Annotated in this window: 53 protein-coding genes and 1 tRNA gene (1 of these 54 cut by a window edge); 39 read left to right on the top strand and 15 right to left on the bottom strand. The window is 66.6% G+C overall.

All coding sequences use genetic code 11. From position 1 onward, the window contains the following. The 13 genes from tssH to ubiA all read left to right on the top strand — a co-directional run. A protein-coding gene (gene tssH, locus AC07XP_RS19415) for a type VI secretion system ATPase TssH (protein ID WP_495265584.1) crosses the window boundary here: on the top strand, window positions 1-2,699 show its 3' portion. The gene continues 28 nt to the left of window position 1, outside the view; 2,699 of the gene's 2,727 nt are visible here — the last part of the coding sequence; the start codon falls outside the window, past its left edge; it ends in the stop codon at window positions 2,697-2,699. Window positions 2,700-2,737: 38 nt separating this feature from the next. Then, window positions 2,738-5,539, top strand: a complete 2,802-nt coding sequence (locus AC07XP_RS19410) for a type VI secretion system Vgr family protein (protein ID WP_495265583.1) — start codon at window positions 2,738-2,740, stop codon at window positions 5,537-5,539. Continuing rightward, window positions 5,527-6,522 carry a hypothetical protein gene (locus AC07XP_RS19405; protein WP_495265582.1) on the top strand — a complete coding sequence of 332 codons (996 nt, stop codon included), beginning with the start codon at window positions 5,527-5,529 and terminating at the stop codon, window positions 6,520-6,522. The genes AC07XP_RS19410 and AC07XP_RS19405 overlap by 13 nt, the downstream gene beginning before the upstream one ends. Beyond that, window positions 6,519-9,923 carry a T6SS effector BTH_I2691 family protein gene (locus tag AC07XP_RS19400; protein ID WP_495265581.1) on the top strand — a complete coding sequence of 1,135 codons (3,405 nt, stop codon included), beginning with the start codon at window positions 6,519-6,521 and terminating at the stop codon, window positions 9,921-9,923. The genes AC07XP_RS19405 and AC07XP_RS19400 overlap by 4 nt, the downstream gene beginning before the upstream one ends. Before the next feature lie 6 nt (window positions 9,924-9,929). Then, window positions 9,930-10,844 carry a DUF6708 domain-containing protein gene (locus tag AC07XP_RS19395; RefSeq protein WP_495265580.1) on the top strand — a complete coding sequence of 305 codons (915 nt, stop codon included), beginning with the start codon at window positions 9,930-9,932 and terminating at the stop codon, window positions 10,842-10,844. A 38-nt stretch (window positions 10,845-10,882) separates the two neighbouring features. After that, the gene (locus AC07XP_RS19390; RefSeq protein WP_070062967.1) at window positions 10,883-11,401 is read left to right on the top strand and encodes a hypothetical protein; all 519 of its coding nucleotides are present in this window, start codon (window positions 10,883-10,885) and stop codon (window positions 11,399-11,401) included. A gap of 153 nt (window positions 11,402-11,554) precedes the next feature. Beyond that, the gene (locus AC07XP_RS19385) at window positions 11,555-14,191 is read left to right on the top strand and encodes a type VI secretion system Vgr family protein (RefSeq protein ID WP_495265579.1); all 2,637 of its coding nucleotides are present in this window, start codon (window positions 11,555-11,557) and stop codon (window positions 14,189-14,191) included. A gap of 11 nt (window positions 14,192-14,202) precedes the next feature. Beyond that, window positions 14,203-16,575, top strand: coding sequence for a hypothetical protein (locus AC07XP_RS19380; protein ID WP_495265578.1), 2,373 nt, complete (start codon window positions 14,203-14,205; stop codon window positions 16,573-16,575). Beyond that, window positions 16,575-17,228, top strand: a complete 654-nt coding sequence (locus tag AC07XP_RS19375) for a hypothetical protein (RefSeq protein ID WP_495265577.1) — start codon at window positions 16,575-16,577, stop codon at window positions 17,226-17,228. Before AC07XP_RS19380 ends, AC07XP_RS19375 begins: the two co-directional genes overlap by 1 nt. Window positions 17,229-17,570: 342 nt before the next feature. After that, window positions 17,571-18,314 (top strand): hypothetical protein, encoded by a 744-nt coding sequence (locus tag AC07XP_RS19370; RefSeq protein ID WP_495265576.1) that lies wholly within the window; start codon window positions 17,571-17,573, stop codon window positions 18,312-18,314. A gap of 73 nt (window positions 18,315-18,387) precedes the next feature. Next, window positions 18,388-19,353, top strand: coding sequence for a LysR substrate-binding domain-containing protein (locus AC07XP_RS19365; protein ID WP_062474802.1), 966 nt, complete (start codon window positions 18,388-18,390; stop codon window positions 19,351-19,353). Between the two features lie 137 nt (window positions 19,354-19,490). Next, a complete protein-coding gene (locus tag AC07XP_RS19360; protein ID WP_369630563.1) occupies window positions 19,491-20,075 on the top strand; it encodes a Dps family protein in 585 nt (194 codons plus the stop codon). Between the two features lie 86 nt (window positions 20,076-20,161). After that, a complete protein-coding gene (ubiA, locus tag AC07XP_RS19355; RefSeq protein ID WP_495265575.1) occupies window positions 20,162-21,025 on the top strand; it encodes a 4-hydroxybenzoate octaprenyltransferase in 864 nt (287 codons plus the stop codon). Window positions 21,026-21,040: 15 nt separating this feature from the next. Here ubiA and proC read toward each other — a convergent pair whose 3' ends face one another. Together proC and AC07XP_RS19345 are read right to left on the bottom strand one after the other, a co-directional pair. Beyond that, the gene (proC, locus tag AC07XP_RS19350) at window positions 21,041-21,898 is read right to left on the bottom strand and encodes a pyrroline-5-carboxylate reductase (RefSeq protein WP_495265574.1); all 858 of its coding nucleotides are present in this window, start codon (window positions 21,896-21,898) and stop codon (window positions 21,041-21,043) included. Beyond that, entirely contained in the window at window positions 21,895-23,073 is a 1,179-nt protein-coding gene (locus AC07XP_RS19345; protein ID WP_495265573.1) for an esterase-like activity of phytase family protein, read from the bottom strand. The genes proC and AC07XP_RS19345 overlap by 4 nt, the downstream gene beginning before the upstream one ends. Before the next feature lie 215 nt (window positions 23,074-23,288). Here AC07XP_RS19345 and rplN point away from each other — a divergent pair, with 215 nt between their 5' ends. From rplN to AC07XP_RS19255, 18 genes are all read left to right on the top strand, one after another. Continuing rightward, the gene (gene rplN, locus AC07XP_RS19340; protein ID WP_009124801.1) at window positions 23,289-23,657 is read left to right on the top strand and encodes a 50S ribosomal protein L14; all 369 of its coding nucleotides are present in this window, start codon (window positions 23,289-23,291) and stop codon (window positions 23,655-23,657) included. A gap of 12 nt (window positions 23,658-23,669) precedes the next feature. After that, window positions 23,670-24,002, top strand: coding sequence for a 50S ribosomal protein L24 (gene rplX, locus AC07XP_RS19335; RefSeq protein ID WP_062474813.1), 333 nt, complete (start codon window positions 23,670-23,672; stop codon window positions 24,000-24,002). Between the two features lie 11 nt (window positions 24,003-24,013). Beyond that, a complete protein-coding gene (gene rplE, locus AC07XP_RS19330) occupies window positions 24,014-24,553 on the top strand; it encodes a 50S ribosomal protein L5 (protein ID WP_056576993.1) in 540 nt (179 codons plus the stop codon). Between the two features lie 8 nt (window positions 24,554-24,561). Continuing rightward, entirely contained in the window at window positions 24,562-24,867 is a 306-nt protein-coding gene (gene rpsN, locus AC07XP_RS19325; protein ID WP_056576989.1) for a 30S ribosomal protein S14, read from the top strand. 20 nt (window positions 24,868-24,887) lie between these two features. After that, window positions 24,888-25,283: a 30S ribosomal protein S8 gene (rpsH, locus tag AC07XP_RS19320; RefSeq protein WP_062474816.1), complete on the top strand. Its 396-nt coding sequence runs from the start codon at window positions 24,888-24,890 to the stop codon at window positions 25,281-25,283. Window positions 25,284-25,307: 24 nt separating this feature from the next. Next, window positions 25,308-25,841, top strand: coding sequence for a 50S ribosomal protein L6 (gene rplF, locus AC07XP_RS19315; protein ID WP_062474819.1), 534 nt, complete (start codon window positions 25,308-25,310; stop codon window positions 25,839-25,841). Between the two features lie 14 nt (window positions 25,842-25,855). Next, window positions 25,856-26,221, top strand: coding sequence for a 50S ribosomal protein L18 (gene rplR, locus AC07XP_RS19310; protein WP_056577252.1), 366 nt, complete (start codon window positions 25,856-25,858; stop codon window positions 26,219-26,221). Window positions 26,222-26,239: 18 nt separating this feature from the next. Next, the gene (gene rpsE, locus AC07XP_RS19305) at window positions 26,240-26,758 is read left to right on the top strand and encodes a 30S ribosomal protein S5 (RefSeq protein ID WP_056576983.1); all 519 of its coding nucleotides are present in this window, start codon (window positions 26,240-26,242) and stop codon (window positions 26,756-26,758) included. Between the two features lie 35 nt (window positions 26,759-26,793). Then, window positions 26,794-26,976 carry a 50S ribosomal protein L30 gene (gene rpmD / locus AC07XP_RS19300; RefSeq protein ID WP_019653974.1) on the top strand — a complete coding sequence of 61 codons (183 nt, stop codon included), beginning with the start codon at window positions 26,794-26,796 and terminating at the stop codon, window positions 26,974-26,976. Between the two features lie 11 nt (window positions 26,977-26,987). Beyond that, on the top strand, window positions 26,988-27,419 hold the full coding sequence (gene rplO / locus AC07XP_RS19295) for a 50S ribosomal protein L15 (protein WP_056576982.1): 432 nt from the start codon (window positions 26,988-26,990) through the stop codon (window positions 27,417-27,419). A gap of 27 nt (window positions 27,420-27,446) precedes the next feature. Continuing rightward, window positions 27,447-28,760 carry a preprotein translocase subunit SecY gene (gene secY, locus AC07XP_RS19290; RefSeq protein ID WP_056576979.1) on the top strand — a complete coding sequence of 438 codons (1,314 nt, stop codon included), beginning with the start codon at window positions 27,447-27,449 and terminating at the stop codon, window positions 28,758-28,760. A gap of 66 nt (window positions 28,761-28,826) precedes the next feature. Then, a complete protein-coding gene (rpmJ, locus tag AC07XP_RS19285; protein WP_013544106.1) occupies window positions 28,827-28,940 on the top strand; it encodes a 50S ribosomal protein L36 in 114 nt (37 codons plus the stop codon). Window positions 28,941-28,963: 23 nt separating this feature from the next. Continuing rightward, the gene (rpsM, locus tag AC07XP_RS19280; protein ID WP_013544105.1) at window positions 28,964-29,329 is read left to right on the top strand and encodes a 30S ribosomal protein S13; all 366 of its coding nucleotides are present in this window, start codon (window positions 28,964-28,966) and stop codon (window positions 29,327-29,329) included. A 12-nt stretch (window positions 29,330-29,341) separates the two neighbouring features. Next, the gene (rpsK, locus tag AC07XP_RS19275) at window positions 29,342-29,746 is read left to right on the top strand and encodes a 30S ribosomal protein S11 (protein WP_009124825.1); all 405 of its coding nucleotides are present in this window, start codon (window positions 29,342-29,344) and stop codon (window positions 29,744-29,746) included. Between the two features lie 130 nt (window positions 29,747-29,876). Further along, a complete protein-coding gene (rpsD, locus tag AC07XP_RS19270) occupies window positions 29,877-30,500 on the top strand; it encodes a 30S ribosomal protein S4 (RefSeq protein ID WP_056576976.1) in 624 nt (207 codons plus the stop codon). 142 nt (window positions 30,501-30,642) lie between these two features. Next, complete coding sequence (locus tag AC07XP_RS19265; RefSeq protein WP_056576973.1) at window positions 30,643-31,632, top strand: DNA-directed RNA polymerase subunit alpha; 990 nt, start codon at window positions 30,643-30,645, stop codon at window positions 31,630-31,632. Between the two features lie 95 nt (window positions 31,633-31,727). Then, a complete protein-coding gene (rplQ, locus tag AC07XP_RS19260) occupies window positions 31,728-32,126 on the top strand; it encodes a 50S ribosomal protein L17 (RefSeq protein ID WP_056576970.1) in 399 nt (132 codons plus the stop codon). Between the two features lie 18 nt (window positions 32,127-32,144). Then, window positions 32,145-32,221, top strand: a tRNA-Met gene (locus AC07XP_RS19255). 205 nt (window positions 32,222-32,426) lie between these two features. Here the strand turns inward: AC07XP_RS19255 and AC07XP_RS19250 are convergent. Genes AC07XP_RS19250 through AC07XP_RS19225 form a run of 6 tightly spaced genes read right to left on the bottom strand, consistent with a single transcriptional unit; the run spans window position 32,427 to window position 39,361 of the window. Continuing rightward, window positions 32,427-32,825, bottom strand: a complete 399-nt coding sequence (locus AC07XP_RS19250; RefSeq protein ID WP_056576966.1) for a RidA family protein — start codon at window positions 32,823-32,825, stop codon at window positions 32,427-32,429. Continuing rightward, window positions 32,822-34,450 (bottom strand): AMP-binding protein, encoded by a 1,629-nt coding sequence (locus AC07XP_RS19245; RefSeq protein ID WP_495265572.1) that lies wholly within the window; start codon window positions 34,448-34,450, stop codon window positions 32,822-32,824. Before AC07XP_RS19245 ends, AC07XP_RS19250 begins: the two co-directional genes overlap by 4 nt. A 4-nt stretch (window positions 34,451-34,454) precedes the next feature. Then, window positions 34,455-35,648, bottom strand: coding sequence for an acyl-CoA dehydrogenase family protein (locus AC07XP_RS19240; RefSeq protein WP_495265571.1), 1,194 nt, complete (start codon window positions 35,646-35,648; stop codon window positions 34,455-34,457). A gap of 5 nt (window positions 35,649-35,653) precedes the next feature. Next, window positions 35,654-36,508, bottom strand: coding sequence for an enoyl-CoA hydratase family protein (locus AC07XP_RS19235; RefSeq protein WP_095747155.1), 855 nt, complete (start codon window positions 36,506-36,508; stop codon window positions 35,654-35,656). Then, window positions 36,505-36,984 carry a MarR family winged helix-turn-helix transcriptional regulator gene (locus AC07XP_RS19230; protein ID WP_101491458.1) on the bottom strand — a complete coding sequence of 160 codons (480 nt, stop codon included), beginning with the start codon at window positions 36,982-36,984 and terminating at the stop codon, window positions 36,505-36,507. The genes AC07XP_RS19235 and AC07XP_RS19230 overlap by 4 nt, the downstream gene beginning before the upstream one ends. A gap of 1 nt (window position 36,985) precedes the next feature. Continuing rightward, a complete protein-coding gene (locus AC07XP_RS19225) occupies window positions 36,986-39,361 on the bottom strand; it encodes a bifunctional salicylyl-CoA 5-hydroxylase/oxidoreductase (protein ID WP_399273145.1) in 2,376 nt (791 codons plus the stop codon). Window positions 39,362-39,488: 127 nt separating this feature from the next. On the opposite strand from AC07XP_RS19225, the gene AC07XP_RS19220 reads away from it, so the two are divergent. Next, complete coding sequence (locus AC07XP_RS19220) at window positions 39,489-40,760, top strand: class I SAM-dependent methyltransferase (RefSeq protein ID WP_495265570.1); 1,272 nt, start codon at window positions 39,489-39,491, stop codon at window positions 40,758-40,760. 17 nt (window positions 40,761-40,777) lie between these two features. Further along, window positions 40,778-41,107, top strand: a complete 330-nt coding sequence (locus AC07XP_RS19215; RefSeq protein ID WP_070062980.1) for a DUF1840 domain-containing protein — start codon at window positions 40,778-40,780, stop codon at window positions 41,105-41,107. An 18-nt stretch (window positions 41,108-41,125) separates the two neighbouring features. On the opposite strand, the gene AC07XP_RS19210 is transcribed toward AC07XP_RS19215, so the two are convergent. Both AC07XP_RS19210 and AC07XP_RS19205 read right to left on the bottom strand, forming a co-directional pair. Then, complete coding sequence (locus tag AC07XP_RS19210; protein ID WP_095747153.1) at window positions 41,126-42,163, bottom strand: Bug family tripartite tricarboxylate transporter substrate binding protein; 1,038 nt, start codon at window positions 42,161-42,163, stop codon at window positions 41,126-41,128. A 71-nt stretch (window positions 42,164-42,234) separates the two neighbouring features. Beyond that, window positions 42,235-43,164: a LysR family transcriptional regulator gene (locus tag AC07XP_RS19205; RefSeq protein ID WP_070062982.1), complete on the bottom strand. Its 930-nt coding sequence runs from the start codon at window positions 43,162-43,164 to the stop codon at window positions 42,235-42,237. A 123-nt stretch (window positions 43,165-43,287) separates the two neighbouring features. Here AC07XP_RS19205 and AC07XP_RS19200 point away from each other — a divergent pair, with 123 nt between their 5' ends. After that, window positions 43,288-44,055: an SDR family oxidoreductase gene (locus AC07XP_RS19200; RefSeq protein ID WP_062474843.1), complete on the top strand. Its 768-nt coding sequence runs from the start codon at window positions 43,288-43,290 to the stop codon at window positions 44,053-44,055. Here AC07XP_RS19200 and AC07XP_RS19195 read toward each other — a convergent pair. Genes AC07XP_RS19195 through AC07XP_RS19185 form a run of 3 tightly spaced genes read right to left on the bottom strand, consistent with a single transcriptional unit; the run spans window position 44,043 to window position 46,489 of the window. Next, entirely contained in the window at window positions 44,043-44,492 is a 450-nt protein-coding gene (locus AC07XP_RS19195) for a MarR family winged helix-turn-helix transcriptional regulator (RefSeq protein WP_495265569.1), read from the bottom strand. The genes AC07XP_RS19200 and AC07XP_RS19195 overlap by 13 nt on opposite strands. A gap of 21 nt (window positions 44,493-44,513) precedes the next feature. Continuing rightward, window positions 44,514-45,476: an alpha-ketoacid dehydrogenase subunit beta gene (locus AC07XP_RS19190; protein WP_159274838.1), complete on the bottom strand. Its 963-nt coding sequence runs from the start codon at window positions 45,474-45,476 to the stop codon at window positions 44,514-44,516. Further along, entirely contained in the window at window positions 45,467-46,489 is a 1,023-nt protein-coding gene (locus AC07XP_RS19185; RefSeq protein ID WP_495265568.1) for a thiamine pyrophosphate-dependent dehydrogenase E1 component subunit alpha, read from the bottom strand. Before AC07XP_RS19185 ends, AC07XP_RS19190 begins: the two co-directional genes overlap by 10 nt. Before the next feature lie 481 nt (window positions 46,490-46,970). Between AC07XP_RS19185 and xylF the strand changes: the two genes are divergently transcribed. From xylF to AC07XP_RS19165, 4 genes are all read left to right on the top strand, one after another. Next, on the top strand, window positions 46,971-47,993 hold the full coding sequence (xylF, locus tag AC07XP_RS19180; protein WP_370680807.1) for a D-xylose ABC transporter substrate-binding protein: 1,023 nt from the start codon (window positions 46,971-46,973) through the stop codon (window positions 47,991-47,993). A gap of 147 nt (window positions 47,994-48,140) precedes the next feature. Then, entirely contained in the window at window positions 48,141-49,331 is a 1,191-nt protein-coding gene (locus AC07XP_RS19175) for a sugar ABC transporter permease (RefSeq protein ID WP_095747146.1), read from the top strand. A 1-nt stretch (window position 49,332) separates the two neighbouring features. After that, window positions 49,333-50,136 carry an ATP-binding cassette domain-containing protein gene (locus AC07XP_RS19170; RefSeq protein WP_095747145.1) on the top strand — a complete coding sequence of 268 codons (804 nt, stop codon included), beginning with the start codon at window positions 49,333-49,335 and terminating at the stop codon, window positions 50,134-50,136. A gap of 1 nt (window position 50,137) precedes the next feature. Then, a complete protein-coding gene (locus AC07XP_RS19165; protein ID WP_495265567.1) occupies window positions 50,138-51,292 on the top strand; it encodes an ROK family transcriptional regulator in 1,155 nt (384 codons plus the stop codon). Window positions 51,293-51,296: 4 nt separating this feature from the next. On the opposite strand, the gene AC07XP_RS19160 is transcribed toward AC07XP_RS19165, so the two are convergent. Further along, window positions 51,297-52,556 carry a helix-turn-helix domain-containing protein gene (locus AC07XP_RS19160; protein ID WP_495265566.1) on the bottom strand — a complete coding sequence of 420 codons (1,260 nt, stop codon included), beginning with the start codon at window positions 52,554-52,556 and terminating at the stop codon, window positions 51,297-51,299. A 143-nt stretch (window positions 52,557-52,699) separates the two neighbouring features. Here AC07XP_RS19160 and AC07XP_RS19155 point away from each other — a divergent pair, with 143 nt between their 5' ends. Further along, a complete protein-coding gene (locus AC07XP_RS19155) occupies window positions 52,700-54,829 on the top strand; it encodes a PQQ-dependent dehydrogenase, methanol/ethanol family (RefSeq protein WP_159279578.1) in 2,130 nt (709 codons plus the stop codon). A gap of 64 nt (window positions 54,830-54,893) precedes the next feature. Here AC07XP_RS19155 and AC07XP_RS19150 read toward each other — a convergent pair whose 3' ends face one another. Beyond that, window positions 54,894-55,877, bottom strand: a complete 984-nt coding sequence (locus AC07XP_RS19150; RefSeq protein ID WP_062473909.1) for a helix-turn-helix transcriptional regulator — start codon at window positions 55,875-55,877, stop codon at window positions 54,894-54,896. Window positions 55,878-56,083 lie beyond the last annotated feature (206 nt).

The raw sequence follows: 56,083 nt of genomic DNA, 5'->3' as shown, positions 1-56,083 counted from the left end.
CCAAGCTCAACGCCAGCGCCCGCATGGCCACGCAGCGCGCCGCCAACCTGTGCCTGGCCCACGGCCACTACGAGGTCGACCTGGAGCACCTGTTCCTGGCGCTGCTGGAGCAGACCGACAACGACCTCGCGCGCGTGCTGCACGCCAACCGCATCAGCGCCACCGCGATCCAGTCGGACCTGGAGCGAGAGATCCAGACCTTCAAGAACGGCAACACGCGCACGCCCGTGTTCTCGCAGCACCTGCAGCAGCTGTTCCAGCAGGCATGGCTGCTGGCCTCGCTCGACGCGCACGCGGCGCAGATCCGCTCGGGCCACCTGCTGCTCGCGCTGCTCACGCAGCCCGACCTCGCGCAGCTGGCGCAGCGCGGCTCTCCGTTGTTCGCGAAGATCCGCCTCGAAGACCTGAAGCACGACTTCGACAAGCTCACCGACGGATCGAGCGAAGCGGCGGAAGCCGGCGCCTCGGGCGCGGCCGCCGAAGGCGAGGCGCAGCAAGCGCCGGCCGACCCGTTGGCCACGGGCGTGCCGGGCAAGACGCCCGCGCTCGACCAGTTCACCACCAACCTCACGCAGCGCGCGAAGGACGGCGCGCTCGACCCCGTGATCGGCCGCGACACCGAGATCCGCCAGGTCATCGACATCCTGATGCGCCGGCGCCAGAACAACCCCATCCTCACGGGCGAGGCCGGCGTCGGCAAGACGGCCGTGGTCGAAGGGCTGGCACTGCGCATCGCGGCGCAGGACGTGCCCGAGTCGCTGCGCGCCGTGGCGCTGCACACGCTGGACATGGGCCTCTTGCAGGCCGGTGCGAGCGTGAAGGGCGAGTTCGAGAACCGCCTGAAGAACGTGATCGCCGAAGTGAAGAAGAGCCCGCACCCGATCGTGCTGTTCATCGACGAAGCCCACACCATGATCGGCGCGGGCGGCCAGGCCGGGCAGAGCGATGCGGCCAACCTGCTCAAGCCCGCACTCGCGCGCGGCGAGCTGCGCACCATCGCCGCCACCACCTGGGGCGAGTACAAGAAGTACTTCGAGAAGGACGCGGCGCTTGCGCGGCGCTTCCAGGTCGTGAAGGTCGAGGAGCCCAGCGAGACGCTGGCGGCCGCCATGCTGCGCGGCATGGTGCCGCTGATGGAGAAGCACTTCAACATCCGCGTGCTCGACGAAGCCATCACCGAGGCCGTGCGCCTGTCGCACCGCTACATCAGCGGACGGCAACTGCCCGACAAGGCGGTGAGCGTGCTCGACACCGCGTGCGCGAAAGTCGCGCTCGGCCAGAGCGCGACGCCGGCGCTGATCGAGGAAGCGAACCGCGGCCTCGAACGCATCGAGGCCGAGAGCGCTGCGCTGGTGCGCGACACCGCGGCCGGCGGGCGCCATGAAGCGCGCCTGGCCGAACTGGCGGAAAAGAAAAGCGCGCTGCAGGCCGAGCTGGCCGCGAGCCAGCAACGCCTGGCCGAAGAGAACGCGCTGGTCGAACGCATCCGCGCGCTGCGTGCGCAACGCGACGAGTCGACCGCTCAGCAGCCCGAGGCCGTACCCGCCGTGGCGGAGAAGGCACCGGCCCGCGCAACCAGCCGCAAGAAAACGGCTGCCACCGCCGACCCCGCGCGCGATGAACTCGATGCCCTGCTGGCCGAACTGCGCGCACTGCAAGGCACCACGCCGATGGTGCCGCTGCAGGTCGACGGCCACGTCGTCGCCGAGATCGTCTCGGCCTGGACCGGCGTGCCGCTGGGCCGCATGGTCAAGGACGAGATCAAGACCGTGCGTGCCCTCGACACCCTGCTCGCCGAGCGCGTCATCGGCCAGGACCACGCGCTTGCTGCCGTGGCCCAGCGCGTGCGCACCGCGAGCGCGCGCCTGGAAGACCCCAACAAGCCGCGCGGCGTGTTCATGTTCGTCGGCCCCTCGGGCGTCGGCAAGACCGAGACCGCGCTCGCGCTGGCCGACATCCTGTACGGTGGCGAGAAGAAGCTCATCACCATCAACATGAGCGAGTACCAGGAGGCGCACAGCGTCTCGGGCCTGAAGGGCTCGCCGCCCGGCTACGTGGGCTATGGCGAAGGCGGCGTGCTCACCGAGGCCGTGCGCCGCCAGCCCTACAGCGTGGTGCTGCTCGACGAGGTCGAGAAGGCCCACCCCGACGTGCTCGAGATGTTCTTCCAAGTGTTCGACAAGGGCATGATGGACGACGCCGAGGGCCGCGAGATCGACTTCCGCAACACGCTGATCATCCTCACCTCGAACATCGGTTCGTCGCAGATCATGCAGGCGTGCCTCAACAAGGCCGACGAGGAGCGCCCCGCGCCCGACGCACTGGCCGAGGCGCTGCGCCCCGTGCTCATGAAGGCCTTCAAGCCGGCCTTTCTCGGCCGCATGAAGGTGGCGCCGTTCTATCCGATCACCGATGCGGTGCTCGAGCAGATCATCGCGCTCAAGCTCGGGCGCATCCGCGACCGCATCGCGACCAACCACAAGGCCGTGTTCGAGTGGGACGACGCGCTGGTCGAGGCCGTGCTCGCACGCTGCACCGAGGTCGACTCGGGCGCGCGCAACGTCGACCACATCCTCAACGGCACCTTGCTGCCCGAGATTGCCGAGGCCGTGCTCACGCGCATGGCCGACGAAACGCCGCTGGCCAAGATCAAGGCCAGCTGCGGCAAGGGCGGCGAATTCCGCTACCGGATCACCTAGGCGCAGCAGCCGCGCGTGCCCACGGGAGAACAAAAACAATGACGACGACCTTCACATCGGCCTCGCTCGGCGGGCTCATGCGCGCGGGCACCACGCAGCGCGATCGCCTGCTGGTGCTGCACACGCCGCTGGGCGAGAACAAGCTGCTGGCCGAGCGCCTGGACGGCGTGGAGTGCATCGACGGCGGCGGCTTTCGCTTCGAGCTCACCGCGCTGAGCGACGACGCGCACATCGAACTCAAGACCCTCATCGGCCAGGGCGTGCGGCTCGATCTGCAGACCGCGCAAAGCCGCACTGAGCTGCGCCCCTTCCATGGCCATGTGAGCGAGGCCGAGTGCGTGTCGAGCAACGGCGGCATGGCGCGCTACCGCATCGTCATCGAACCGTGGATGGCCTTCCTGCGGTATCGCCAGGACAGCTGCCTGTTCCAGCACCAGAACGTGTTCGACATCGTCGACGCCGTGTTCGGTCGTTACCAGAGCCAGGGCCAGCTCGCGCCGCAATGGCGCTGGGAGATCGCGCAGCGCGACATCTACCCCGTGCGCGGCATCACCACCCAGTACCAGGAAAGCGACTTCGACTTCGTCGCGCGCCTGCTCGCTGAAGAGGGCCTGTGCTACTGGTTCGAACACGCCACGGGCAAGGACGGTGCACTGGGCAATCACACGCTCGTCATCGCCGACCACAACGGTGCCTTCCGCGCCAACGCGCAAGCCACCATCCGCTTCCACCGTGCTGATGCCAGCGAGCGCGAGGACACCATCCAGCAGTGGCGCGGCCACCGCCAGCTGCAGACCAACAGCCTCGCGCAGCAGAGCTGGGACTACAAGAGCGTGAACGCACGCCCCGTGCAACAGCAAAGCCGCGCCGCGGGCCAGCGCACCCTGCACTGGAGCGACGACCCCGGCGCCTACGGCTGGGAGACCTCCGCGCAGGGCGAGCGCCTGCTCGCCAACGCCCTGCAGGCGCTGGAGCTGCGCAACAAGCGCTTCGAAGGCCGCAGCGCCGTTCGCACCCTGGCGCCCGCCACCACCTTCACCCTGAGCGGACACGAGCAGCACGACAAGGACAGCGAGCAGGACCGCCGCTTCGCCGTGCTGGCCGTGCGCCACATCGCGCGCAACAACTTCGACGAAGACCTGAAGACCGGCATCGACGAGCGGCTGGGCCTGCCCGACATCGCCACCGTGTTCGACAGCGGCAACGGCGATACGACCGCAGACGCCGTCACCCACTACCGCAACGAGTTCACCACCGTGCGCGCGGCCATCCCCTACCGGCCGCTGAGCCTGGACGGCCACGGCCAGCGCATCCACCCCAAGCCCAGCGTGCACGGCAGCCAGAGCGCCATCGTCATCGGCGTGGGCGGCGGCGATGCCCCGGTGCACACCGACCGCGACCACCGCATCAAGGTGCAGTTCCACTGGCAGCGCGGCAGTGCGTCCAGCGCGCGCCAGTCGCGCACCGACGGCCAGGACAACGCGCCCGCCGCGGACCGCCTGGGCGCCTGGGTGCGCGTGGCCGCCAGCGCCGCCGGCGACAACTGGGGCCAGATGAGCTTGCCGCGCGTGGGCCAGGAAGTGCTGGTGGAATTCCACCACGGCGACATCGACCGCCCCGTGGTCGTCGCCGCGCTGTACAACGGCGCCGGCCAGGTCGACGCCCAGCACAACCAGAAACCCGCGGGCGCCGCCCAGTCCACCGGCAACGCGCCCGCGTGGTTCGCCGGCGAAGGCAAGGGCGCCAAGGAGCACGCGCACAACGCCGTCTTCAGCGGCATCAAGACCCAGGAACTGAGCGCCAGCCAGAGCGGCGACGGGGGCTACAACCAGCTCGTCTTCGACGACACCCCCGGCCAGGGCAGCACCAGCCTGGCCACCACCCAGGCCAGCAGCCGCCTGCACCTGGGCCACCACAAGCAGCAGGACGACAACGCGCGCGGCAAGGGCCGCGGCCACGGCGCCGAACTGGCCACCACCGCGCAAGGCGCCATCCGCGCGGGCGCAGGCCTGCTCGTGAGCGCCTATGCCCAGCCGAACGCCAAGGGCGCGTTCATGGCGAGTCGCGAAGCGCAGCAGCAGACGAAACAGGCTGAAGAGCTCGCCACCTCACTCGCCCAGAGTGCGCAGACGCAGAAGGCGCAGATCAAGGGTGAAGGGGCTCCTGGCGAACTGCCGGCCATCGCGGCGCTGAAGCATGTGACCGAGGTGCTGGAGGCGAAGCAGGAAGGTGGTGCTGCGGCATCGGGCAGCAACGCTGGTTCAGGCGGCGGCGACATCAAGGCCACCGAAGGCGGCCACGGCAGCGTCACCGCGTACAGCGAGCCTCATCTGCAGTTCAGCGCGCCGATGGGCATCGGCTTCGTCACGCCGAAGGAAGTGATCGCCGTGAGCGGGCAGCACACCGCGATCGTCGCGAGCCAGGATGTCGACCTGCCCGCGCAAGGGCAGATCGCCCTGAGCGTGGCCAAGGGCGTGAGCCTGTACACGGTGGGCGCGAAGGCCGGAGAAGGCGGCGAGCCGAACCAGGAGCGCGGCATCGCGCTGCATGCGGCCAGCGGCAAGGTGAGCCTTCAGAGCCAGACCGGCGCCACGAAGATCGCGGCGGACAAGAAGGTGACGATCGCCAGCACGGCGAAGGACGTGGCCGTGGAGGCGCCCAAGCACGTGCTGCTGACGAGCGCGGGGGCGTACATCAAGCTGGAAGGATCGAGCATCAAGATCCATGCGCCGGGGAAGGTGACGTTCAGGGGGATGCACAACTTTGTCGGACCGGCCGGCTCGGCGGCGCAAGCGGCGGTGCCATCGGGCACGCTGGAGCCCTGCGAATGGAAGACATGAGCGAAGCGGCGGAGATGGGCGAGCACCTCGCCGTGGCGCAGACACTGCGGGAGCAGCTGTGGCCGCACCTTGATACCGATGCGCCGCGGTGGGTGCTGGCGCTGCTCGATCCCAACCATCCGGTGGCGGTTCACGACCCACTGCATGTGACGCGTCTCGCCCAGCGCCAACCGCCCGTCGAATGGCTGCCGGTACGTCGCGAAGACTTTCTTTCGTCACCCGAGCTGTGGCCCCAACTGCTGGTGCTGCGCGCGCCCGATCGCAGTGGCTGGATCGACGAGCCCCTGCTCGACCTGACGGTGGCCCACGCGCTGGAACGTCGCACCAGCATCAACGGCGCTTACGTCTGCGGATGGCTGGTGACGGACCGAGACCCGGCGGACATCGCCAGGCAAATGAAGCGCGCCTTGCAGCAACGCATGTCGTTCCTGCAGCAGCGTGCACTCGCCTGGTTCGAGCCGCACCGCTGGGCGTTGCTCATGGCTTCGGAAGACGCCCGCGCGTGGCTACGGACGGCGATGGCCGGCGTGCACAGCTGGAGCTGGATCGACCTGGCCGGGCATCTGAACGAAACCTTGTTCACCGGGCACAACGAAGCGCCTGTCGCCGGGGCATTGACCGGTGCGGACTGGGCCCGGCAGCAAAGGGTGCCGCAGGCGCGGCAGGTGGTGCTCGCCCTGACCAAGGCCGACATCGATCTTCCCGCCGATGCCGAGCGCCACATCGATCAGGCCCTGCTGCAAGCGGACGTGCTGGGGTTGATCCTGCTGGAAGACCGGCTGTGCTTTGCGCTGCACAGCATCGGGATCGGACCGCAGTGGCATCGGCATCCGGCAGCCACCGCGTGCATCGAGTGCGCAACGAACGGCGAGTCCACGCTGGCGGATGCGCTCGACGCGCTGGACGACGAAACGCTGCACCGGATCGCCATCACTGCCGGCGAACACGTCGACACGAAGACAAGCAAGGAGTTCATGGCATGAATGCAACAGCAAGGGGAGCCAAGGCCAGAGGCGGCGCCCACGGCGTCCGCCAGGCCAACGCCGCGTCGCGGCAGGTCGCCAGCTGCACGGGCGGAGGCAATTGCCCACTCTGTCAACGTCTGGGGCTGCCTGTGCTGCTTCTGCGGCACGCGGTGGTGCACAACTATGTCAGCGGCGGTCGCGGCTATGCGAAGTATCCGGGGCAGTTGGGAGAGAAGGTCGACGACAAGAAGCTGAACCACCACAGCTACGCCCTGCGCACGCTGCGCCAGGGCTTCGTCTACGTCTACTTCGGCAAGGCCGGGCATTGGCACGTCTATGCGGTCACGCCCAACGGCTACCTGCGACTGCTGCCCGATCCCGACGACATCGACTGCAAGACGCACCGCGATCTGTCCGTGCAGTGCGAACGCAAGGGGGACGGCATCCCTGCCAGCTTCATCCATCTGCCGACCAAGGTGGTCGAGAAGGGCGGCAACATATGGATCGCCTTCAGTACCGCCGCGTGGACGAAGGCTGTGCGCACCCGTTACGAAAAAGATCCCGGAAAGCGGATGCAGGTGTTCGACGTGGCCAAGCTTGCCAGCACACCCGGCGGGCAGGCGCACACCTTCGCGCCCACGGCGCAGATGCTGCACGACCACGTCGAAGAATACGCAGCCGACCAGACGGAACTCACCAGCCGCCGGACCTACCAGGCCATCGAGGTCTACACCGCGAAGAAGCTGAACCTGACCTGGGAAGACGCCACCCCGCTGACTGCGGCGCGCATCGGCAAGGCGCCGGAGACCGGCAGCTACGTGACCGCGTACGAGGCGGCCAGCGGCGGCAAGAAGATCTCCGGCGTGGCCCTGATCGACGCCGTCGGCATCGTGCAGGAGCTCAATGCCAGCCGGTTGTATTTCGTCGAAGGCCGCAGCAGCTACTGCGCGATCTGGGAGCGGCCCCTCACCATCTCGCGCTCCATCCTGGGCCTGAAGGCTTTGACGGAACAGAACGCCCTGCAGTCGCGCGAGGCGCAGGAGGTGGCGAGCAAGAAGCCCGACGTACAGACCGAGACCTACCATTTCCCCGACGACCTGGGAGGCCAGACCGCCACGGTCACCACCACCCGCGCCCAGCGCGCGGCGGACGACGCCCGACAGATGTGGGGCCGGCTCGCGGGCAACTACGACGAAGCCAAGCGCAAGAGCTTCCAGGACAAGTTCGATGAGGGGCTGCGCGTGCTCTGGACGCTGGTCGAGAATTGCGACACCGACTGGGCCGCATGGGCGAGAGACTCGCAGTGGAAAACCTGGTTCGACGACTACGACCCCGAGAGCGCGGAGCAGCAGGCCGAACTGGTCAAGGCCTTTGCGCCCTGCCTGGCCGGCGGCATCGTCGAGTCGCTGCTCGCGCCGAAGGCCTCCGGCCCCGCCGCGGTCACGGGCAAGGGGACTGCCTCGGCGGCCGGCAAGGCGGCGACGACAGCCACCAAGAACGCGGCCGCCGCGCAAAACACAGCCGGCTATATCTTGTGGAAGGAATGGCTGGCAAAGCAGCCGGCAGCGCCCGACAACCCCGTGTACCGCGCGCTGTTCGGCAATCGCCAGGCAATCCTTGACAACCTATTGCCCGACGGCGGCGACGTCAAGAAGGGCGACAAGATCTACGACACCGTCAAGGGGCTGGTCGGCTCCGACGAGTTCGAGCGGTTTCTGCTCGCGCCGGTCAAGCAGGCTGCGGGCCTGACCAAGCTGGCGATCACCACGGCGATGAACCGGCTCGGCGACCAGCTCCAGGAGGCGGCTCACCAGGGCATCATGCGTGCGCAGGCGGCGGCCTTCAAGCTCTACGACAAGGTCGACGTCCTGATCTTCACCGCCAACATCACCGTGCAGGAATACGTCGACCTGCTGTCGACGCAGGCCTTCAACAAGGCGCAGGCGGTCACGAAGGCACTGAATCTCCAGGGCAAGCAAGCGGTGCGCTCGATCCTGGTCGGCGGCATGGGGGTGCTTCGCATCCGCAACCCGCTGGCGCGCAACACCGTCATGACCGTCACCTTCTGCCTGGTGATCGAAAGCGAGCAACTGGCCCGGATCGCCTCTCTCAAGGGCGAGGAACTCAAGAACTGGCTGCGTGAAAAATCCGGCCTCAAGACGATCTCCGAGAAGGCAAAAACGGCCGCCCGGATGGCCTCCGCGGAAGTCGGCAAGCTCAGGCTCAGCACGATGACGCTGGGCGTGCGTGCCGAGCAACTGCTGACGGAGCTGTCGCAAGGGCTCAGCTTCAGCGGCCACGAGGTCAACGAAATGATCGGCGGCATGCTCACCCGCAGCCGCACCCTGCTGGCCGGTAGCACCGAAATCGGCTGGTCGGCAGGCACGGCATTTTTCCAGTGGTGGGTGCTGCGCCAGTCGTTGAACGACTACCGCAAGGCGTTCGGCGAGCGGCTGCCCGATGCCCAGATGGCGATGGCCTCGGCCGTCACGGGAACCACGGGCGCGACCATCGAAGCGTTCGGGCAGGGCATGAAACTGATAGCCAAGGTATCGAGCCAAGAGGCAGGGACCGCGTTGGCGCTCTCGGGCGCGAAATGGGCCTTGCGCGGCAGCGTGGTCGCGGCGGGAGCGGCGATGTTCGACGCCATGATCGAGGCCAATGCGGCACAGCGCAGCGGCGCCAAGGGCGACCACACGGCCAGAGTACTGCACACGGCCGCGGCACTCGCCTTCACTGCCGCAGCGGTGACGGGCACGGCGGCGGTCCTGAGTGGATCGACGGCCATTTTCGCGACCGGCACGCTGCTGGGCCCCTTCGGTTGGGCCATTGCCCTGGTCGCCATCGGCGTGCTGTTCGCCATGGCCGCCGCCAACGCCGAGCGCAGCGTGGCCGAGGTCTGGCTGGACCGCTGCTACTTCGGCAAGCACGAGCGCACGGAAGGCGCCTGGACCGACGCGCAACACGCCGACGAACTGGCCGGCCTCAACGCCATTGCACTGGGCCTGGATGGCAGCGTGGGCTACAACGACGACTGGCTGGGCGTGGGCGCCGTGCGTGGCTATGACACGGTCAAGATGATGGTGCGCGTGCCCGCATTCGAGCAGGAGACCTCGGCCTTTGCGGTCACGCTCTCGCTGCTTCATAAAAAGCGGGGTTGGATCCAAGCGATTCAGTTGCGCTCGCCGAACCTTGCCCACCTGCCGTCGCAAGACTGGAAGAAGGACTATGGCCGGGAGTCGGACGACTGGATGCATCAGCCCGTGGCCGATTGGAATATGGCCAGGAAGACGCTGACCGGCGAGGTGGAAGCCAGCACCAAGTACTTCCAGAAAGTGCACCTGCGCATCGACTACTGGCAGGACTACGTGGCGTCCCCGGATGCCTATGCCCTGTTCGAACTGGCCGACGAGGACTGACCGGCCATGATGCAAAAGCAGGGTCGCCTGCTGCCACCGGTGGCGCACTGGTTCGAAGACCAGCCCGACGGCGATGCGCCGGCGCGCGGCGTGCCATCGACGTGCGGCAATCTCAAGCATGTCGATGCGAACTACCTGGAGATCTCGCGCACCGAGACGCTGATGCGGGGCGTAGGAATCTGGGCCGGATGTTTTTCGCTGGCGGCCTATTTGTATTTCCTGTTGTCCACGCCGTTCGATTTCTGGAGCATGGTGCTGCTGGCCATCGCCCACATCCTCGTCGTGTTTGCCTTGTTCTTCTTTCGTCTGGACACGAGGGTTCCTTCCGACACGCCCGTTCGCTTCAATCGCGCCCTGGGGAAAATCTACGCCTACGAATTCAAGTGGAAACCCAACCCGCTGGTCCGTTGGCCCCAGAGCATCAAGGTCTTCGATTGGGCCCACGTGCACGCCGAAATCACCCGGCAGGCCGGCAACAGCGGCACCACCTACGCGGTGCGCTACGCGTTGTTTCTCAGTCATTGCAAGCCGGGCACGCTGGAAGTGCTGGACCGTATCCAGCTGGGCGGCAACACGCTGGATGAAGCCGACATGCGGCGCCTGTGGGACTACTGTCGTCTCTACATGCTGCAAGGCCCCGATGCCTTGCCAGCGCAGGCGCCACGGCTTGACGATGTGAGTTTTCGGCGCTGCTTCTTCTTCTTCATGCCATTCCTGGACCCGACGGCGGAAGGCCGCGCCTATCGCCAGCAGATGCATATCGTCGAATGGATCGCCAGCATCTTTCTGATGATGCCCGTGTGCTGGCTGCTGTTGCCTCTGGGCCTGATGCGCTATGTCGCCTTGAAGCTGGCGCCCAGGGCGACATGGCCGGTGGAGCTGGATGTTGAATCGCGCGGGGCACTCACAGCGGCCCGCTGACTATTTCTTGTGCGACGACGCGCCCTCATTTTCTACTCATGAAGCGACTGTTCTTATTCTTGGCGTTGGTGGTTGTGGTCGTTGTGCTGGCACTGGTGGCGTACCGTGGCTATCGGGTCAACGCAAGCACCTCTGATGTGTCGACCGCGGTGTCGAGTGACGAGAGCCGGGCCCAGGGAAGGCTGTTGGCCAAGCTGCGTTTCGATGCATCGTCTTTTGGCGATTGCTCGGTCCATGACGCGTGGCTGGAAAAGTCCTCCACGTTCGTGACGCGCAGCTGGTTCGGAATCCGTCTTGGAAATGAAACCGTCCCGACAGCCGCCATTCATGTGGTACTCGACATGCCCAAAGATCCGTTCCTGCCTGCGCAGATCTTGAGCTTCGACGAGACGAGCCCGACCGCGTCCAGCCTGGGACTGACCGGCTCGTTCACCCAGACCGTCACGATCAATGCAAAGCGCTACCGGCTGTTCGGATCGAACACCGTGTTTCCGCCGCCTGCGGTCATGACATTCAGCTGTGGCACAGCAAACGCACATGCAACGCTGGCGAACTAGGATTTTTCCGGTCCACGCGATGTCGATCGGCCAGCCCCTGAACAGACAGGGCGGGAAGATCGCGCGCGGCCATGCATCGAACGAAGACCGGCACGACCGGCACTGACACCAGGGAGGTGGATATCCATGTCATCAGACACATCAAGCAGCTTCATGCCGACGCCATGGAAGCTCGAAGGCCTGAACGTCGCGCGGCTGTCGGAGCAGGCGCGGCTCATCAAGCTGCAGCTGCCCGCGGCGGCACCGCAGAACGCCGTCGTCGTCGAGCGCTTCACCGGCACTGAAGGCCTCAACGAACTCTTCGACTTCACCATCGACACCCTTGCCACCTCGAGCGAGTTCGACCCGTTCGCGCTGATCGGCGAAGAGCTGAGCCTGCGCCTGCTGCTGGCCAACGGCAGCTTTCGCACCTGGCATGGCTACCTCACGGCCGTCGATGCGCTGGGTGGTGACGGCGGCCTGGCGCGCTACCGGCTGCACCTGCAACCCTGGCTCGCCGCGCTGGGCCTGCGCCGCGACAGCTTCGTGTACGCCGCCAAGCATGTGCAGGACATCGTCAGCGAAGTGTTCGCCGACCACACGACCGCCAGCTTCAGCTTCGAAGTCGCGCAGGAGATGCCCGTGCGGCCCACCTGCGTGCAGTACCGCGAGTCGGACCTGGCCTTCGTGCTGCGCCTGCTGGCGGAAGAAGGCCTGAGCTTTCGCTTCGAGCACGAGCAGCAACAGTCGACAGGCAGCGGGAGCGGCAACACCACGCCCTCGCACCACCGCCTGGTGATCTTCGACCGCGCGGCAACCCCGCCCGACTGCGCCCTTTCTCAGATTCGCTTCCACCGCGCAGACGCCACCGAAGCGACCGACGCCATCACCGCCTGGAGCAGCCGGCGCCAAGTCACCACCAACGCCGTCATGCGCAACGCCTGGGACGCCAGCGTGCTGCAGGCCCCCACCGGCGCAGTGCAGAGCGCGCTGGCCATGGGCGAGGTGCCCGTGCTGGAGCACTACGACGGCACCGGCGCGCAGCGCTACGCCGACAGCGCCACCGCCGCCCGCCGCGCCGAGCAGCAGCTGGTGGCCTTCGAATCGCGCATCAAGCGCTACGGCGCCGCGGGCAGCGTGCGACAGCTCGGTGCCGGCGAGCGCTTCACGCTCACGCAGCACGACCGCTACGGCGGCCGCAGATTCCTCGCACTGCGCGTGCGCCACGAAGCGGCCAACAACCTCGGCGCACAGGCCGCGCAGGTGCTCGAGGCCGGCGAGCTCGAGAAGGGCAGCTACCGCAACAGCTTCGAGGCCCAGCCGGCCGAGGCGCAGGTCGTGCCGCTGTGGCGCCCCAAGCCCACGGCCCCCGAGGCCATGGTCGCGCTCGTGGTCGGCGGCGATGACGACGAGGCACCGACGGCTGTCCACACCCAGCGCGATCATCGTGTGCAGGTGCGCTTCCATTGGCAGGCCCAGCGTGCGGGCCAGCAGCAGTCGACCAGCAGCGGACAAGGCAGCCTCGTCGCCGCCGGTCGTCACGCCAGCAACCGCCAGTCCGTCTGGCTGCGCGTGGCTGCGCCCGTTGCCGGCCCGAACTGGGGCGCACATCACCTGCCGCGCGTGGGTTCTGAAGTGCTCGTGTCCTTCATCGAAGGCGACATCGACCGGCCGGTGGTCGCCCAGCAGCTGTACAACGGACAGGATCTGCCGCCCTGGTCGGCTGGCACTGACTCGTCGGCCAATCACGCGGGCGTGCTCTCGGGCTGGCACAGCCGCGCGCTCGACGGCAGCGGCTACAACCAGTGGATCGCCGACGACGCGCCCGGCCAGGTGCGTACCCGCCTGGCCAGCTCGCACGCCGCGAGCCAGTTGAACCTGGGCCACCTCAACGCCCAGTCGCCCGACGAGAGCAGCCGCGGCGCCTGGCGCGGCAGCGGCGCCGAGCTGCGCTCCGACGCCTGGGTCGCCACGCGCGCCGGCGAGGGGCTGCTGATCTCCACGCTGGCCCAGGAACGGGCAACGGGCAGCGTGCAGGACACCACCAGCGTGCGCGGCCAGCTCGCGGGCGCGTTGCGCGAGGCGCAGAAGCTGTCCGATGCGGCCGGCGGCGCCAAGGCGCTGGCGTTGAGGGCCACGGCGCTGCTGCAGCCGCTGATCGACGACATCGATCCGCAGAAGAATGGGCACTATCCCGGGAACGTCAACGGGCAGGATGCGCGCGAGCCCAAGGGTGGAGAAGGCGCAGGCTCACGCGAAGGGCAAGACCCGGTGCCCGCCTTCGCCCGGCCGCTCATGGTGCTCGATGCGGCCATGAGCCTGAACATGGCCACGCCCGCCAGCGCGACTGTGTACGCGGGCGAGGCTATCCACTGGACTGCGCAGGCGCAGGCCCACATCGCGGCGGGCAAGACCGTGAGCTTTGCGGCCGCCAAGTCCGTGGGGCTGTACAGCCACAAGGGCGGCATCCAGGTCATCGCGCAAGACGGGCCGGTGAGCGTGCAGGCGCACACCGACGAACTCGAATGGCTGGCCAAGGAAGGCTTCACGGTCACCAGCAGCAATGACGAGATCCAAGTGCTGGCGCAGCAGAAGATCACGCTCAACGGTGGGCAGACGAGCATCGAGCTGGATGGGATGAACATCACCTTGAAGATGCCGGGGCTGCTGGACATCAAGGGGACGACCAAGAGCTTCGTGGGACCGGGAGGAAAGCCCGCAAAGTTGCCGGCACTGCCCACGGGCATAGCGGTGTTCGAAGAGCCACCGAATGTCACACCACCGCCCCGCAAGTTCAAGTTTTCGGTCTAGGCGAGCACGCGATGATCATCAGCCCACCCTTTCTGTCTCAGCCGGACATCCCCGTCTACAGCGAACAGTGCGTCAGCGACGTGATGCCCGGCGGTATCGTCGGCAGCGGCGCATTTCCCGTCAGCCAGGCAATGGCCTGGCATGGCGGCATCCACATCAACGCCCCCACGGCCGACGAGCCGGTGCGCGCCATCGCCGATGGCACCGTGATCTTCCGGCGCGATGGCGGCACCGCCCGCTATGACGCGCAAGACCATTCGACGGGATGTGTCGTGATTCGCCACAAGACCGAGATCGGCGCCAACGACGCCACCGCAGTTGAAGTTGTCTACTACTCCATCTATCAGCACCTGCGCCTGCTCGATGCCAATCTGCCGGCCGTCAATCAGATCGTCTACCGCAAGGACAAGCTGGGACTGGCCGGCACCATCTATGGCCGCGCCAATTGCATCCACCTGGAGATTGTTGCGGGTGATGCCGATACTCGGAGCCTTGTGGGGCGCAACACTGGCGATCTGCCGCTCACCAGTGACGGTCGCGCCGACGCGGTGTACGGTGAGGTCTATGTGCTGGTGCCTGCCAAGACCCCGTACTACAGCGCACAACCAACCGGCGCGACCCTGCCTGCGGCGGCAGGTGACAGCGGCGGTGCCGATCTGATCGTTGGCATCAGGTACGAGGCCGCTAATGCCACACTGACCACCTACCAACTCACGGGCGAAGTCGTCAGTGCGGGAATCGCGGAAACCGACGCCGAGTACAACCTCTATACCGAAGCGAACACGCGCCATGGTCGCCTCAGCGCAAGCGCCCAAGCCACCAGCAGCCCCAGCGGCTGGTACGAACTGCTGCGCTTCGGTCGCAAGCTGGGCAGCGACCCACTGCCCAACGATGCGGCCCATTGGCGCAAGGTCGTTGTCCCCGGACAGCCCGGGGGCGTTTGGCTCGACCTGAATGCCGGCAACACCAGGAAATTCAGTGATGCCGACTTCCCCCACTGGTCAGACTGGAAGCTCATTGACGACGATACCCAGGACGACAACAGCCAGTGCAACTCGGCCCTGATCGATGCCATGCTGGCCCCAGCGGCCCAGCCCGCGGCACCACCCAGTAGCCCCCCGGACATGACCAGCCCTTCCGTGCCAGCACCGCAGGCGCCGGAAGGCGCTGCAACCACGCCGGAGCAAAAGGCGGCCAACCGAAAGCAGAACTTGTGCAAACCCGCTGTTCAAGCGAAGTTGGCCAAAACGGTCTGCAAGTTCCCCACGGAGTGGGCCAAGGACGAGGTGCGCAAGCGCTGGGCGTGGACACGCGACAAGGGCAACCCCTACATGCCGTACCCGTTGGAGGACGAGACGGACTTCACGGAAATGACTGACTTTGCGCAAAAGCTTTGCTTCTGGGAGGAGCTTCCCGCCGAAGACAAGGCGCGCCTGACGATCAAGCACTGGCACTTTCACCCGAGGGAGTTCATCAAACACTTCAGGAAATGCGGCTGGCTGAGCGGGGCGGAGTTCGCGCAATTGGTGCCGATGCAAGCGCTGCGCATAGGAAAAGACAAACCAAGCAATACTGTCGGATCACTATGGGAGAGCATTCCAGCTGGAAATGCTTCTGCGGCGACCAATTCAGTTTTCAGAGATCATCGCATGCCGCTTAATCGGATGATGCGTAAATATGGCGTCAATACCCCGATGCGGAAAACCGCATTCTTTGGGAATGCCATTCAAGAAACTTCATGGATTGGGACACTTGTTGAAGGTGGGGGGGCGGGCTACTGGTATGCCCCCTGGTACGGTCGTGGATTTTTGCAGTTGACTCATGCAAGCAACTATATTTCTTACTGGACGTGGCGTGGCCGCACCATCCCAGCCGCGCTCAAGAGTTCATTGGAAACAGCACAAAGTACAGAGCAAGGAAAGAAGCCATCTGCCCGCAGCAAGACTGCGATGCAGGATGGAAATTTTCCAGCATTGACTCAAGACATGGTGAATTGGCGAATCGCAGTTCAGGCGGATGCATCCCTGGCGAATGATCCTGATCGCTATCTCGCTCCGTCCGATAGCGCCGGGTTTTATTGGGCCTCCCTTCAAATGGCGAAATACGCTGACGAAAACCATCTGATTGAACGTGTTTCCGTCAATACAGTCAACAGGCAAGGCTCCAAGACGTACTACAGAAGCCCGGCCTTTTGGAAAGCTTCGGCTGCAGTCAATCTGCCCTCTCAAATTCTTAACATCTATAGCTCTGCATTAAACGGATTTGATTCGAGGTGTTGCGCATATGGATATGCGCTGGCGATATTGACAGAGGCAAAATTCCCTGATGCTCAGGGAGGGTTGAATGTCGAATTTCCCGAGGGCTATGGGAAAAGGAGATTTTGATGAAAAATTTGATTTTTTGTTTCCTCATGGCTTTTCACTTGGTGGCAGTCGGGCAAGTCTCGAAGGAACAGCAGCATCAAAAAAATCTCAGGTCAAGCGTATCGAAGATCGCCAATCTTGGCCCGGGTTGTCGCATTGAATTGAAGATCCCAAGCGATGCTACCTTCAGATCAGGCTACGAATCAACTCAAGGTCCGGGCGCCGCGGGATTTTCTTTGAAAATGACTCCTGATTTCTCCAGCAGTGGCGACTGGAGCTTTGATTTTAATTGCTACAAAAGTGACGAAGACCAAGTCCAACGGGGGTGGGCGGTTCGTTTGCCAGCGGGAGGCTGGGCGCCCAATCAGGAGAATGGAGGAAAGGAACTTCTTGACAATAAAGCACTTCGATTTTTTCCATTGACCTCCAAAAATTCGAATGGTTGGGCAGTCGCCGTGGATGACACGGCAGGGGATGAGCGCTATCGACAAAGACGGCTGATTTACTGCTTGGCTCGTGAATTGAAGGCTGTGTGTGGTGAAAGTGTGGTTGGGTATCTTGATTTTTCAAAAAAGAAGGACAGCATCGACTTGACCTCTCGGGCACTAAAAATATTACGCGGGATAGAGTTTTTGGAAGATGCCCCACCAACCCCAGAGTCATTGCAGCGTTGACGGTTGATCTATGGGCTCCCAATCTGTACAGCTCAGGTCGACTGCTGGGCTTTCAGTTTGACGCGATCTGCTCGACCTCAACAACAGCATGATCGATCACGTGGTGTATCCGTAAGACTTGCCGGCGTACGGTCGCAAGCTTCGTGCCGAAGATCGTTGGATCCATTCATCGGCCGAGCCGCCCGCTGGTGGTTCGCGCCCGCCATCGAGGGCCGCGACTGCAACGCGGCACTCTGGCCTCTGACAATAGGACGCTGATCCGCCTGCGCCGAAGCGCTGAGATTCCCGTGCGAGGTGGCGCAAGAAACGGCTCGGAGCAGGCCTGAGCAAAGAAATAGTCCCATGTGGCTCTACCTGCATCACACCGCCTCCGACCTCATCGACCTGGACCCCACAACCGGTCGTTGGCGCCCCGTCGACGACGCCGAGAAACCCCCAGGCGCGTCGGTCCTCGCCGACCTCCCCGTCAAAGGCGGTTACACGATCGAGAACGACAAGCGCTACTACAGCTACTGGACGTCCGACGAGAGGTTCGTCTTCCGCACCGACGACGGTGCCGTGTTCGAGATCTGCCAGAAGCGCGACGACGGCTCCGTGGTGATGCTCTCGCCCGTCCTGCGCAGCGAGATCGCGCCTTCGCGGTATGGCGATGGGCGCTTGCGACAGGGCTTCAGCCAGTCCCGGCTGATGGGTGCTGCAACAGGCCAGGTCGTCTTCGAGCTGGACTACAACGCCGAGCGCTATCAACGCCTGTACCAGGCCGATTTCACCGCCGCGACGGCGGAGCAGGATCTGTCCGACTGGGATTTCTTCATCGCCTTGCAAGGCGCCATCGAGATTTTCGAAGAGCGTGCCGCGTCCGGCCGCGTCGCGTTCACCGCGGAGGTCGATGGCTCGGCGCAGATCCAGGGGCACCGCATGCGCCGCGACGAGCTGCTGTTTGCGGACACGGGCCAGACCTGCCCCCGCTCGGGCGTCTGGGCCTGCATGACCGATCTGCGCGTGAGCGTGGCCGTCGCGCAGGGCGAGCCGATGCCCTCGAACGGCGGGCAGCCGGTGCAATGGGTCTGGAGCCGCACCGGCTGAGCGCAGCGCAGCCCGCGACCTTTAACCCCGTCCCAGCCGGGTCACAGACCCTTGCGCATAATTGACGCAAGCTATGACTCTCACCGAACTCAAATACATCGTCGCAGTCGCCCGCGAGCGGCACTTCGGCAAGGCGGCCGAGGCCTGTTATGTGTCCCAGCCGACGCTTTCGGTGGCCATCAAGAAACTCGAGGACGAACTCGAGGTCAAGCTCTTCGAGCGCAGCGCCGGTGAAGTGACCGTGACGCCGCTCGGCGAGCAGATCGTCCAGCAGGCCCAAAGCGTGCTCGACCAGGCCGCCAGCATCAAGGAGATCGCCAAGCGCGGCAAGGACCCGCTGGCCGGTCCGCTGAACCTGGGCGTGATCTACACGATCGGCCCGTACCTGCTGCCCGACCTGGTGCGCCAGGTGATCGCGCGCACGCCGCAGATGCCGCTGGTGCTGCAGGAGAACTTCACGGTCAAGCTGCTCGAGATGCTGCGCGCCGGCGAGATCGACTGCGCGATCATGGCCGAGCCCTTTCCCGACACGGGCCTGGCGATGGCGCCGCTGTACGACGAGCCCTTCATGGCGGCGCTGCCCGTGAAGCACAAGCTGGCCGACCGCGAGTCGATCACCTCGGAAGAACTGCAGAGCGAGACGATGCTGCTGCTGGGCACGGGCCACTGCTTTCGCGACCACGTGCTCGAGGTGTGTCCCGAGTTCGCGCGTTTTTCGAGCAACGCCGAGGGCATCCGCAAGAGCTTCGAGGGCTCGTCGCTGGAGACCATCAAGCACATGGTGGCCTCGGGCATGGGCGTGACGCTGGTGCCGCGCCTGTCGGTGCCGGCCGAGGCGCTCAAGCCGAAGGTCAAGGGGCGCAAGGAGCCCGAGCAGATGGTGCGCTACCTGCCCGTGCGCGACGCGCAGGACCGCGACCCGCCGATGCGTCGCGTGGTGCTGGCCTGGCGCCGCACCTTCACGCGCTACGAGGCCATTGCAGCGCTGCGCAACGCGATCTACGCGTGCGAGCTGCCGGGTGTCAAACGACTCTCCTAGCGATTCGGGGCCTTCGCCTACGCGCGGGCTGTTTGGGATCGCTGATCGCTGGGATAGAGTGAAGCTGTTGCGAAGCCGCCTGCCGGCTTTCAGAATTTCGGTGTTGTTCACTCAACTTCAAGAAAGACCCCTCCGCCATGGCCAAACCCTCGAAGAAAACCAAGTCCCCGTCGCCCGCAGCTTCCGCCGGCAAGGTGCCCAAGAAGGGCGGCGCCGTCGTCGCGCAGGAGTCGGGCAGCCGCAATGCGCCGATCATCAACATCGGCATCGAACGCCAGGACCGCGCGGCCATCGCCGAAGGCCTGAGCCGCGTGCTGGCCGACACCTACACGCTGTACCTCACGACGCACAACTTCCACTGGAACGTGACGGGGCCGCACTTCAACTCGCTGCATGCGATGTTCATGACGCAGTACACCGAGCTGTGGGGCTCGACCGACGTGCTCGCCGAGCGCATTCGCGCGCTGGGCCACTACGCGCCGGGCTCGTACGCCGAGTTCAGCAAGATCGCCACCGTGCCCGACGTGCCGCAGACCCCGCCCAAGGCGATGGAGATGGTGCGCATCCTCGTGAAGGGCCACGAAACGGTGTCGCGCATCGCGCGCGAGTTCATTCCGGTGGCCGAAGAGGCCGGCGACGACCCGACCGCCGACATGCTGACCGCGCGCTGCACGGTGCACGACCAGACGGCCTGGATGCTGCGCTCGCTGCTCGAGGACTGATGACGTCTGCCTGATCTCCCGGTGCGCCGGGAGCCCTTCCAAGAGCGGCACAATGGCCGCTCTTTTTTCGTCTGCCCGTCCGCCGCATGCCTCTCGCCCGCCGTTTTGCGCTCTACCTCGATCTGATCCGCTGGAACCGGCCGGCCGGCTGGCTGCTGTTGCTGTGGCCCACGCTGGGCGCGCTCTGGTTCGCGGCCGACGGCTGGCCCGGCCTGCACCTGCTCGCGGTGTTCACGCTCGGCACGTTCCTCATGCGCAGCGCGGGCTGCTGCGTCAACGACGTGGCCGACCGCGATTTCGACCGCCACGTGAAGCGCACGGCCCAGCGGCCCGTGACGAGCGGCGCGATGTCGGTCAAGGAGGCGTTGGGGCTGGGCGCGGTGCTGGCGCTGCTGTCCTTCGGGCTGGTGCTCACCACCAACCGCACGACGGTGCTGTGGTCGTTCGCGGCGCTGGCGATCACGCTGATCTACCCGTTCGCCAAGCGCTTCGTGTCGATCCCGCAGGCGGTGCTGGGCATCGCCTTCAGCTTCGGCATCCCGATGGCCTTTGCCGCGGTGCAGTCCACGGTGCCGGCCTTTGCGTGGTGGCTGCTGGCGGGCAACCTGTTCTGGGTGCTGGCCTACGACACCGAGTACGCCATGGTGGACCGCGACGACGACCTGAAGATCGGCATGAAGACCTCGGCGATCACCTTTGGTCGCTTCGACGTGGCGGCGGTGATGGCCAGCTACGCGATCTTCCTGGCGGTCTGGATCTGGGCGGGTGCCAGCCGGTCGCTGGGGGTTCTCTTCTATGTAGGCATTGCCGCGGCGGTGGCGCAGGCGCTCTGGCACTGGCGCCTGATCCATGACCGCACGCGCGAAGGCTGCTTCAAGGCCTTCCGCGAAAACCACTGGCTGGGCTTCGCGGTGTTCGTGGGCATCGTGGCGGGCTACGTCATCCGATAGCCCGCCTGTGTCGGGTCAGCCGCGCCCGAATTCCTCGCCCAGCTCGGCCGCGCGCTTCTGCGCCGCGCGGATGGCGGTCTTGAACTGGCCCTTCACATCCGAGGCTTCGAGCGCGCTCAGGGCCGCGTAGGTCGTGCCGCCCTTGGAGGTCACGCGTTCGCGCAGCACCGACGGCGGCTCGGTCGCACTGTGCGCCAGCGCCGAGGCGCCGGTGAAGGTGCCGATGGCCAGCCGCTGGGCCTGGTCGGGCGTGAGGCCCATCTCGACGCCGGCCTCGGTCATCGCCTCGATGAAATAGAACACGTAGGCCGGGCCGGAGCCCGACATGGCGGTCACCGCGTCGAGCGCGGGTTCGGCGTCGACCCAGATCAGCTCGCCCGTCGGCGCCAGCAGCTGGCCGACGCGTGCGCGGTCGGCGCTTTCGACGCCCGCCCGCGCGAAGAGGCCGGTCATGCCCTTGCCGACCAGGGCGGGCGTGTTGGGCATGGCGCGCACCACGCGCTCGGTGCCGAGCCAGCGGGCGATGCTGTCGGACGGGATGCCCGCCGCCACGCTCAGGTGCAGGGCGTCGGCCGCAAAGGCGCGCACCGGGCGGGCGGCTTCGGCAAAGGTCTGGGGCTTGACCGCCCACACCACCACGGCGCAGCGCGCGAGGGCCTCGCTGGCCTCGGCCCTGGCGACGATGCCGTGGGACTGGGCCAGCCTGGTGCGGGCTTCTTCAAAAGGCTCGACCACTTCGAAGTTGTCGGCCGCGACGCCTTGCTGGATCAGGCCGCCGATGATGGCACTGGCCATGTTGCCACCGCCGATGAAGGCGATGGGGGGCAGGGGGCCCGGCGCGGTGCGGGGCAGGAAGGTCACGGCGATGGTCATGGTCGGTCGGTGTAGGCGAAGGCGGCGAACTGCGTCACTTGCAGCGGGTTGAAATTGTCGTCGCTCACGACCACCAGCAGGCGGCGGCCGTCGGGCAGCGATGGGCCCCAGCACATGCCCTCGGTGTTGTCGAGGCGCGAGAGGCCGAGGGTGGCGAAGTCGGCCACGAGCGTCTTGGCGGCCGGCCGGTGGTTGCCGGGGGCGAGGGCGTCGATGGCGAGCACGTCGTCGGCGGCCCGGGTGTCTATTTCATACAGGCGCAGCGAATTGCCGACGCCCGTGGCGTAGGCGCGTTCCAGCACCAGCATGCGGTGGGCGTCGAGCATCAGCACCTCGCTCACGCCGTTGTCGGCGTAGGTGCCCGGCACCAGCGGGCGCAGCGGGATGGTGTCGGGCACGTAGGCGATCTGGCGCACGGCGCGGCCGGTCGCGAGGTCGACCTGGGTGAAGCGGCAGGGGCCGCCGGGGGTGGTGGTGGTCGGGACGGGGCCGTCCTGGACCAGGGCGTTTTCCATCGCGAGCCAGGCCGACCGGTCGTCGGGCGTGAGGGCCAGGCCCTCGAGTGTCTGGTTGTCGCGCGGGCCGCGGCGCTGGGCCGGGTCGGGGGCGAACATCCCCGGCAGGGCGAATTCGCGCAGGAAGCGGCCGTCGCGCGCTGATTCATACAGGGCGGGGCCGAAGCCGCGGGCCAGGTCGCCTTCGCTGGTCCAGAGCAGGGTGCCGGCCATGGGGCGCAGGCGCAGGGCTTCAGGGTCGGGAACGGGCAGTCCGTCGATTGCCTGGCGCCGCCCGGGCCACGGGCCGCCGCCGGGGCGTTGCAGCTGGACAACGCCGGTGGGCTCGGGGGCTGCGTCGGCCGGTTGGGGCCAACGTGCGGCGTAGCAGCGCACGGGGCTCAGATCTGACCGGTCATCGCTGAGAAGCAGGTACTCACCTTTGATGGGGTCGTAGTCGATGCCGGAGAGGCCGCCTGCCGTGGTGCTCTCTATAGAGCGTCGGTGCGCCCAGCGGGCTTCCCCCAGGCGCTGCAGCCGGCCGGTGTCCGGCGCCGGTGTTGCGCTGCGGCAACCCGCAAGCCCCAGCGATCCCAGTCCCAGCAGGCCCGCGCCGCCCGCCAGCAGGCGTCGGCGTAGCAGAGAAGGCGGCGAAACGAGGGGGTGGGTGGGGGCGCGCACGCCACAAAGTCTAGCGGCTGTCGAAGTTCGCGTGATGAGGCAGTTGACATCGCCCGGCATGGGTGCCACAATCGCGGGCTTCGCTTTCAAAAGGCGAAGCTTTCAGCCCAAAGCGGAAGCGTCTCGAGTGGTTCGAGGCGTGGACGACGGGCCCAAGACTGACCGCGGTGTCTCCCTCCTGGAGGCTCATCGGTACAAGTTGGGAATATCAAGAAATGATCCAAACTGAATCCCGGCTCGAAGTGGCCGACAACACGGGCGCGAAATCCGTCCTGTGTATCAAGGTGCTCGGTGGCTCCAAGCGGCGTTACGCCAGCGTGGGCGACGTCATCAAGGTCAGCATCAAGGAAGCCGCTCCGCGTGGTCGCGTCAAGAAGGGCGAGATCTACAGCGCAGTGGTGGTCCGCACCGCCAAGGGCATCCGTCGTGCTGACGGTTCGCTCGTCAAGTTCGACGGCAATGCCGCCGTGCTGCTCAACGCCAAGCTGGAGCCCATCGGCACCCGCATCTTCGGACCGGTCACGCGCGAACTGCGCACCGAGAAGTTCATGAAGATCGTGTCGCTGGCACCCGAAGTTCTCTAAGGACACAACGCCATGAACAAGATTCGCAAAGGCGACCAGGTCATCGTGTTGGCCGGTCGTGACAAGGGCAAGCGCGGCGTCGTGTCGCTGCGCGCAGACGATTCGCATGTGATCGTCGACGGCATCAACCTCGTCAAGAAGCACACCAAGCCGAACCCCCTCAAGGGTACGACCGGTGGCATCGTCGAGAAGACCATGCCGATTCACCAATCCAACGTGGCGATCTTCAATGCTGCGACCGGCAAGGCCGATCGCGTGGGCATCAAGGTCACCCAAGGTGCCGACGGCAAGCGCGTGGCTGTTCGCGTCTTCAAGTCGAGCGGCGACGAAATCAAGTTCGCCTAAGAGGTACTCACATGGCACGTCTCCAACAACACTATCGCGAAAAGATCGCGAAAGACCTGACGGAAAAGTTCGGCTACAAGTCGCCGATGCAAGTTCCGCGTCTCACCAAGATCACCCTGAACATGGGTGTGGGTGAAGCAGTCGCCGACAAGAAGGTCCTCGACAACGCTGTCGCCGACCTGACCAAGATCGCTGGCCAGAAGCCCGTGGTCACCAAGTCGAAGAAGGCCATCGCCGGCTTCAAGATCCGCGAAAACCAGCCGATCGGCTGCATGGTCACGCTGCGTGGCGTGCACATGTACGAGTTCCTGGACCGTTTCGTCACCGTGGCCCTGCCCCGCGTGCGTGACTTCCGCGGTATCTCGGGTCGCGCATTCGACGGCCGCGGCAACTACAACATCGGCGTCAAAGAGCAGATCATTTTCCCTGAGATCGAGTACGACAAGGTCGACGCCCTGCGCGGTCTCAATATCAGCATCACGACGACGGCCAAGACCGACGAAGAAGCCAAGGCGCTTCTCGCTGGCTTCCGTTTCCCGTTCAAGAACTGAGGTGATCTGTGGCTAAAGCATCTTTGATCCAGCGCGAACTCAAGCGCGACAAGCTGGTTGCCAAGTTCGCTGCGAAACACGCAGAACTGAAGGCAACTTCCAACGACGCGAAGAAGAGCGACGAAGAGCGCGCAGCGGCCCGCCTGGCCCTGCAGAAGCTCCCGCGCAACGCGAACCCCACGCGCCAGCGCAACCGTTGCGAAATCACCGGTCGCCCCCGTGGCACCTTCCGTCAATTCGGTCTGGCCCGCGCCAAGATCCGCGAACTGGCTTTCAACGGCGACATCCCCGGTGTCACCAAGGCCAGCTGGTAAGCCAGGCAGGAGCAAACAACATGAGCATGAGTGATCCCATTGCCGACCTGCTGACGCGTATCCGTAACGCGCAGATGGTGGCGAAGCCCACCGTGTCGGTCCCGTCTTCCAAGGTGAAGATCGCGATCGCACAAGTCCTGAAGGACGAGGGCTACATCGACGGCTTCCAGGTCAAGACCGAAGCCGGCAAGAGCGAACTTGAAATCTCGCTGAAGTACTACGCTGGCCGTCCGGTCATCGAGCGCATTGAGCGCGTGAGCCGCCCCGGCCTGCGCGTCTACAAGGCCAGCACTTCCATTCCGCAAGTCCAGAACGGCCTCGGCGTTGCGATCGTCACGACCCCCAAGGGCGTGATGACCGACCGCAAGGCGCGCGCCACCGGTGTCGGCGGCGAAGTTCTGTGCTACGTCGCCTAACCGAGACATCGAGGAGTTACTGAAATGTCCCGAGTAGGAAAAATGCCGGTCGCCATCCCCGCAGGCGTGGATGTGTCGATCAAGGAAGACCAGATCAGCGTCAAGGGCACGGGCGGCACGCTCAGCCTGGCTCGCAACGCGCTGGTGAATGTCGTCAACAAGGACGGCAAGCTGAGCTTCGAGCCCGCCAACGATTCGCGTGAAGCGAATGCGATGAGCGGCACGATTCGCCAGCTGGTGAACAACATGGTGGTTGGCGTGACCAAGGGCTTCGAGAAGAAGCTCAACCTGGTCGGCGTCGGCTACAAGGCTGCAGCGTCCGGCGCCAAGCTGAACCTGCAAGTCGGTTACTCGCACCCGGTCAACATCGACATGCCGCAAGGCATCACGGTGACCACCGCGACCCCGACCGAAGTGGTGATCAAGGGCGCTGACCGTCAACGCGTCGGCCAGATCGCCGCTGAGATCCGCGCTGTTCGTCCGCCAGAGCCCTACAAGGGCAAGGGTATCCGCTATGCGGACGAGAAGATCGTGATCAAAGAGACCAAGAAGAAGTAAGGGGCAGCAAAATGATGTTGACCAAAAAAGCACAGCGTCTTCGCCGCTCGCGCCAGACCCGCATCCGCATTGCGACGCAGGGCGTGGCTCGCCTCACGGTGAACCGCACCAACCTGCACATCTATGCCACCGTCATCTCCGACGACGGCACCAAGGTGATCGCAACCGCATCGACCGCCGAAGCCGAAGTGCGCGCAGCACTCGGCGCCTCGGGCAAGGGTGGCAATGCCGCCGCAGCCACCGCCATCGGCAAGCGCATCGCTGAAAAGGCGAAGGCTGCCGGCGTCGAGAAGGTCGCTTTCGATCGCGCAGGTTTCGCCTACCACGGCCGCGTCAAGGCGCTGGCCGAGGCAGCCCGCGAAGCCGGTCTGCAGTTCTAATCGGACACGAGATTCAAAATGGCAAAGATTCAAGCAAGAACGCAGAACGAAGGTCCTGAGGACGGTCTGCGCGAGAAGATGATCGCGATCAACCGCGTCACCAAGGTGGTGAAGGGTGGTCGTATCCTCGGTTTCGCAGCGCTGACCGTGGTCGGTGACGGCGATGGCCGCGTCGGCATGGGCAAGGGCAAGTCCAAGGAAGTGCCTGCTGCCGTGCAGAAGGCAATGGAAGAAGCCCGCCGCAACCTGTTCAAGGCTCCGATCAAGAACGGTACGCTGCACCACCAGGTGCAAGGTCACCACGGTGCTGCCACCGTCGTGATGTACCCGGCTCCCAAGGGTACCGGCATCATCGCCGGCGGCCCGATGCGCGCCGTGTTCGAAGTCATGGGCATCACCGACATCGTGGCCAAGAGCCATGGTTCGTCGAACCCCTACAACATGGTTCGCGCCACGCTCGACGGGTTGAAGAACTCGACGACGGCCGGCCAAGTGGCTGCCAAGCGCGGTCTCACCGTCGAAGAAATCTTCGCCTGAGCGCAAGCTCTCGCAAGGCTGAAGGAAGCATTCAAATGACGCAACAACAAACCCTCAAGGTGCAGCTGGTGAAGAGCCCGATCGGCACCAAGGAATCGCATCGCGCGACCGTGCGTGGCCTCGGCCTGCGCAAGCTCAACAGCGTGAGCGAGCTGCAAGACACGCCCGCAGTGCGCGGCATGATCAACAAGATCAGTTATCTGGTCAAAGTTCTGTAAGAGAGACTGATATGGAACTCAATGGCATCAAGCCGGCAGCTGGCGCCAAGCACGCCAAGCGTCGCGTTGGCCGCGGTATCGGCTCCGGCATCGGCAAGACCGCAGGTCGCGGTCATAAGGGCCAGAAGTCGCGCGCAGGCGGTTTTCACAAGGTCGGCTTCGAAGGCGGTCAAATGCCGCTGCAGCGTCGCCTGCCCAAGCGCGGCTTCAAGTCGCACCTGCTGAAGTACAACGCCGAAGTCACGCTGACTGCTCTCGAGCAGCTCGGTCTGGCCGAAGTCGATGTCCTGGCACTGAAGCAAGCCGGCCTCGTGGGCCAGCTCGCCAAGGTCGTCAAGATCATCAAGACCGGCGAACTCACCAAGGCCGTCAAGCTGACGGGCGTGGGTGCGACCGCTGGTGCCAAGGCTGCGATCGAAGCAGCCGGCGGCAGCCTCGCCTGATCACCATCGGACTGAAAGAAGTTCTTCGTGGCAACTAACGCGGCAACGATCGCAAAAACAGGCAAGTTCGGCGACCTCCGTCGTCGGCTCGTCTTTTTGCTGCTCGCGCTCGTGGTCTACCGGATTGGCGCGCACATTCCTGTGCCGGGTATCAACCCGGACCAGCTGGCAGCGTTGTTCCAGGGCCAGCAGGGCGGCATTCTGAGCCTGTTCAACATGTTCTCGGGCGGGGCGCTGTCGCGTTTCACTGTGTTCGCGTTGGGGATCATGCCGTACATCTCGGCGTCGATCATCATGCAGCTGATGACCTACGTGCTTCCGACCTTCGAGCAATTGAAGAAGGAAGGCGAGGCCGGTCGCCGCAAGATCACGCAGTACACGCGCTATGGCGCGCTCGGCCTGGCTCTGTTCCAGTCGTTCAGCATCGCAGTGGCCCTCGAATCGTCGGCTGGTCTGGTGATCGCCCCCGGTTTCGGCTTCCGCCTGACCGCCATGGTGAGCCTGACCGCTGGTTCGATGTTCCTGATGTGGCTCGGCGAGCAGATCACCGAACGCGGCCTGGGCAACGGCATCTCGATCCTGATCTTTGCAGGTATCGCGGCCGGTCTGCCCGGTGCGATCGGCGGCCTGGCTTCGCTGGTGACGACCGGTGCGATGAACCCCATCGTTGCGCTCTTCATCATCGCTGTCGTGGTGCTGGTCACCTACTTCGTGGTGTTCGTGGAACGCGGTCAGCGCAAGATCCTCGTGAACTATGCGCGGCGCCAGGTCGGCAACAAGGTCTACGGCGGTCAGTCGTCGCACCTGCCTCTGAAGCTGAACATGGCTGGTGTGATTCCTCCGATCTTCGCGTCGTCGATCATTCTGCTGCCGGCAACGGTGGTGGGCTGGTTCAGCGCCGGTGACGGTGGCTTCCGCTGGATCAAGGACATCGCCAGCGCACTGCGCCCGGGTGAACCGATCTACGTGCTGCTGTACGCCGCTGCGATCGTTTTCTTCTGCTTCTTCTACACGGCACTCGTGTTCAACAGCAAGGAAACGGCCGACAACCTGAAGAAGAGTGGTGCGTTCATTCCTGGCATTCGCCCGGGTGACCAGACCGCTCGCTATATCGACAAGATTCTGGTTCGCCTGACGTTGGCTGGCGCGGTGTACATCACCTTCGTCTGCCTGCTGCCCGAGTTCCTGATCCTGAAGTACAACGTGCCGTTCTACTTCGGTGGTACCTCCCTGCTGATCATCGTGGTCGTCACGATGGACTTCATGGCCCAGGTGCAAAACTACATGATGTCCCAGCAGTACGAATCGCTGCTGAAGAAGGCGAACTTCAAGACATCGTAGGGCTGTGAGTTTCAGTATTGAGTCCGGGCGGTAGACCGCCACGTTAAACAGTTTTAGGAGAATGAAATGAGAGTTTCGGCTTCGGTCAAAACCATCTGCCGTAATTGCAAGGTCATCCGCCGTAAAGGTGTGGTGCGTGTGATTTGCACCGACCCGCGCCACAAGCAGCGCCAGGGTTGATTGAAGAGTATTAGAGGACGCACATGGCACGTATTGCTGGCATCAACATCCCGCCGCACAAGCACGCTGAAATCGGCCTGACCGCCATTTTCGGTATCGGTCGCACCCGCGCCCGTCAAATCTGCGAAGCGAGCGGCATCGAATATTCGAAGAAGATCAAGGATCTGACCGACGCCGATCTTGAAAAGATCCGCGACCAGATCGCTCTGTTCACGATCGAAGGCGATCTGCGTCGCGAGACGACGATGAACATCAAGCGTTTGATGGACATCGGCTGCTATCGCGGCTTCCGTCACCGTCGCGGCCTGCCGATGCGCGGCCAGCGCACGCGCACCAACGCCCGCACCCGCAAGGGTCCGCGCAAGGCTGCGCAGTCCCTGAAGAAATAAGGATAGACAAGCATGGCTAAAGCACCTGCAAACAACGCCGCACAGCGCGTTCGCAAGAAGGTTCGCAAGAACGTTGCGGACGGTATCGCCCACGTGCATGCCTCGTTCAACAACACCATCATCACGATCACCGATCGCCAGGGCAACGCCCTGTCGTGGGCTTCGTCGGGTGGCCAGGGCTTCAAGGGCTCGCGCAAGTCGACCCCGTTCGCTGCGCAGGTCGCTTCCGAAGTGGCCGGCCGTGCTGCTGTCGAACAAGGTATCAAGAACCTCGACGTCGAGATCAAGGGCCCCGGTCCTGGTCGCGAGTCGTCGGTGCGCGCCCTGGCTGCGCTCGGCATCCGGATCAATTCCATTGCCGACGTGACGCCCGTTCCGCACAACGGCTGCCGTCCCCAGAAGCGTCGCCGCATCTGATCGTCAGTCCGCAAGGCGCAGCCAGCTTTCGAGCGGCTGCGCATTTGTTTTTTCACTAAGCCCACCGCCATCGGCACATCCGCCGACGGCTCCCGCAGGCAACTGCGGCAGATGACACCAAGGAAATACCGTGGCACGTTACCTCGGCCCCAAGGCCAAACTTTCCCGCCGTGAAGGCACCGACCTGTTCCTGAAGAGCGCCCGCCGTTCGATCCAGGACAAGGCCAAGTTCGACTCCAAGCCCGGCCAGCACGGCCGCACCTCGGGTCAGCGCACCTCCGACTACGGTCTGCAGCTGCGTGAGAAGCAGAAGGTCAAGCGCATGTACGGCGTGCTCGAGAAGCAGTTCCGCCGCTACTTCGAAGAAGCCGATCGCCGCCGTGGCAACACCGGCGCCAACCTGCTGTTCATCCTCGAGTCGCGCCTGGACAACGTGGTCTACCGCATGGGCTTCGGCTCGACGCGCGCCGAAGCACGCCAGCTCGTGTCGCACAAGGCGATCACCGTGAACGGCCAGTCGGTCAACATCCCGTCGTACCTGGTCAAGACCGGTGACGTGATCGCCGTGCGCGAAAAGTCCAAGAAGCAGAACCGCATTGTCGAAGCGCTGCAACTGGCCCAACAAGTCGGCATGCCGGCATGGGTCGATGTGAACGCCGACAAGGCCGAAGGCACCTTCAAGAAGGTCCCGGATCGCGACGAATTCGCAGCCGACATCAACGAATCGCTGATCGTCGAACTGTATTCGCGTTGATTTTCTCTACCCGCCTGCGCGTCCTTGCGCCGGCGGGAGATTGATATTGTTGTTCACGTTCCTGCTCCGCACTCTGTTGCGGATCAGGCGCTTCACCAGCCTTACCGGTGTAACGAGCCGGGGGTATTGAGAGGAAGTCTGCATGCAAACCACCCTGCTGAAACCCAAGACCATCCAGGTCGAGCAACTTGCCGCCAACAAGGCCAAGGTCACGCTCGAGCCTTTCGAGCGCGGCTACGGCCACACGCTCGGCAACGCGCTGCGTCGCGTTCTGCTGTCGTCCATGGTCGGCTACTCGGCCACCGAAGTCACGATCGCTGGCGTTCTGCATGAGTACTCGTCGATCGACGGCGTGCAGGAAGATGTCGTCAACATCCTGCTGAATCTCAAGGGCGTGGTGTTCAAGCTCCACAACCGCGACGAAGTCACGCTGAGCCTGCGCAAGGACGGCGAAGGCCCGGTCCTCGCATCGGACATCCAGACCCCGCACGACGTCGAGATCATCAACCCCGACCACGTGATCGCGCACCTGTCGCAAGGCGGCAAGCTCGACATGCAGATCAAGGTCGAAAAGGGTCGCGGCTACGTGCCCGGCACGATGCGCCGCTACGCGGACGAACCGACCAAGTCGATCGGCCGCATCGTTCTCGACGCCTCGTTCTCGCCCGTCAAGCGCGTGAGCTACACCGTCGAAAGCGCCCGTGTCGAACAGCGCACCGACCTGGACAAGCTGCTGGTCGAGATCGAGACCAACGGTGCGATCAGCGCCGAAGATGCCGTTCGCGCATCGGCTAAAATCCTGGTTGAACAGCTCGCCGTGTTTGCGCAGCTCGAAGGCGGCGAACTCGCTGCATTCGATGCACCCGCACCGCGCAGCGCCCAGCAATTCGATCCGATCCTGCTGCGCCCTGTCGACGAACTCGAACTGACGGTGCGCTCGGCCAACTGCCTGAAGGCCGAAAACATCTACTACATCGGTGACCTGATCCAGCGCACCGAAAACGAGCTGCTCAAGACCCCGAACCTGGGTCGCAAGTCGCTCAACGAAATCAAGGAAGTCCTCGCTTCGCGCGGTCTCACCCTTGGCATGAAGCTCGAAAGCTGGCCGCCGGCTGGTCTCGACAAGCGTTGATTTGAATTTTTGAGAAATCGGCCCCCTGAAAAGGGCCAGTGCACCGGACAGTACCTGACACGGCTGTCTGTTTTTATAAAGTAAAGGAAAGCACCATGCGTCACGGACACGGACTCCGCAAACTCAACCGCACCAGCTCGCACCGCCTCGCGATGCTGCAGAACATGATGAATTCGCTCATCGAGCACGAAGTCATCAAGACCACGGTCCCCAAGGCCAAGGAACTGCGCCGCGTCATCGAGCCGATGATCACCCTGGCCAAGAAGCCCACGCTCGCCAACAAGCGCCTGGCCTTCGACCGCCTGCGCAGCCGCGACAGCGTCGTCAAGCTCTTCGGCGAACTCGGCCCGCGTTTCGCAGCGCGTCCGGGCGGCTACACCCGCATCCTGAAGATGGGTTTCCGCGTGGGCGACAACGCTCCGATGGCGCTCGTCGAACTGGTCGACCGTGCTGAAATTAAAGATGCTGGCGCTGAGCAAAACGCCGCTGAATAAGCTATAATTTATACTTGCCGCGCGATGGAGCAGCCTGGTAGCTCGTTGGGCTCATAACCCAAAGGTCGCAAGTTCAAATCTTGCTCGCGCAACCAATTTAAAAAGGCCCTTTGAGAAATCAAAGGGCCTTTTTCTTTGGCCGAATTCTTTTGGAAATTTCCAGTCGAAATTCAACACAAAAAAAGCCCTCGCGAAGAGGGCTTTTCTGTTTCTGGACGAGCCCCACAAAGAGGCCGGTCTCGAGAACGTGCGCCGCAGCGACGCCTGAAGACTGCGCTGACGCGCAGCCCAAGCGCAGGATCAGTCCGGAATGACCGCCGTCACCTCGATCTCCACCTTCGCGCGGTGCTCCACCAGCGCCGCCACCTGCACGCAGGTCATGGCCGGGAAGTTGCGGCCCAGCGCGTCGCGGTAGACCGGGCCGAGCTCGGACAGGCGACGGCTGTACTCGTCGCGGTCCGTCACGTACCAGGTCATGCGCACCATGTGCTCGGGGCCGGCGCCTGCTTCGCGCAGCACCTCGGCGATGTTGCGCAGCGCCTGGCCGCACTGGTCGATGAAGTCGTCGGATTCGAACTGCTGCTGGGCATTCCAGCCGATCTGGCCGCCGACGAACACCTGGGTGCCGCGCGCCGCGATGCCGTTTGCATAGCCTTTCGGGGGCAGCCAACCCGGGGGCTGAATGAGTTTGTTCGTCATGATGGTGTGTTGCTGTTGAGTTGTCTCAATTTGAAGCGCTGGAGTTTGCCGGTTTCGGTGCGCGGCAGCGCCGTCACGAACTCGATCTCCCGCGGGTACTTGAAGGGGGCGATGGTGGCTTTCACGTGGTCCTGGAGGGCCTTCACCATCGCTGCGTCGCCGGTGTGGCCGGGCTTGAGCACGCAGAAGGCCTTCACGATCATGCCGCGGTCGGTGTCGGGCTTGCCGATCACGCCGCACTCGGCCACGGCCGGGTGCTTGAGCAGCGCGTCTTCCACCTCCGGGCCGCCGACGTTGTAGCCGGCCGTGATGATCATGTCGTCCGCACGCGCCTGATAGAAGAAGTAGCCGTCGTCATCCTGCACGAAGGAGTCGCCGGGGTAGTTCCAGCCGTTCTTCACGTAGTCGGCCTGGCGCGGATCGTCGAGGTAGCGGCAGCCGACCGGGCCTTGCAGCGCCAGCTTGCCGACCGTGCCGCGCGGCACCTCGTTACCCTGGTCGTCGACCACCTTGGCCGTGAACCCCGGCACCGCCTTGCCGACGGCGCCGCGGCGCACCTCGTCGCCGGCGGCCGAGATGTAGATGTGGAACACCTCGGTGCCGCCGATGCCGTCGAGCATCTCGATGCCGGTGGTCTCCTTCCAGAGCTGGCGCGTGGCGTCGGGAAGCGCCTCGCCTGCGCTCACGCAGATGCGCAGGCTCGGCGCCCCGTGCTGCCGGACAAAGGGCGCCATCTGGCGATAGAAGGTGGGCGCGGTGTAGCAGATGGTCGCGCCGACCTCGTTGATGAGCTTCACGAGCGCTTCGGGCGAGAACGAACCCTCTGGGAAGTACACCGACGCACCGGCCCACATCGGGAAGATCAGCAGCCCGCCGAGCCCGAAGGTGAAGGCCAGCGGCGGCGTGCCGACCACGATGTCGTCGCTGCGCGCGCGCAGCACGTGGCGCGGCCAGGTCTGGCACATGGCGACCACGTCGCGGTGCGTGGTGACGGGCGCCTTGGGCTTGCCCGTGGTGCCCGAGGTGAATGCGAGCAGCGCGATGTCGTCGGCCGCCGTGGGGCAGGCGGTGAACACGCCGCTCTTGCCGGCCGCGCGCGCCGACAGCGAATCGGGTGCGTCGGGCTGGTTGAAGGCAATCACCGTCGCGAGCACCGGGTGCGCCTGCTGCGCGGCCACCAGCTCCTCGAGCAGGCGGCCTTCGCACAGCGCGGCCACCGGCTGCGATTTCTCGATGATCTCGCCGAGCTCCTTGGCGCGCAGCAGCGGCATGGTCGCCACCGCGATCAGCCCGGCCTTGACCACGGCCAGCCACGACAGCGCCATCCACACCGAGTTGCCGCCGCGCAGCAGCACGCGGTTGCCGGGCACGAGCCCGAGATCCTCGACCAGCACCTGGGCGATGCGGTTCACCTCGACGCCCGCCTGGGCGTAGGTGAGCACGCCGGCGGGCGAGCGCAGCATCGGCCGGTCGCCGAAGCCCTTGGCGACCGCCTTGTCCAGCAGCTCCTCGACCAGGTTCAGCTGGTCGGGGAACTGCAGTTCGGGCAGGTCGTAGCGAAAGACCGGCAGCTGCGCGGCAGGCGGCAGGCGGTCATGAACGAAGCGATCGACTTGGGCAGACACGGTTTCACCCCCGCAAAACGGATTTGCCGATGATCAGTTGCTGGACTTCCGTCGCGCCTTCGTAAATGCGCAGCGAGCGGATGTCCCGGTACAGGCTTTCGATCTTGGTGCCGACCTTCACGCCGAGTCCCCCATGCATCTGCAGCGCCATGTCGATCACGCGGCTCGCGTTCTCGGTGGCGCACATCTTGGCCATGGCCGCAGCCGCCGACACGTCGCCGACCGCCGGTGCGCCGCGGCGCTCGGCGTCGTCGCGCATCCAGGCGGCGCGGTAGGTGAGCAGTGCGGCGCTGTCGATCAGCGCGGCCATCTCGCCGAGCTTGGCCTGCGTGAGCTGGAAGTCGGCCAGCGTCTGGCCGAACATGCGGCGGCCCTTGGCATGCGCGATGGCTTCGGCGAGCGCGCGGCGCCCCATGCCGAGCGCGGCCGCAGCCACTGAGGCGCGGAAGATGTCGAGCGTGCGCATCGCGAGCTTGAAGCCGCCGTTCAGCGTGCCCAGCTGCGCCGTGCGCGGCACGATGCAGTTATCGAAGCGCAGGGTGGCCAGCGGGTGCGGCGCCATCACGTCGATGTGGGCCGAGGTGTCGAGCCCCGGCGTCGTCGCATCGACGATGAACACCGTGATGCCGCGCGTGCCGGCCGTGGGGTCGGTCTTGGCGAACACGCAGTAGAAGTCGGCGATGCCGCCGTTGCTGATCCAGGTCTTCTCGCCGTTCAGGCGCCAGCCGTCGGCGGTGGGCTCGGCGCGCATCGCCATCGCCGCCACGTCGGAGCCGGCCTCGGGTTCGCTGAGTGCGAAGGCCGCGATCTTCTTGCCCTGGCCCACGGCCGTCAGGTACTGCGACTGCTGCTCGGGCGTGCCGTCCAGCGTGATCGCGCCGCTGCCCAAGCCCTGCATCGCGAACGCGAAGTCGGCCAGTGGCGAGTGGTAGCCGAGCGTTTCGCGCAGCAGCACGAGCGCACGCGAATCGAGGCGTTCGAGCGCGCCGCCGGCACTGCCGGGCACCGCATAGCGCAACCAGCCGGCGTCGCCGAGGCGGCGCACCCATTCGCGGCAGGCCGCGCGGTCGTCGCGCTCATCGATCTCCTGGGCGGCGCACCAGGGCAGCAGGTCGTTGGCGAGTGCGCGGTGCGCGTCGTCGAAGAACGGCAGCGCGAGGTGCGTGGTCGACGGTGGGGCTGGGATCTTGGTCATCATGCGCGTCAGTCTCCGCCGAACACCGGCTTGCGCTTGGCCGCGAAGGCCTCGTAGGCGCGCTTGAAGTCTTCGGTCTGCATGCAGATCGCCTGCGCCTGCGCTTCGGCCTCGATGGCCTGGTCGATGGTCATCGACCATTCCTGCGACAGCATGGTCTTGGTCATGCCGTGCGCGAAGCTCGGACCTTCGGCCAGGTCGCGCGCGACCTTGGTGGCGGCGTCGAGCAGCGAGGCGCTGTCGTGCAGTGCGTTGAAGAAGCCCCAGGCCTGGCCTTCTTCGGCGGTCATGGCGCGGCCGGTGAACAGCAGCTCCGAGGCGCGGCCCTGGCCGATCACGCGCGGCAGCAGTGCGCAGGCGCCCATGTCGGCGCCGGCCAGACCCACGCGTGTGAAGAGGAAGGCGGTGCGCGTGGCGGGCGTGCCGTAGCGCAGGTCGCAGGCCAGCGCGATCATCGCGCCGGCGCCGGCGCACACGCCGTCGATCGCACCGACGATGGGCTGCGGGCAGTTGCGGATGGCCTTTACGAGGTCGCCCGTCATGCGCGTGAACTCGAGCAGCTCGGGCATGCGCATGCCGGTCAGCGGGCCGATGATTTCATGCACGTCGCCGCCCGAGCAGAAGTTGCCGCCGGCGCCGGTGACGACGATCACCTTCACGTCGGTTGCGTAGGTCAGCGCGCGGAACAGGTCGCGCAGCTCGGCGTACGAGTCGAAGGTCAGCGGGTTCTTGCGCTCGGGGCGGTTCAGCGTGATGGTGCCGACGCCGGCCTCATAGCGCCAGGCAAAGTGCTCGGCCTTGTAGTCGGCCTTGGGTTCGAATTGCGCGCGCATGGGATTGCTTGCGCCGATGTAGTGCTTCATGCGGTCTCCGCCAATTGGCTGCTGTGGGAATGTTGCTTGACCTTGCCGAGCAGCTTGTGAAGCTGCGCGATCTCCTTGGGGTTGAGGCTCGAGAAAGCCTCGACGATCCAGTCTTCGTGCTGTTGCGCCATCTCGTTGAAGAGCTTGCGCCCGCGCGGCGTGAGGCGCACGCGCCAGGCGCGGCGGTCGCCCTCGACGTTGATGCGCTCCACCAGCCCTTCGGTCACGAGCTGGTCGGTGATGCCGGTGACGTTGCCGCCCGTGACCATCATGCGGCGCGAGAGCTCGTTCATCTTCAGGCCGTCGGGCGAGCGCTCGAGCTGCGACATGAGATCGAAGCGCGGCAGCGTGGTGGCGAACTGCGCGCGCAGTCCGTTGCGTACCTGCTTTTCCACCAGCTGCGTGCAGGTGAGCATACGCAGCCAGAGGCGCAGCGCCTCGGGGTGCTCGCTGTGGGCGCGTGCTTCGAGGTCCATGTCAGTGGGTCTCTTCGGTGTCGGCCGCGCGGCCCGCGGCAGCGGTGGCCGCGGCGATCTGCTGCTGCTTGGCGATCTCGCGGTACATCTGGTCGCGGCCGCTCAGGTACTGCTTGGGCCAGTCGACGTCGCGGCTTTGCAGCTTGGCGGCTTCGTGCAGCGTCCAGGCCGGGTCGGCCAGGTGCGGGCGCGCCACGGCGCACAGGTCGGCGCGGCCGGCGGCGATGATGCTGTTGGCCTGGTCGGCGTCGGTGATGGCGCCCACCGCGATGGTCGAGATGCCGACCTCGTTGCGGATGCGGTCGGCGAACGGCGTCTGGTACATGCGACCGTACACGGGCTTGGCGGCGCGCGTGGTCTGGCCCGAGGACACGTCGATGAAGTCGGCGCCGGCCTCCTTGAAGAGGCGCGCGACCACCACGGCGTCGGCGTCGGTGTTGCCGCCGGGCGCCCAGTCGTGCGCCGAGATGCGCACGCTCATCGGCTTGTCGGCCGGCCACACGGCGCGCATCGCGCGGAACACTTCGAGCGGGTAGCGGCAGCGCGCTTCGATGTCGCCGCCGTACTCGTCGGTGCGCAGGTTGGTGAGCGGGCTGATGAAGGCCGACAGCAGGTAGCCGTGCGCGCAGTGCAGCTCGAGCCAGTCGAAACCGCACTCGACCGCGCGGCGTGTCGAGTCGACGAACTGGTCGCGCAGCGTGTCCATCTCGGCGCGCGTGATCGCGGCCGGCAGCTGGTTCTGTTCACCGTAGGGCAGGGCGCTCGCGCCGAGCACGGGCCAGTTGCCGCTTTCGAGCGGCTCGTCGGTGCCTTCCCAGCCCACGCGGGTCGAGCCCTTGGGGCCGCTGTGGCCGAGCTGGATCGCGATCTTGGCGCTTGACTGCGTGTGCACGAAGTCGACGATGCGCTTGAACGCGGCCTGCTGCGTGTCGTTGTACAGGCCCGTGCAGGCCGGCGTGATGCGGCCTTCGGGCGTCGGGCTCGTCATCTCGACGCACACCATCGCGGCGCCGCCGAGCGCGCGCGCGCCCAGGTGCACCAGCAGGAAATCCTGCGGCACGCCGTCGACCGCGCTGTAGGTCGCCATCGGCGAGACCACGATGCGGTTCTTGAGCTCGAGCCCGCGCACCTTCAGCGGCATCAGCATCGGCGCGACGGCCTTGCCGCCCGCCAGCCACTGTTCGTAGCCGCCGAGCCATTGCGTGTCGCGCACGCGCAGGTTCTCGTGGCTGATGCGCTGCGAGCGCGTGAGCAGCGAGTAGGCGAACTGCTCGATCTCCATGCCCGTGTAGCGCGGCACGTTCTCGAACCATTCGGTGGAGTTGCGCGCGGCGTTCTGGATCTTCAGCACCTCGACGCTGCGACGCGCTTCATAGCCTTCAAGCACGTGGTCGACGGTGCCGCCCTGCGCGAATTCGTTGGCCAGGTCGATCGCGTCCTCGAGCGCGAGCTTGGTGCCCGAGCCGATCGAGAAGTGCGCCGTGTGCGCCGCGTCGCCCATGAGCACGACGGGCACCGAGCGGCCTTCGACGTCGATGCGGTGCGTCCAGCGCTCGCACACCACGCGCGGAAAGCGGATCCAGTTGGCCGAGCCGCGCAGGTGCGTGGCGTTGCTGATGAGCGCGTGGCCGCCCAGGTACTTGGCGAACAGCTTCTCGCAGAAGGCGATGGCCTCGGGCTGCTCCATCTGGTCCAGGCCGTGGGCCTTCCACACCGCTTCGGGCGTCTCGACGATGAAAGTCGAGGTCTTGTCGTCGAACTGATAGGCATGCGCCTGGAACCAGCCGTGCTCGGTCTGTTCGAAGGCGAAGGTGAAGGCGTCGAAGGTCTGGTGCGTGCCCAGCCAGACGAAGCGGCAGTTGCGCAGGTCGATGTCGGGCTTGAACACGTCGGCATAGCGCTGGCGGATGCGGCTGTTGAGGCCGTCGCTGGCAATGACGAGGTCGGCGTTGTACTGCGCGGCAATGGCCTGGTCGTCGGTGGCGTCGGTCTCGAACACCAGCTCCACGCCGAGTTCGAGGCAGCGCTCCTGCAGGATGTTCAGCAGGCGCTTGCGGCCGATGCCGCAGAAGCCGTGGCCGCCCGAGCGCACCTGGCGGTCCTTGAAGAAGACCTGGATGTCGTCCCAGTGGTGGAACTCGTTGCCGATGAGCGCGGCGGTCGGGCCGTCGGCCTCGCGCAGGTTGCCCAGCGTCTGGTCGCTGAGCACCACGCCCCAGCCGAAGGTGTCGAAGGGGCGGTTGCGTTCGACCACCGTGATCTGCAGCGCCGGGTTGCGGGCCTTCATCAGCAGGGCGAAATACAGGCCGGCTGGACCCCCACCGATGCACAGGATGCGCTGGAGGTCCGAGGCGGGCGCGAGGCGGGGGGAGGTCAAGCTGTTCATGGTTGAATAGTTTAGGCATAAACAATCTGTTGTCAACGAGGGCTTCTCTGCAGAGGCCCTGGGCCCGCGCGGCGCGTGATGTCATGCAAATCCTTGGAAAAATCAATACCATGGACGCATGCAACACTTGATACCCAAGATCGAGTCGCAGCTGGCCTCGCTGCCCGTGCCCATCGCACTGGAGTTGCCCGACGGGCGCCGGGTCGCCCAGGCGGGTTCACGCGTGACGCTGGCTTTCAAGGAGTGGTCGGTGCTGGCCAAGCTGGCCGGCCGGCAGGTCGGGGCCATCGGCGAGGCCTACGTCGAGGGCAAGGTGCAGATCGAGGGCGCCATGCGCGACCTGATCGACGCCACCGTCGGCCTGTTGCCCGGCAACCCCGCCGAGACCGACACCACCTGGTGGAGCCGCCTGCAGCGCCGCGCCAAGTCGCGCGGCTCGCACTCGCTGCGCAAGGACGCCGCGCAGATCGAGTTCCACTACGACGTCTCCGACGATTTCTACGCGCTGTGGCTGGACCCGCGCCGCGTCTATTCATGCGCCTACTTCCGCACGCCCGAGCTCACGCTGGCACAGGCGCAGGAAGCCAAGCTCGACCACATCTGCCGCAAGCTCATGCTGCAGCCCGGCGAGCGTTACCTGGACATCGGTTCGGGCTGGGGCGCGCTGCTGCTGTGGGCGGCCGAGCACTACGGCGTGGACGCCACGGGCATCACGCTGTCAAAGAACCAGCATGCGCATGTGCAGCGGCTCATCGAGGAGAAAGGGCTGCAGGGCCGCGTGCGCGTGGAGCTGCGCGACTACCGCGAGCTGCCCGACGACCAGCCCTTCGACAAGATCTCGTCGGTGGGCATGTTCGAGCACGTGGGCGCGGCCAACATGCCGACCTACTTCCACAAGATCCACACCCTGCTCAAGCCGGGCGGACTGGTGCTCAACCACGGCATCACCTCGGGCGAACTGAACTACCGGCAGCTGGGCGCGGGCATGGGCGACTTCATCGAGAAGTACATCTTCCCCGGCGGCGAGCTGCTGCACGTGACGCACGTGCTGCGCGAGACCGCGGCGGCCGGGCTGGAGATGGTCGACACTGAGAGCCTGCGCCCGCACTACGCGCGCACGCTGTGGGCCTGGTCGGACGCGCTCGAGGCGCAGCTCGATGCCGCGCGCGAGGTGCTGGGCCGCAGCGGCGGGCGCCAGGGCGAGAACGCCGAGCGCATCCTTCGCGCCTACCGCCTGTACCTCGCGGGCTCGGCGATGAGCTTCGAGCAGGGCTGGATCTCGCTGCACCAGATGTTGTCGACAAAGCCTGACGGCAATGTAGGGCGCACAGACGTCTTGCGCGGTGCGCAATCGGTGTACCCTTTTGCCCGTGATTACATCTACAAATAAGTGAGGACCCCAACACCATGCTCTACCGCTTCAAATCCCGGGCTGCCCCAGACTTCGTGATGCTCGAGGTGCACGCGCGCCAGCTGCTCGACATCGTCGGCAAGCCGGCCGCGCCGCAGGGCATCATCACGGTCGAGCAGATCCCCGGCGCCATTGCCGCCCTTGAAGCCGCACTGGCGCTCGAAAGCAGCAAGCCCGCGCCGCACAACCACGACGAACACGTCGTCGAAGGCCACGACGCCGACGCCGAGAAGCAGCATGTCGGCCTGCACCAGCGCGCCGCACCGCTGCTGCACATGCTCAAGGACTCACAGGCCGAGAGCAAGGATGTGACCTGGGGGACCTGAGCCCCCCGGTCCGGACGATCAGTCCACTTTCGCGCCCGAATCTTTCACGACTTTGGCCCACTTCACGTGCTCACTCGCAATGAGCTTCGTGAAGTCCGCCGGCGAATTGCCGCTCGGGATCGCGCCCTGGGCCAGCATCTTTTCCTTGATCGCCGGCGTGCCCAGCGACTTGGCCACTTCCTGCTGGATGCGGTTCACGATCTCCGGCGACGTGCCGGCCGGCGCCAGCAATCCGAACCATGAGCTCGCCTCGTAGCCCTTGAGCGCGGGGCCGCCGGCTTCTGCCACCGTCGGCACATCGGGCAGCGCGGGCGAGCGCTGGGCGCTGGTCACGGCCAGCGGCGTGAGCTTGCCGCCCTTGATCTGCGCCATCGACGAAGGCAGGTTGTCGAACATCAGGTCGGCGCTGCCGCCCACCAGGTCGAGCAGCGCCGGGCCCGAGCCCCGGTACGGGATGTGCGTCATGAAGGTGCCCGTCATGCTCTTGAACAGCTCGCCCGCCAGGTGGATCGACGTGCCGCTGCCGCTCGAGGCCATGTTGAGCTTGCCCGGGTTGGCCTTGGCGTACTTGAGGAAGTCCTGCACGTTGCGGATGTTCAGCGACTTGGCTTTCTCGGCGTTCATCTCCATCACGTTCGGCACGGCGGCCACCAGGGTGATCGGCACGAAGTCCTTGATCGGGTCGAAGGGCAGCTTGGGGTACAGCGCGCGGTTGATGCCGTGCGTGCCCACCGTGCCCATCAGCAGCGTGTAGCCGTCGTTGGGCGAGCGCGCGACGATTTCGGCGCCCACGTTGCCGCCGGCGCCCGCGCGGTTGTCCACGATGAACTGCTGGCCGAAGGCCTTCGAGAGCTCGGGCGCCACGGCGCGCGCCAGGATGTCGGTGGTGCCGCCGGCCGCGAAGGGCACGACGATGCGCACCGGCTTGGTCGGCCATGTGGCCTGCGCGTGCGCCGCGCCGCCCAGCAGCGCGAGGGTGGCCGCCGCCGTGGCGACGAGCGCGAAGCGGCGGGTGGAGGAAGTGACGGAAGAAGAAGAGCGGGAGATGGAAGTCATGCGCGCCTTTGTACAGGGGGGCGCCAAAGGCGTCGCGAGTAAAAACCCCGGCCTTCGATGGACATCGCCGCTCAGCCCACCTGCATCCGCTGCGCGAAGCGCGCCTCGCGAAAGCGCGCCAGCACGAAGTCGACGAACACCCGCGTCTTGGGCGGCAGCAGCTTCTTGCTCGGGTAGTAGATCCACACGGCGCCCGAATCCTGGTACCACCCGGGCAGCAGCCGCACCAGCGCGCCGCTGCGCAGGCCGCGTTCCACGAAAGGCATCGGCAGCATCGCCACGCCCAGCCCCAGCAGCGCCGCCTGCGCGATCGCCTCGGGGTCGTTGAAGATCGCGCGCGGTCGCGCCGGCAGGTCGACCATGGTTTCCTCGCCGCTCGCATGCCGCAGCGTCCACGGCCGCAGCCGGCCCGTGGGCGACGAGCGGCGCAGCAGCACGTCGAAGCGCGCCAGCTCGGACGGGTGCGCGGGCAGCGCGCGCCCCGCCAGGTAGGCCGGCGCCGCCACCGCGACCACGTGGATGCGCGCCAGCTCGCGCGCCACCACGCCGGGCGACAGCGCGATGCCGCCGCCGATGGCCGCGTCGAAGCCCTCGCCGACCAGGTCGACCTGCTGGTTGTCGAAATGCCAGTCGGGCACGATGCCCGGGTAGCGCGCGAGGAAGTCGCCCATGAACGGCAGCACATGCTCGCGCCCGAAGGCCTGGCCCATGCTCACCTTCAGCGTGCCCGAGGGCTGGCCGTCGTCCTGCGCGAGGCCGGCCACCGCGTCCTGCAGCGTGGCCAGCGCGCCGCCGACCTGCGCCAGGAAACGCTCGCCGGCCTCGGTCAGCGTGAGCCGGCGCGTGCTGCGCTGGAACAGCCGCACGCCCAGCCGCGCCTCGAGCCGCGCCACGTTCTTGCTGACCGCCGCCGGCGTCAGCCCCAGGCGCCGCGCGGCCGCCGAGAAGCTGCCGCCCTCGGCGCTCTGCACGAAGGATTCGAGGTGATTGAGCGGTTCCATGCCGCCATTCTGTCGCTCATCTTCAACTTTGGGTTGAATCTGATCGGGCCGATTGATGGCTACCGCAAAGGGAATGGAATTCCGACACTGAAGGCCTTCCTCCTCCAACTGATCGGAAAAATCATGGCTTCCACCTCTGTTTCCTCCTCCCCCGTCCTGGCCGGCAAGGTCGCCTTCGTCACCGGCGGCTCGCGCGGCATCGGCGCCGCCATCGTGCGCCGGCTGGCGCGCGACGGCGCGGCCGTGGCCTTCACCTACGTCAGCGCACAGGCCGAGGCCGACAAGCTCGCCGGCGAGATCCAGGCCGCCGGCGGCCGCGCACTGGCCATCCGCGCCGACGCCGGCGACGCCGCTGCGCTCACGGCCGCCATTGCCCAGGGCGCACGCGCCTTCGAGCGGCTCGACATCCTGGTGAACAACGCCGGCGTGTACCTCGGCGGCGAGCTCGACACCTTCTCGCTCGAAGACTTCGACCGCACCATCGACGTCAACGTGCGCGCCACCTTCGTGGCCGTCCAGGCCGCCGCGCGCCACATGGGCGATGGCACGGGCCGCATCGTCAACATCGGCAGCATCAACGCCGAGCGCGTGCTGGACGCGGGCGCCAGCGTCTACGCGATGAGCAAGGCCGCCATCGTCGGCCTCACGCGCGGCCTGGCGCGCGACCTCGGCGCGCGCGGCATCACGGTGAACAACGTGCAGCCCGGCCCCATCGACACCGCCATGAACCCCGCCACCGGCCCGCGCGCCGCTTCGATGCACGACGTGATGGTGCTGCCGCGCCACGGCCGCGCCGAAGAAATCGCCGGCATGGTCGCCTACCTCGTGGGCCCCGACGGCGGCTTCGTCACCGGCGCCAACCTGAGCGTGGACGGCGGCTACACGGTCTGATCGATGGCGCCGGGGTCAGGCGCGCGCTCCACCGCGCGGATCAGCGTGTCGAGCGTGTCGCTCAGGCGGGCCAGCTCGCTCGCGTCGACGCCCGCGAACAGCTCGGCCTCGCGCTGCCGTCCCAGCGCGCCGACGGTGGCGTGCAGCGCCTTGCCGGCGGCCGTGAGGTACAGGCGGCTGCAGCGCTGGTCGGTCGGGTCGCTGCGGCGCTGCACGCGCTGGTGGCGCTTCAGGCCCGCCAGCGCGCGGCTCACGGCCATCTTGTCCAGGCCGGTGAGGTCGGCGACCTGCGTGGCGCTGAGCCCCGGTTGCGCGGCCAGCACGGCCATCGCGCGCCACTCGTTCAGCGTGAGCTGGTGCTCGCGCCCCACGCGCTCATGGAACGGCCGCGCCGTGAGGTTGACGACCCGCACCAGCTTGAAGAAGAGCGGGTCCATGGCCGTTCGTGCTCTCGTGGTTCAGCCGGCCAGCTTCTTCGCCGCCGCCACGATCGCGTCCACGCCCACGCGCGACTGCGCCTCCAGCACCGGCGCGTAGCCGACCGGAATGCGCGGCGCGCCCAGCCGCGCGACGCGGCAGCCCGTGGCCTCGGCCGCGCTCGCGGCGATCTCGGCGCCGAAGCCCGCCGCCTGCACCGCCTCGTGCACCACCAGCAGCCGCCCCGTGCGCGCGCACGACGACAGCACCGTCTCGCGGTCCCACGGCCACAGCGTGCGCAGGTCGATCAGGTCCACCGCAATGCCCTCGGCCGCCAGCGCGTCGCAGGCGGCGGCGCAAGGCTGCATCTGCTTGCTCCAGCTCACGAGCGTGAGCGCGTTGCCTTCGCGCACGCGCGCCGCCTGGCCCAGCGGCACGGCCAGCGTGTCGTCCACCTCGCCGCGCAGGCCCCACAGCGTCTTGTGCTCGATGTAGACCACCGGGTCGCCGCACTGTAGCGCCGCGCGCAGCAGGCCGTGGTTGTCCTGCGGCGTCGAGGGGCTCACCACCACCACGCCCGGCAGGTGGGCGAACCAGGCCTCGAGCGACTGCGAATGCTGCGCCGCCGACGCATCCCAGATGCCGCCCGGCATGCGCGCCACCAGCGGCACGCGGCCCTGGCCGCCGAACATGAAGCGGTTCTTCGCGGCCTGGTTCACCAGCTCGTCCATGCCGCACAGCGCGAAGTCGACCACGCGCATCTCGACCACGGGGCGCAGCCCCGCGAGCGCCATGCCCACGCCGGCGCCCATGATCGCGGCCTCGCTGATCGGCGTGTCGATCACGCGCTCGGCGCCGTACTGCTGCTGCAGGCCCTTGTACTGACCGAAGATGCCGCCGCGGCCCACGTCCTCGCCGAGCACGACCACGCGCGGGTCGGCGTCCATCTCCTGCTGCAGCGCGCGCACGGCGGCTTCGGAATAGCTCAGCGTCGTCACAGCCATTGGCCTGCTCCCGTGGTCTGCACGTCGGTGAAGGCGGCGCCGGCTTCGGGCCAGGGCGCCGCGTCGGCCACGGCCAGGGCCGTGTCCACCTCGTCGCGCGCGGCGTTCTCGATGGCGTCCAGCGTCGCGGCGGCCACGCCGCTGTCCAGCAGGTGGCCGCGGGCGCGCGCGATCGGGTCGGTTTCCAGTGCGGCGGCCAGCTCGGCCGGGTCGCGGTAGGCCGCGAGATCGACCGACACATGGCCCTTCACGCGGTAGGTGAGCGCGTGCAGCAGGCGCGGCCCCGCGCCGCTGCGCACCTCGGCCACCAGCCGCGCGGCGGCGGCATGCACCGCGAACACGTCGTTGCCGTCGACCTGCGTGGCCGCGATGTCCATCGACGCGGCGCGCGCCGAGGCGCCGTCGCCGGCCGTCATCGGGCCGCTTGCGGTCGTGGCGCTCCAGCGGTTGTCCTCGCAGACGAAGAGCACAGGCAGGTCGTACACGCGGGCCCAGTTCAGCGCTTCGAGGAACGGGCCGCGGTTGATCGCGCCGTCGCCGAAGAAGCAGACCGTGATGTCGTCGCCGTGCTTCAAGAGTTTTTGCGCATGCGCCGCGCCGACCGCGATCGGCAGCCCCGCCGCGACCACGCCGTTGGCGCCCAGCATGCCCACCGAGAAATCCGCGATGTGCATCGAGCCGCCCTTGCCGCCATTGAAGCCCGTGGCCTTGCCGAACAGCTCGCACATCATCCGCGTGAGGTCCGCGCCCTTGGCCAGCGTGTGGCCGTGGCCGCGGTGCGTGGAGGTGAGGTAGTCGCTCGCGCGCAGGTGGGCGCACACGCCCGCCGGCACCGCTTCCTGCCCGGTCGACAGGTGCAGCGGCCCGCGCACCTTGGCGGCGCCGCCCGCCTGTTGGCCGTAGGCGCTGACCCCGCCCTGGCTGGCGGCTTCGGCGGCGTTCTCGAAGGCGCGGATGCGCACCATGACGCGGTACAGCGCCTCACCGGCGCCTGGGGGGTTGCTCGGGTCCATCTTGTCTCCAACGCCCTGGGGATCGGCGTTTTGAGAAAAATCGTATCAACCGAGACGGATTCGACCTACCGGGCTAACCCTTCGACCCCTCGCCCGGCCTCCTTTTCGGGCGCGGGCTTCCTGTTCTCTTCTCTATTTATTCTTCTTATTTAAGTTAGTAGTAGTAGATAAGGGTAAACCCGCCCTGTGGACAGGGCACTTTTTCCCTTGCCTGACAACAACTTGTCACACCCCGGACACTGTGTGCTCCTGTGCTTTCGCGGTGCTATCAAAACAGGAACAACTTGGGCGCGGGCGTTCCCGCTGTGGATAACAGGGGGCTTGTCCGGAAACTGTCCCCAGAGTTTTCCATTTGTATCTGGAGCGGCAGCGCCGTCCGGGAATTCCCGGGTGCCCGGAACCCCCCGCCGATGGGATAGTTAGTTCGCCACTCAAACTAACTACCCCCGGCACACCGTTCTGAGGAGAGACACCGATGCAACTGACAACGAAACACACCCTGGCCGCCCTGGCGTTCGGTCTCACGGCCGTGGGCGCGATGGCGCAGACCGTGGTCGGCGTGAGCTGGTCCAACTTCCAGGAAGAACGCTGGAAGACCGACGAGGCCGCGATCAAGGCGCAGCTGGAAAAACTCGGCGCGAAGTACATCAGCGCCGACGCGGGCGGCTCGCCCGAGAAGCAGCTGGGCGACATCGAGGGGCTGATGTCCAAGGGCGCGAAGGCGCTGATCGTGCTGGCGATGGACAAGGACGCGATCCTGCCCGCCGTCACGAAGGCCACGCGGCAGAAGGTGCCGGTGGTGGCGTACGACCGGCTGATCGAGGCGCCGGGCGTGTTCTACATCACCTTCGACAACGTCGAGGTCGGGCGCATGGAGGCGCGCGAGGTGCTCAAGGTCAAGCCCAAGGGCAACTACGTGATCATCAAGGGCTCGCCGAGCGACCCGAACGCCGACTTCCTGCGCGCCGGCCAGCAGGAAGTGCTGGACGCCGCGATCAAGAAGGGCGACATCAAGATCGTCGGCGACGAGTACACCGAAGGCTGGAAGCCCGAAGTCGCGCAGAAGAACATGGAGCAGATCCTCACCAAGAACGGCAACAAGGTCGACGCGGTGGTGGCGGCCAACGACGGCACCGCCGGCGGCGCGGTGGCGGCGCTCACGGCCAAGGGCCTGCGCGGCATTCCGGTGTCGGGCCAGGACGCCGACTTCGCCGCGCTGAACCGCGTGGCGCTGGGCACGCAGACCGCGACGATCTGGAAGGACTCGCGCGAGCTCGGTCGCGAAGCCGCCACGGCGGCGGTCTCGCTCGCGGCCGGCAAGCCGGTCGAGAAGGCCGCGCCCTGGGCCGGCGGCGCCAAGAAGATTTCGCTGTCCTCGCGCCTGCTCACGCCGGTGCCGATCACGCGCGACAACCTCGACGTGATCGTCAAGGCCGGCTGGATCAAGAAGGACGAACTCTGCAAGGGCGTCTCGGGCGCGAACGCGCCCGCGGCCTGCAAGTAACGCCGCAACCACCGGCGCGTTTGGCCCCTTTCCGAGCGGCTGAACGCGCCACTCCATCTCTTCGCAACATGGCTTCCGGCCGACCCGCAAGGGCCAGCCGGCGGGCGGTTGCGCACCTGTAGTCCGTCCTGAGGGGGCTTGAAGAAAATGAGCGATCCAACACCCGGCTGGTGGCGCCGCACCGGCATCGACCTGCGCCTGCTCCTGATGTGCGTGCTGCTGGCCGTGATGGCGGTGGCGTTCAGCATCATGTCGGGCGGCGTGTTCCTCTCGCCCGAGAATCTCTACAACGTCGCGCAGCAGACGGCGGTGGTCGGCATCGTCTCCACGGTGATGGTGCTGATCATCGTGGCGCGCCACATCGACCTGTCGGTGGGCTCGGTGATGGGCTTCGTCGGCGTGCTCATTGCCTACCTGCAGTACACCTCGGGCTGGTCGTGGCCCACGGCCTGCCTGGCCGGCCTCGCGGTGGCGCTGCTGGTGTCGATCTACCAGGGCTGGCTCACGGCGGTGCTGGGCGTGCCGTCGTTCGTGGTCACGCTGGGCGGGCTGATGTCGTTTCGCGGCGCGGCCTTCCTGGTGGCCGACGGCAAGACGCAGCCGGTGAACGACGAGTTCTTCCAGCGCCTGGGCGGCGGCTACGACGGCGGCATCGGCGTCACGGCCAGCTGGGTGCTCGCGGGGCTGGTGGCGCTGGTGCTGTTCGGGCGCATGGTGCAAAAGCGCCGCGCGCGCCAGCGCTACGACATGCCGACCGAGGCGCTGTGGCTCGACGTGCTGCTCACGGCCGTGCCGGTGGCGGTGGTGGTCGGCTTCGCCTGGGTGATGAACAGCTACCAGATCTCGTCCAAGAGCGAGCCGCAGGGCATTCCGATCCCGGTGCTGATCTGGGCGGCGGTGGCGATCGTGCTGTCGTTCATCGTGCACCGCACGCGCTTCGGCCGCTATGTGTTCGCGATGGGCGGCAACCCCGACGCGGCGGCGCTGGTGGGCATTCCGGTGCAGCGCGTCACGCTGATGCTGTTCGCGCTGCTGGCGGTGCTGGTGACGGTGGCGGCCATCGTGTCGATCGCGCGGCTCAACGCGGGCACCAACTCGCTGGGCACGGGCATGGAGCTGTACGTGATCGCGGCGGCTGTCATCGGCGGCACGGCGTTGGCGGGCGGCAGCGGCTCGATCTTCGGCTCGGTGCTGGGCGCGCTGATCATGCAGTCGCTGGACAGCGGCATGCTGCTGCTCGACGTGCCCATCGGCAAGCGCATGGTGATCATCGGCCAGGTGCTGATCGTGGCCGTCGTCTTCGACGTGCTCTATCGCCGCAAGTTCGGGGAGAACTGACATGGCCGACATCGACAAGACAAAACCGCTCGTCGAGCTGCGCGAGATCCGCAAGGCCTTCGGCGGCGTGAAGGCCGTGGACGGCGTGAGCATCAACCTCTACCCCGGCGAAGTGGTCGCGCTGCTGGGCCACAACGGCGCGGGCAAGTCCACGCTGATGAAGATGCTCGCGGGCGCCTACCCGATCGATTCGGGCGACACGCTCATCGCGGGCGAGAAGGTCCACATCCGCACGCCCGCCGAGGCGCAGGCCCAAGGCATCGAGACCATCTACCAGACGCTCGCGCTGGCCGACAACCTCGACTCGGTGGCGAACCTCTTTCTGGGCCGCGAGAAGATGACGGCGTGGAACACGCTGGACGACCACTTCATGGAAGTGCAGGCGCGCAAGGTGTTCCAGCGCCTGAACAAGAACTTCACCAACATCCGCATCCCGGTGCGGCGTCTGTCGGGCGGGCAGCGGCAGGTGGTGGCGATCTCGCGCGCGCTGTACTTCAACGCACGCATCCTCATCATGGACGAGCCCTGCGCCGCGCTCGGCCCCGAAGAGACGGCGATGGTCGGGCGCCTGGTCAAGCAGCTGAAGGACGACGGCGTCGGCATCTTCCTGATCACGCACGACATGCCCGACGTGTTCTCGCTGAGCGACCGGCTCGCGGTGATGAAGAACGGCAAGCTCGTGGGCACCTACCGCACGGCCGACGTGACCGAGGACGAGGTGCTCGGGATGATCATTGCCGGCAAACGGCCCGAGGGGCGGGAACAGGCGCACCACGCAGCAACCGCGGCCACTGCAGCGGCATGACATGAAGACCATCGGCGACCAGCAGCTGCTCAAGCGCCTGAACCGCAGCGTGCTGCTGCGGTTGCTGCGCGCGCAGCCGGGCTTGTCGCGCGCGCGGCTCGCGAGCGAAAGCGGGCTCACCAAGTCGACCGTGAGCCTGCTGGTGCGCGAGCTGCTCGACGAGGGCTGGTTGAGCGAATCGGGCGCGGCCGTGGCCGACGGGCTCGGGCGGCCGTCCACGCCGCTGCAGATCAACGTCGGTGTGCGCGCGCTGATGGGCGTGGAGATCGCCGTCGAAACGCTGCGCCTCGTGTGCGTCTCGCTGCAGGGCGAGGTGCTGCACGCGCAGGCCGAGCCGCTGGATGACGGCACGCCGGCCCGCGTGTGTGCGCAGCTCGCGCGCATGGCGGCGGCGGCGCACGCGCAGCTCGACGAGCGCGGCCTGCGCCTGTCGAGCATCGGCGTGTGCGTGCCCGGCGCGGTGGACGACTGCACGGGCGTCGTGCGCTTCGCGCCCAACCTCGGCTGGCGCAACGTGAGCCTGCTGCCCGCGCTCGAAAAGGCGCTGGCCGCGGCGGGCCTGCCGGGCGTCACCGTGCAGCTGCAGAACGACGCCGATGCCGCCGCGCTCGGCGAGTACGAGTTCGCCGCGGGCGAGGGCGAAGACCCGCTGATCTTCGTCAACAGCGACGTCGGCGTGGGCGCGGGCGTGGTGCTGAACGACCGCCTCTTCACTGGCGCGCAAGGCATGGCCGGCGAGATCGGCCACACCATCCTGCAGCTGGACGGGCCGCTGTGCTCGTGCGGCCGGCGCGGCTGCGCCGAGGCCTTCTTCGGTTCGCGCGTGCTGGCGCGCGAGGGCGCGGACATGGCGCGCGCTGCTGCGTTCTTCGGCGTGCTGCTGCAGAACCTGTGGGTCACCTTCAACCCGCGCGCGATCGTGCTCGGGGGCAAGGTCTGCGCCGAGCATCCGGAGTTCGCGCAGGCGGCGTTCGAAGGCGTGAAGGGGCACGCGGAGCGCGCCGGCATGCCTGCGCCGGAACTGCGCACGGCGCGCTACGAAGAACTTGCGCCTGCCGTCGGGGCGGCGGCGTTGGCACTGCACGATTACCTGCGGCCGCTGCAGCCCGATGCGAAGGCGCGCCGCGCGCGTGCACTGGCGCGCGCCGGCGCCTGAGTCGTCAGTCCGCTGCGCCGCTGTCGTCGTCGCGCCAGCCGCGCAACCGCCGGTACAGCGTGCCGCGCGACACGCGCAGCTGCCGCGCCGCCTGCGACACGTTGCCGCCGTGCGCCGCGAGCGTGTCCTCGATCAGCTTGCGGCTGTGCTCGCGCAGGGTTTCGGTGGGCGGCACCGGCTCGATGTCGCTGGCGGGAGCAAGCGCCACGGGCGGCTGCGCCTGCACGTCGATCGCCACGGGCGCATCGACCTGTGCGCTCGCCATCTCCGGCATCGCCACCGCGTGCCGGAAGTCCGCGCCGTCCGCGCCCTTGAGCTGGGCCTGCATCCACACGCCAAGCCCGCTGGCCAGCCGCAGCGGCTGCGCGGCCTCGCGCCGGCCCAGCCGCAGCAGGCTCGCAAGATCGTGGCCCAGCAGGCATTCCACGTCGCGGTCGTCGGGGGCCTCGGGCAGTCGCCCCAGCAGCCGCGCGCCAGCGTTGTTGAGCCACGCGATGGTGCCGTCGGGTGCGATGCCCGCGAGCGCCTCGAGCGGCGTGCCCAGCAGCGTGGGGCTGGCCTGGAAGCGCAGGATCAGGTGGTCGCGCGACTGCGCCTGCAGCAGCCGGTTCTCGATGATGGTGGCGTGCAGCGCCACCATCGAGGCCGCGTCGAAGCCGAAGCGTCGCGCCTCCACCGTGAGGTCGAGCACGCCCGCGAGCCGGCCGCTCACGTCGCGGATCGGCGCCGCGGCGCATTGCATGTGGCACAGCACGTCGTAGTAGTGCTCGGCGCCGTCCACGGTGCAGGCCTGCCCGGTGCTGGCCACGATGCCCGGCGCCGTGGTGCCCACGACGCGCTCGGAGATGTTCACGCCCAGGCGCGCGGTCTGGCGCAGCACGGGCTGGTGCGTGCCGGCGGGCTGGCTGGTGACGTGCACCACCACGCCGTCGCGGTCGGTGAGGATCACGCGGCAGTCAGTGCCCGCGAGCATGTGCTCCATCTGCACGAGCTCGTGCCGCGCCACGTCCAGCAGCTCGCGGTTGCGCGCGAGCGTGGTGTGCAGCCGGCTGGGCGTGACGGCGTCGAAGGCCACCACGCGCTGCCGGTCGGCGTGGGTGCGGCTGCAGCGCATCCACGACTGGATGACCGCCTCGCCGACCAGCCCCGAGGGGCGCACGCCTTCTTCGAAAAACTGCTGCCGCGCCAGCGCCACGCGCTGCGCCGGCGTGCTGGCAAAGAGTTGGCGCGGCGCATCCGCCGTGCCGAGCCTGTCGAGCGCCATGGGTTCGCTGCCTCTTTCGGGTTCAGGGACCCTCTCGAATGTGTTCCGCAATGGAACAAGGCTGGACTGGGGAAATCCCGGGGGTGAAGGCTGGAGCCGTGCGAACGATCCTTGAGGCAGAACGAAGAAGGAGACAGACCACGATGAAGACGACAACACAGCCTCTTTCCGGGCGGCGCCTGCTTGCGGGCGCCTTGCTGTGCCTGGGCCTGGCGGCCCCGGCGCTGGCCCAGACGGCCGCCAGCCCGCAGGACCGCGCCGGCGCGGCCGCCAAGCGCGTCGACGGCAACTTCGTGCGCGCCAACGCGGCGAAGAAGACGCCCGACTGGCCCAGCTACGGGCTCGACTACGCCGAGTCGCGCTTCAGCAAACTCGACCAGGTCAACACCGGCAACGTGAAGCAGCTCGGGCTGGTCTGGTCGTACAACCTCGAATCGACGCGCGGCGTGGAAGCCACGCCGCTGGTGGTCGACGGCATCATGTACGTCACGGCCTCGTGGAGCATCGTGCATGCGATCGACACGCGCACCGGGCAGAAGATCTGGACCTTCGATCCGCAGGTCGACCGCACGAAAGGCTTCAGGGGCTGCTGCGACGTGGTCAACCGCGGCGTGGCGCTGTACGAGGGCCGCGTCTACGTGGCCGCCTACGACGGCCGGCTGATCGCGCTCGATGCCGCCACCGGCCAGAAGGTGTGGGAGAAGAACACCATCGAGGGCCAGAAGGGCAGCTACACCATCACCGGCGCGCCGCGCGTGTTCAAGGGCAAGGTCATCATCGGCAACGGCGGCGCCGAGTACGGCGTGCGCGGCTACGTCACCGCCTACGACGCGAAGACCGGCGACCAGAAGTGGCGCTGGTTCGTGGTGCCCGGCGACCCGAGCAAGCCCTTCGAGGACGAGTCGATGGCGCGCGCCGCCAAGACCTGGGACCCGAGCGGCAAGTACTGGGAAGCCGGCGGCGGCGGCACCGCCTGGGACAGCTTCGCCTTCGACCCCGAACTCAACCTGATGTACGTGGGCACCGGCAACGGCTCGCCCTGGGCGGCCAAGGCGCGCAGCCCCAAGGGCGGCGACAACCTGTACCTGGGCTCGGTGGTCGCGCTCGACCCCGACACCGGCAAGTACAAGTGGCACTACCAGGAGACGCCCGGCGACAACTGGGACTACACCTCCACGCAGTCGATGATCCTGGCCGACGTCAAGCTGAACGGCAAGGCGCGCAAGGTGCTGCTGCATGCGCCAAAGAACGGCTTCTTCTTCGTCATCGACCGCACCAACGGCAAGTTCATCTCGGCGAAGAACTTCGTCGCGGTCAACTGGGCCACGGGCTACGACAAGAACGGCCGGCCGATCGAGGTCCCCGCCGCGCGCCAGAACGAGAAGCCGGGCGACAGCATCCCGGGCCCGTTCGGCGCGCACAACTGGCACCCGATGTCCTACAACCCGCAGACCGGCCTGGCCTACCTGCCGGCCCAGCACGTGCCGATCAACCTGATGGACGACAAGGCCTGGAAGTTCGATGAGAACGCGCCCGGCCGGCCGCACGCGGCGCTGGGCTGGAACCTGGGCAAGTTCGCCAACGTCGAGCCGCCCACGAGCAAGCCCTTCGGCCGCCTCGTGGCCTGGGACCCCATCAAGCAGAAGGAAGCCTGGGGTGTGGACTACGCCTCGCCGTGGAACGGCGGCACGCTGACCACCGCCGGCGACCTGGTGTTCCAGGGCACGGCCGACGGGCGCCTGGTGGCCTACCACGCGAAGACCGGCGAGAAGTTGTGGGAAACGCCCACCGGCACCGGCGTGGTGGCGGCGCCCGCGACCTACATGGTGGACGGCAAGCAGTACGTGTCGGTGGCCGTGGGCTGGGGCGGCGTGTACGGCCTGGCGCAGCGCGCCACCGAGCGCCAGGGCCCGGGCACGGTCTACACCTTCGCGGTCGGCGGCACGGCCAAGATGCCCGCGTTCGTCGAGTACCGCATGGCCAAGCTGGTGCAGGGCGTGAAGTACGACCCCGCCAAGGTCCAGGCCGGCACCATGCTGTACGTGAGCAACTGCGTGTTCTGCCACGGCGTGCCGGGCGTGGACCGCGGCGGCAACATCCCGAACCTGGGCTACCTCGACCCGGCCTACATCGAGAACCTCGACAAGTTCGTGCTCAAGGGCCCGGCCATGTCGCGCGGCATGCCCGACTTCACGGGCAAGCTCTCGGGCGACGACATCGAGAGCATCAAGGCCTTCATCCAGGGCACGGCGGACGCGATCCGGCCGAAGTAGAGGCATCGCGGACTCGAAAAGAAAAGGCGCCGTCGGCGCCTTTTCTTTTGGGGGATCAGGGCGGTCAGCCCGCCAGCCGCAGCTCGTGGATCAGCCCCGCCACGTTGCCCACCTGCAGCTTGTCGTAGATCGACTGGATGTGGTTGCGCACCGTGGCCGGCGAGCGGTTCAGGATGGCGGCCACTTCCTTGTGGGTGTCGCCGCGCGCCAGCAGCTCGGCGATGGTGTGCTCGCGCGGCGTGAGGCTGTCGGCGCGGCAGCGATGGCGGCACTTGAGGAACAGCAGGCGCTGCTCGACGCGGTGCGTGACCACGATCTCGCGCCCGTTGAAGCGCGCGTGGCCCTGCAGGAAGTGCTGCAGCAGCGCATCGGGCAGCGTGCGGCCGTGCCAGGCCGGCCACTCGGCCTTCAGCATCGCCTCGAACAGCCGGTCGGCGTGGTACAGCACGCCGCGCAGGTCGCCGATGGCCGAGCCGCCGGGCGAGGCGCTGCCCGCTTCGAGGCGGTCCAGGTGCATCACGCGGTTCAGCGCCAGCGCCTGCATCACGTGCGGCGCGAGGCTGGCGAGCAGTTGCCGCTCTTCCTCCGTGCCGTGGGCTTCCGGGTCGGCGCGGAACAGGCTGAGCCAGTGGACGAAGCTCGTCTGCGGGTTCGAATCCGAGGTGATGAAGAAGTTGGCCTGCTCGAAGCGGCGGCCGTAGTCGCGCAGCTCGGCCTGGTCGTCGCGGCAGAACCACGCCTGCGCATTGAAGGCGAGCGTGGCGTTCGACTGCTTGGCCACTTCGCCGGCGGCCGTGTCCATGTGCTTGACCTGCTCGTAGGCCGTGACCATCTCGAGCGGCTGGTTGTGCAGGTGGATCGTGTGGATGTCGATGCCGTGGTCGGTGCGGGTGGCGGTGCCCCACATCGACGAGTCGAAGGGCAGCACCGGCTTGAGGAGGTCGAGCGCGGCGTCCTGGAAGGCGTCGATGGGCAGCTCGTGCGAGAGGCGGTACAGCCGCAACAGGAGGTCGCTGAAGTCGCGCGGGACACCGGCCGTGAAGGTCATGCGGGGAGTCTTCCAGCCCGGGCGCCGCATGCCCATCCCATGTTCCGGTGACGCGCGCGGGGCTCGGCCGCGCGGTTTCAAGAATGGTGCATTTGCATCATTTGATTTCCAAAAGCGAAAGCTATTGTTTGCAGCGCCCTCGGTTGCTGACCAGGCCCTTTCCCTTTTCGAGAGACCCACGATGCCCCACCCCACCTCCAGAATCC

This window comes from Variovorax sp. GW531-E2 (genome assembly GCF_059423125.1).
This window is presented reverse-complemented; position numbering and strand designations above follow the sequence as displayed.

Excerpts from the sequence above, each read along its gene's own strand:
- AC07XP_RS19410 (WP_495265583.1), top strand. The coding sequence starts at position 2,738 with ATGACGACGACCTTCACATCGGCCTCGCTCGGCGGGCTCATGCGCGCG.
- AC07XP_RS19405 (WP_495265582.1), top strand. The coding sequence starts at position 5,527 with ATGGAAGACATGAGCGAAGCGGCGGAGATGGGCGAGCACCTCGCCGTG.
- AC07XP_RS19400 (WP_495265581.1), top strand. The coding sequence starts at position 6,519 with ATGAATGCAACAGCAAGGGGAGCCAAGGCCAGAGGCGGCGCCCACGGC.
- AC07XP_RS19395 (WP_495265580.1), top strand. The coding sequence starts at position 9,930 with ATGATGCAAAAGCAGGGTCGCCTGCTGCCACCGGTGGCGCACTGGTTC.
- AC07XP_RS19390 (WP_070062967.1), top strand. The coding sequence starts at position 10,883 with ATGAAGCGACTGTTCTTATTCTTGGCGTTGGTGGTTGTGGTCGTTGTG.
- AC07XP_RS19385 (WP_495265579.1), top strand. The coding sequence starts at position 11,555 with ATGCCGACGCCATGGAAGCTCGAAGGCCTGAACGTCGCGCGGCTGTCG.
- AC07XP_RS19380 (WP_495265578.1), top strand. The coding sequence starts at position 14,203 with ATGATCATCAGCCCACCCTTTCTGTCTCAGCCGGACATCCCCGTCTAC.
- AC07XP_RS19375 (WP_495265577.1), top strand. The coding sequence starts at position 16,575 with ATGAAAAATTTGATTTTTTGTTTCCTCATGGCTTTTCACTTGGTGGCA.
- AC07XP_RS19370 (WP_495265576.1), top strand. The coding sequence starts at position 17,571 with ATGTGGCTCTACCTGCATCACACCGCCTCCGACCTCATCGACCTGGAC.
- AC07XP_RS19365 (WP_062474802.1), top strand. The coding sequence starts at position 18,388 with ATGACTCTCACCGAACTCAAATACATCGTCGCAGTCGCCCGCGAGCGG.
- AC07XP_RS19360 (WP_369630563.1), top strand. The coding sequence starts at position 19,491 with ATGGCCAAACCCTCGAAGAAAACCAAGTCCCCGTCGCCCGCAGCTTCC.
- ubiA (WP_495265575.1), top strand. The coding sequence starts at position 20,162 with ATGCCTCTCGCCCGCCGTTTTGCGCTCTACCTCGATCTGATCCGCTGG.
- proC (WP_495265574.1), bottom strand. The coding sequence starts at position 21,898 with ATGACCATCGCCGTGACCTTCCTGCCCCGCACCGCGCCGGGCCCCCTG.
- rplN (WP_009124801.1), top strand. The coding sequence starts at position 23,289 with ATGATCCAAACTGAATCCCGGCTCGAAGTGGCCGACAACACGGGCGCG.
- rplX (WP_062474813.1), top strand. The coding sequence starts at position 23,670 with ATGAACAAGATTCGCAAAGGCGACCAGGTCATCGTGTTGGCCGGTCGT.
- rplE (WP_056576993.1), top strand. The coding sequence starts at position 24,014 with ATGGCACGTCTCCAACAACACTATCGCGAAAAGATCGCGAAAGACCTG.
- rpsH (WP_062474816.1), top strand. The coding sequence starts at position 24,888 with ATGAGCATGAGTGATCCCATTGCCGACCTGCTGACGCGTATCCGTAAC.
- rplF (WP_062474819.1), top strand. The coding sequence starts at position 25,308 with ATGTCCCGAGTAGGAAAAATGCCGGTCGCCATCCCCGCAGGCGTGGAT.
- rplR (WP_056577252.1), top strand. The coding sequence starts at position 25,856 with ATGTTGACCAAAAAAGCACAGCGTCTTCGCCGCTCGCGCCAGACCCGC.
- rpsE (WP_056576983.1), top strand. The coding sequence starts at position 26,240 with ATGGCAAAGATTCAAGCAAGAACGCAGAACGAAGGTCCTGAGGACGGT.
- rpmD (WP_019653974.1), top strand. The coding sequence starts at position 26,794 with ATGACGCAACAACAAACCCTCAAGGTGCAGCTGGTGAAGAGCCCGATC.
- rplO (WP_056576982.1), top strand. The coding sequence starts at position 26,988 with ATGGAACTCAATGGCATCAAGCCGGCAGCTGGCGCCAAGCACGCCAAG.
- rpmJ (WP_013544106.1), top strand. The coding sequence starts at position 28,827 with ATGAGAGTTTCGGCTTCGGTCAAAACCATCTGCCGTAATTGCAAGGTC.
- rpsM (WP_013544105.1), top strand. The coding sequence starts at position 28,964 with ATGGCACGTATTGCTGGCATCAACATCCCGCCGCACAAGCACGCTGAA.
- rpsK (WP_009124825.1), top strand. The coding sequence starts at position 29,342 with ATGGCTAAAGCACCTGCAAACAACGCCGCACAGCGCGTTCGCAAGAAG.
- AC07XP_RS19265 (WP_056576973.1), top strand. The coding sequence starts at position 30,643 with ATGCAAACCACCCTGCTGAAACCCAAGACCATCCAGGTCGAGCAACTT.
- rplQ (WP_056576970.1), top strand. The coding sequence starts at position 31,728 with ATGCGTCACGGACACGGACTCCGCAAACTCAACCGCACCAGCTCGCAC.
- AC07XP_RS19250 (WP_056576966.1), bottom strand. The coding sequence starts at position 32,825 with ATGACGAACAAACTCATTCAGCCCCCGGGTTGGCTGCCCCCGAAAGGC.
- AC07XP_RS19240 (WP_495265571.1), bottom strand. The coding sequence starts at position 35,648 with ATGATGACCAAGATCCCAGCCCCACCGTCGACCACGCACCTCGCGCTG.
- AC07XP_RS19235 (WP_095747155.1), bottom strand. The coding sequence starts at position 36,508 with ATGAAGCACTACATCGGCGCAAGCAATCCCATGCGCGCGCAATTCGAA.
- AC07XP_RS19230 (WP_101491458.1), bottom strand. The coding sequence starts at position 36,984 with ATGGACCTCGAAGCACGCGCCCACAGCGAGCACCCCGAGGCGCTGCGC.
- AC07XP_RS19220 (WP_495265570.1), top strand. The coding sequence starts at position 39,489 with ATGCAACACTTGATACCCAAGATCGAGTCGCAGCTGGCCTCGCTGCCC.
- AC07XP_RS19215 (WP_070062980.1), top strand. The coding sequence starts at position 40,778 with ATGCTCTACCGCTTCAAATCCCGGGCTGCCCCAGACTTCGTGATGCTC.
- AC07XP_RS19210 (WP_095747153.1), bottom strand. The coding sequence starts at position 42,163 with ATGACTTCCATCTCCCGCTCTTCTTCTTCCGTCACTTCCTCCACCCGC.
- AC07XP_RS19205 (WP_070062982.1), bottom strand. The coding sequence starts at position 43,164 with ATGGAACCGCTCAATCACCTCGAATCCTTCGTGCAGAGCGCCGAGGGC.
- AC07XP_RS19200 (WP_062474843.1), top strand. The coding sequence starts at position 43,288 with ATGGCTTCCACCTCTGTTTCCTCCTCCCCCGTCCTGGCCGGCAAGGTC.
- AC07XP_RS19195 (WP_495265569.1), bottom strand. The coding sequence starts at position 44,492 with ATGGACCCGCTCTTCTTCAAGCTGGTGCGGGTCGTCAACCTCACGGCG.
- AC07XP_RS19190 (WP_159274838.1), bottom strand. The coding sequence starts at position 45,476 with ATGGCTGTGACGACGCTGAGCTATTCCGAAGCCGCCGTGCGCGCGCTG.
- AC07XP_RS19185 (WP_495265568.1), bottom strand. The coding sequence starts at position 46,489 with ATGGACCCGAGCAACCCCCCAGGCGCCGGTGAGGCGCTGTACCGCGTC.
- AC07XP_RS19175 (WP_095747146.1), top strand. The coding sequence starts at position 48,141 with ATGAGCGATCCAACACCCGGCTGGTGGCGCCGCACCGGCATCGACCTG.
- AC07XP_RS19170 (WP_095747145.1), top strand. The coding sequence starts at position 49,333 with ATGGCCGACATCGACAAGACAAAACCGCTCGTCGAGCTGCGCGAGATC.
- AC07XP_RS19165 (WP_495265567.1), top strand. The coding sequence starts at position 50,138 with ATGAAGACCATCGGCGACCAGCAGCTGCTCAAGCGCCTGAACCGCAGC.
- AC07XP_RS19160 (WP_495265566.1), bottom strand. The coding sequence starts at position 52,556 with ATGGCGCTCGACAGGCTCGGCACGGCGGATGCGCCGCGCCAACTCTTT.
- AC07XP_RS19155 (WP_159279578.1), top strand. The coding sequence starts at position 52,700 with ATGAAGACGACAACACAGCCTCTTTCCGGGCGGCGCCTGCTTGCGGGC.
- AC07XP_RS19150 (WP_062473909.1), bottom strand. The coding sequence starts at position 55,877 with ATGACCTTCACGGCCGGTGTCCCGCGCGACTTCAGCGACCTCCTGTTG.